Raw genomic sequence first — 57671 nt, 5'->3', positions numbered from 1 at the left:
TTATAAAAATAAAGTAAATATTGCAGTTGAAATTGCAGTAGGTTCTACATTACAAATTGCGATGTTTGTTGCTCCTGTATTAGTATTGCTTTCTATGTTTTTTGTACAAAGGATGCCTTTAGTGTTTACAATACCAGAACTTGTGTCCATGATTACAGCTGTTTTCTTAACGATTGCAATCTCCAATGATGGGGATACAAACTGGTTTGAAGGAGGCACTTTATTAGCTGCGTACGTCATTATGGGAATTGGTTTTTATTTATTATGAAAAATAGGCATAACAATTGTGCTCAGAGAAAACAATAAACAAAGTAGTATATATACCTTTATGTAGGAAGGAGCCAGACAGGTGAAACGAGTATACAGCATATGTCTTTCAGCCATGGTCTCGTTTATTTTATTATTTCCTAACAGTAGTTTTGCAAAGACAACGGTAGAAACAAAAATGCCTTCATCTGTTTTAAATATTTCAAAAGACAATACGTTTCCAAACGATGCGCAAGATTTGCCGCGCTTGCAGCCTAGTAAATTTGCTCAAGAACTATTGAAAACAGCAAATATTAAAATTGAAAATCCGGACTTAATTCGGATGTTTAATGAAACGACAATTTCAAATGCACCGCTTGCAGTAGGGTACCGCGCGAAAATTTATTTAGGTCAATGGGCTTTAAATTATGAATCGGTAGATACATCGATTAATTGGGAATATAAACAAGTGAATCGTAATGTGTACGATAATCGAGGAGGAGATCGCTTATATCCACTTCGTTATAAGCAAGAAACTCAAAAGACGATTGAAGGCGATTTAACAGCAGATATGAAAGATGCTACAGATGTGAAAAAAATGATGCTGCTAAAAGCGCTTGAAAAAGTACAGTTGCCACTTTCATTTAAAACGACCATTGGTTATGGTACAGGACATGAGCGTGTGTATAATATTAGTCCGAGTCAACTTGGATATTTATATGCTTATACGCCAGCAGTAAATGAAAAAGGAAAAGTAACGTTTGGAGAAGTGTACCTTGTTTTAAAAGGAAATCAAAAAAGACTTGTTGTAAAAAATGTTACCTCTCAAGGAATTGGAGCAGCTATTCCAATTCATGATCATTTGTTTTTTAAATTTATTTCCTCGTCGCATGCGCAATGAAATAAGAAAACGTCAGCCCATATAAGCTGACGTTTTTATTTATAACATAAGGTTTGATTTTTTTGATAAGAAATCTTCTGTTGGATAGTAGCTGTTCTTTACAAGAACATTCGGTCCAAGACATTTCACCGCAGGGCAATGACAGCTTAATGATTTTGCTGTTTTTGAAGCGCTCCATTTCTCATATGCTTCTTGTAATGTGTTTGTTTGTATGTTTCCTAGAAGCGGAACATCACCAAAGTCCGTCACAATAATATTTCCATCGAAAATATTTACATTTAAACGAGAACGGCCATCTGGATCATTACGTACAGTTACATTTTTACTTTCATGTAATTTCTTAAATGTAGCTAAATCGCGTTCATCATCACTACATGCATAGAAAGGTAATGTTCCAAATAACATCCATACATTTTCGTCACGAATTTCTAATAAATGTTCAATAGCTTTTCGAATTTCGTCTTTTGTTAAAATTTCAAGTGTGCTAGCGAAGTCACTTGGATACATCGGATGCACTTCATGACGTTTACAACCCATTTCCTCAACGATTTGACGATGAATATGTTCAATGTGTGGTAGAGTTCTTTTGTTTAACATCGTTTCAGCTGATACGAGTACACCTGCATCGGATAGAGCTTTACTATTGGTAATCATTCGTTCGAATAATTTTGCACGTTGTTCATAAGTAGGTTTACGCTCCATCATTGCAAATCCGCCTTCAACGAAGTCATCAATTGTTCCCCAGTTATGAGAAATATGCAGCACATCTAAATAAGGAATAATTTGTTCGTAACGTGCTAAATCTATAGTTAAGTTTGAGTTGATTTGAGTGCGAACGCCTCGTTCATGAGCGTATTTTAAGAGTGGTGTTACATAGTTGTCGACGGATTTCTTTGAAAGCATAGGTTCTCCGCCAGTAATACTTAAAGAACGTAAATGAGGAATCTCATCTAATCGTTTTAATAAAAGCTCCATCGGAAGCGGATTTGGATCTTTCGGCTGTAATGTGTAACCAACAGCACAATGCTCGCAACGCATATTGCATAACGTTGTCGTTGTAAACTCAACGTTTGTTAATAGTAGTTTGCCGTACTCTTCAAGGTCCATATACGCTTCCCATGGATCGTAAGAAGGAGTAATCGGCTTCATTTTTTGTAATATCGTCATATGAAATACTCCTTTGACTATTGAAATAACAATTTGTCCATTCTCTATAATAGAAGAATATGTACTTTTTATAAAGTGAAACTTTTTAGCGGAAAAAGAGAGAGGGCTTACATTATAGCGGATAATCGTGACAAAATTGATGAAATTTCATGCCCATAGCAATCATTTTTGCGGTATAATAAAAGCAACTCGAATTAAAAGGAGAGTGCCTTCATGGGAAAAGCAATTCAAGATAAAGATACACAATTAGTATATTTAAAAGAGCGTTTAAATATGTTCATTGAAGTAATTGATACAATTGAACCTGAAGAAGTAGAGTTAGAAGATGTAGATCGTCTTCTTGCGATGTTAGATGAATTAGAATTAAAATGTGAGCAATTTAAAAAAGACGAATAATATATTAAAAAGGCTGCCAATACAAAATTGGTAGCCTTTTTCTGTACGGATAATAGAAGGAATATAGAAAAAAAGGTATAATCAAGTTGTGAAAAATCTCATTTATACTTTAATAGCATGAAATAAAGTGAAACTTTAATCAGTGGGGAAGTTTATTCCCCACTGATTATTAGCCTTCACCAATCGGGCGTTTACGGGCAGCAGGGCTCCAACCTAACTTCTTTGCTCTAGTCAAATTTCGAGGTGGGAGTCTTACTGCCCGTTCATGCGGGATAAATAAAGGGCTGAAGAGTATAACGATGGAATTTTCATCTCGTAACGTTTTGGTAGCGTTCACAATTGAGGGGGAAGTAACAATGGAAAAGCTTCAAGAAAGCATGTATCAACTAGTTGTTGAAACGTCAACGAACTTACCGAAAGATGTTCGTCGTGCGATTCAACAAGCGAAAGAGCGAGAAAACGCAGGGACTCGTTCAGCGATGGCACTTGGCACAATTACGAATAACATTAAAATGGCAGATGATAACATCTCGCCGATTTGCCAAGATACAGGGATGCCAACTTTTAAAATTTATACACCAGTTGGTGTGAATCAATTAAAACTGAAGGAAGCTATCTATAGTGCGCTTGAGCGGGCGACAAAAGATGGTAAACTTCGTCCCAACTCTGTTGATTCTCTTTTTGGAGACAATAGTGGAAACAATTTAGGACCAGGTACACCAGTTATTAAGTTTGAGCAATGGGAAAAAGATTATATTGATGCACGTTTAATTTTAAAGGGCGGCGGTTGTGAGAATAAAAATATTCAATATAGCTTACCGTGTGAATTAGAAGGACTTGGACGCGCAGGCCGTGATTTAGAAGGAATTCGTAAATGCCTTCTTCATGCTGTATATCAAGCACAAGGTCAAGGATGTAGTGCAGGTGTAATTGGTGTTGGTATCGGGGGAGACCGAACATCAGGTTACGAATTAGCGAAAAATCAATTATTCCGTACATTAGATGACATCAATCCTGTACCAGAGTTACAAAAACTTGAAGAATACGTATTAGAAAATGCGAATAAGCTTGGCATTGGTACGATGGGATTCGGCGGAGAAACAACTTTACTTGGTTGTAAAATTGGCGTATATAATCGCCTACCAGCTAGCTTCTACGTATCTGTTGCGTATAATTGTTGGGCATATCGCCGCCTTGGTGTAAAAATCCATCCTGAAACAGGAGAAATTATGGATTGGCTATATCAAGAAGGCGACGATACACTGGAGCAAGAAGTGCAAGAAAAAACAGAGCAACGTGAAATTGTATTGCAAGCACCAATTACAGAAGAGCAAATTCGTGAACTTCGCGTTGGTGATGTTGTAACAATTAATGGCATGATGTATACAGGTCGTGATGCAATCCATAAACATTTAATGGATAACGATTGTCCAGTAGACTTAAATGGACAAGTTATTTATCACTGTGGTCCAGTTGTAGTGAAAGACGAGAATGACAATTGGCAAATTAAAGCAGCAGGACCAACGACAAGTATTCGTGAAGAGCCATACCAAGGGGATATTATGAAGAAATTTGGTATTCGTGCTGTAATTGGTAAAGGCGGCATGGGTGCAAAAACATTAGCAGCATTAGAAGAACACGGCGGCGTGTACTTAAACGCAATTGGCGGTGCTGCGCAATATTATGCGGAATGTATTAAAGAAGTGAAAGATGTTGATTTCTTACAATTTGGTATTCCAGAAGCAATGTGGCATTTACGAATTGAAGGTTTTAAAGCAGTTGTAACGATGGACTCTCATGGCAATAGTTTGCATGCCGATGTTGATAAAACATCGCTTGAAAAATTAGCGAGCTTTAAAGAGCCAGTATTTAAGTAAACAAAAATGCACCTCGAATGATTCGAGGTGCATTTTTTTGGTATATATAGAAAAACATGTTCAGCATGAAAGAAAGCAGGGAAACAGAAACTACAGGTACGATTATATATGGAAAGGAGACTATTTATGAAATATAAATGGTTATATATAGGTCTCATTTTTTCAATTATGATGGTACTTGTTCCAGTTTCAACATTGGCTTATACAAACACTCCACATAACTGGGGAATTCCGCGTCCTAAAAATGAAACAGTACCAGATGCAGGGAAACTTTATACAGAATTACTACAAAAAAATGGTGGATTTTATTTAGGGGATACGAAGAAAAAAGATATTTATTTAACATTTGATAATGGATATGAAAATGGTTATACAGGACAAATTTTAGATGTATTAAAAGAGAAGAAGGTACCAGCCACGTTCTTTGTAACAGGGCATTATATTAAAACCCAAAAAGATTTGTTGTTACGAATGAAAAATGAAGGGCATATTATTGGGAATCATTCTTGGAGTCACCCAGATTTTACAGCAGTAAACGATGCAAAACTTCGTGAAGAATTAACGAGTGTAACAGAGGAAATAAAAAAAGTAACAGGGCAAAAAGAAGTGAAATATGTACGTCCTCCGCGCGGCGTATTTAGTGAAAGAACATTAGCTCTTACGAAAGAAATGGGCTACTATAATGTATTTTGGTCACTTGCATTTCTTGATTGGAAAGTGGATCAGCAAAGAGGGTGGCAATATGCGCATAACAATGTAATGACGATGATTCATCCAGGATCTGTTTTATTACTTCATGCAATATCAAAAGATAATGCAGAAGCACTTGCGAAAATCATTGATGATTTGCGCGAGAAAGGGTATCATTTTAAAAGTCTAGATGACTTAGTGAAAAGCAATCAACCGTAAGCATGTATGCTTGCGGTTTTCTCATGCTATAATGATGTGTAAAAAGGATGGGGAAACGTATGTGGAGCGAACATGTTACGTTAGAGTATCCGTATCATTTTGAAGAAGTATTAAAACGTTTATCTTTTGATCCTCTCAACGTCATTCAATTAGATGAGAAAGTCATTTATGTCCCGCTTTGTATAGACGAGGAACAGGTTGTTGTTCGCTTGCAAGGGATTGGTACTGTTCAAAATCCACAGTTTTGGATTTCTAGTCAGACAGGAGATCCGGAGAAAGTCATGAAACGAATGAGGGCCATTTTTCATTGGAATGAACCGTTTCAAGATATACAAAATCATTTTTTAAACACATCATTACGTCCACTATTTGAAACATATGCTTATACTCCAATTATTTTAGAATTTGATTATTTTGCTTGTCTTCTTCGCTGTATCATTCACCAACAAATAAATTTGAAATTTGCTACTGTGCTAACAGAACAATTTGTGAAACGGTATGGAACAGAGAAGAATGGTGTATTCTTTTTCCCCACTCCGGAAATAGTAGCAAATATTTCAATAGAAGAATTGAGAGAGCAGAAGTTTAGTCAGCGAAAGGCTGAATATATAGTAGGATTAGCAGAACGTATTGCCCGTGGTACATTAGATTTAGCGAGTATAGAAACTGGGACGGAAGAAGAAGTTTCAGCACAATTGTTGCCAATTAGGGGAATTGGTGCATGGACAGTGCAAAACTTTTTAATGTTTGGGCTTGGGCGGAAAAATATGTTTCCGAAAGCGGACATTGGGATTCAGCGTGCAGTGCAAGGTGTATTTCAATTAGATGATAAACCTGATGATGCATTTTTAGAAAACGTGAAACAAGAGTGTGAACCATACTGCAGTTATGCAGCGTTATATTTATGGAAAAGTATAGAGTAGAGGTGTAATCATGATACAAAAGCAACATGAGAGTAAGTTGGAAGTTGGTCAAACGTTTCCTGTGACAATTAAACGTCTTGGGATTAACGGAGAAGGCGTTGGTTATTTTAAGAGACAAGTTGTTTTCATTCCAGGGGCATTACCAGGAGAAGAAGTCGTTGCTGAGACAACGAAAATTCAGCGTGGCTTCGCTGAAGCGAAAGTGAAAAAGGTTCGTAAAGCTTCACCACATCGTGTGAAAGCGCCATGTCCAGTATATGAGGAGTGCGGTGGCTGTCAGCTACAACATTTAGATTATAAAGAACAATTGAATCAAAAGCGTGATATCGTTGTACAAGCATTTGAGAAGTACATGAAAAACAGTATGGAAGAGAAAATTCGTCCGACGCTTGGCATGGAAAATCCATGGCATTATCGTAATAAGAGTCAATTACAAGTGGGGCGTAAAGACGAGAAAGTTATTACAGGGTTATATAAACAAAACTCACATCAGTTAATTGATATTGCCCATTGTATGATTCAACATAAAGCAACGAATGAAGCGACAAAAGTTGTAAGACGTATATTAGAAAAACTAAATGTTTCTATTTACAATGAGAAAAAACAAAAAGGTTTAGTACGCACAATTGTAACACGTACTGCAGTTCAAACAGGGGAAGTACAAGTTACACTTATTACAACAAAAGAAGAACTGCCAAATAAAGAACAATTTATTGCAGAAGTACAAAAACAGATGCCAGCTGTTAAATCAATTATGCAAAACGTAAACTGGCGTAAAACATCTGTTATTTTTGGCGACAAAACATTTAAATTAGCTGGAAAAGAAGTAATTCAAGAAACACTTGGTGATTTATCATTTGAATTATCAGCACGTGCATTCTTCCAACTGAATCCAGAGCAAACGGTTGTTTTATATGATGAAGCGAAAAAAGCAGCTGCTTTAACAGGGAATGAGAAAATTGTAGATGCGTACTGTGGTGTTGGTACAATTGGTCTTTGGCTTGCGAATGATGCAGCGGAAGTACGTGGTATGGATGTAATTCCAGAAGCGATTGCAGACGCAAGAAAAAATGCGAAACGTCACGGATTTACAAACACGAAGTATGAAGCAGGTAAAGCTGAACAATGGTTACCAAAGTGGGTAAAAGAAGGATGGCGTCCAGATGTAATTGTTGTCGATCCACCACGTACAGGTTGCGATGATAAATTATTGGAAACAATTTTAAAAGTACAGCCGAAACGAGTTGTGTACGTATCTTGTAATCCTTCATCGTTAGCACGTGATGTGAATGCATTAATGAAGAGTTATGAAGTGGAATATGTGCAGCCAGTTGATATGTTCCCACATACAGCTCATGTAGAAAATGTAGTAAGACTTGTTAAAAAGTAAAGTTTATTCATATTCCCTCACGATATGAGGGAATATTTTCTATGAAGGAGAATACTATGCACAATTATAAATTAACGATTCAGTATGACGGTGCGCGTTATAAAGGGTGGCAACGTCTCGGTAATAATGATAATACGATTCAAGGGAAAATTGAGAGTGTCATATCTGAAATGGTCGGGAAAGAAATTGAAATTATCGGCTGTAGTAGAACGGATGCTGGTGTACACGCTTTGAATCAAGTGGCTAACTTTAAGAGTGATGAGAAGTTAGTGGAACATAAAGTGAAAAAGTATTTAAATCAATATTTACCAAATGATATTAGTATTACAAGTGTGGAAGAAGTGCCAGATCGTTTCCATGCTCGTTACAACTCTAAGGCGAAAACATATCTTTATAAGATTTGGAATGAAGAGCATACGAACCCATTCATGCGTAAACACAGCATGCACGTGAATAAAAAATTAAATGTGGAAAGCATGAAAAAAGCTGCGAAACATTTAGTTGGTTCACATGATTTTACTGCTTTTTCAAATGCAAAATCTAAGAAAAAGTCTATGGTTCGAGAAGTATATACGCTTGAGGTTTCTGAAGAGGCAGGATTTGTACAAATTAGAGTAAGTGGTAACGGCTTCCTTCATAATATGGTGCGAAAAATTGTTGGAGCATTAATTGAAGTTGGATTAGGACAATTAGATGCTGAAGCAATTCCGAATATTTTAGAGGAAAAACAGCGCAATCAAATTAATTGTCTTGCTGAGGCAAGTGGTTTGTATTTGGAGAGTGTTGAGTTTTAATAATCAGTAAAAAATCGAGCTGTGTAGGCTCGATTTTTTTATGTTTTGCTGTTAAGAAGATTTCTCTTTCTTCATACGTATTTTCAAATTCCAAAAAGCAGCAAGCATAATAGCTGCAAAGGAGCCGAAAATTGTTCCTAATAGCTTTGCATAAGGAGAGCTGCTTACATCGGCATTAATGAGTAACATCATACAGAGCATGGTAGGGAAAAAGTATAAGTATTGTATTAACTTTAATTTTTTATCATTACTCATATATATCGCCCCTTTCTAGCATGTTATATGTTTAGTGTAACATATTTTACCAATTTTTCTGCGATTGGAGAAAGGTTCATTTCATATTTGTAAATGAAGTTTTTTAATTCGATATTGTAAGTTTTGTCTACTCAATCCTAAAAATTTTGCTGCTTGTGAGATATTACCATTATTCTCTTTAAGAATTTGAGTGATGTAGTTTTTTTCTATTTCTTCTATCGTGTGCTTTAAAGTTTTAGGTGTATCAGCATTGTAATTAGTTAGTGAAGGTTGCATATTGAATTCTTTTTTTATTCGTTCGCGAAAGTGAGTGGGTATATGAAACGCTGTAATGATATTTTCATCTTCTATTAAGTTCATTGAACCTTCAATTATATGTTCCAATTCTCGTACGTTTCCGGGCCAATCGTATACATAAAAGAATTCTCTTACATGTACATCTACATCCGTTACGCTGAGCCCGAATTGAATATTGTACTTTTCGATAAAGTGCTGAACAAGAGCTGGAATATCTTCTTTTCGTTCCCGTAAAGGTGGAAGACATAAAGTAACGACGCTTAATCGGTAATATAAATCTTCTCTTAACCGATTGTGTGCAATAGCTTCAAGAGGGTCTTCATTAATAGTTGCTATAATACGAACATCAATTTCTTTTTCTTGTGCGCCTCCGATTCTTCGTATTGTTTTTTCTTGTATAGCCCGTAGTAACTTAGCTTGAAGCGTTGGGCTTAATGAGTTGATTTCATCTAACAACAAAGTCCCACCATTTGCTTCTTCAAATAAACCAGATTTATCTATTGCTCCTGTAAAGGCACCTCGATTCGTACCAAATAATAAGCTTTCCATTAGGGTATCAGGTATAGCTGCACAATTTTGTGAAATAAACGGTTTTGTTGAACGCTGACTTTCATTATGTATACTTTGTGCAAATAGTTCTTTGCCAGTCCCTGTTTCTCCTACAAGAAGTATAGATGAGGATGTACGAATTACCCTCTTTCCTTCTGCAATGATTGATTGAATAGCTCCAGAATCACCAATTATGTGGTCAAAGGTGAATTTAGTATTTTGTTTTCGAGAAGGGCTCATTCTTATCGGTTGCTTTAAGTGACTAATCTCTTTTGAAATTTCAATAGCGCCTTTAATTTTTCCATTTTCTATTATAGGGAAAGTATCGTTAATCGTCGTAATTTCTTGCCCTTTATTGTTAAAATACGTTTGCTTTATATTTTTTTTTGTTTTTCCAAATTTTAATGCCTCTATAAGAGTACTATTTTTATTTTCTTCAAATGCAAATACCTCTAAGGGACTTTTATATAGCACATCTAAGCGGTCCATTGATTCAATTTCCATCATTTTGCGGTTATAGATAATCGTTTTACTTTCCTCATTAATAATATGAATCCCGATATCGAGTTCATTGAGTAAAGCTTCATATAGCGCATTCATTTCAATAATTTGTTTGAAATTAATTTCTTCTGTATGCATGTATCATCTTCTCCTCGTTTCACCCTATGAAGACTGACTTTTTATAATTTTATTAAAATTCTCATAAAATCGCAAAATTTTTTTGCTATTTTCTTTTAAAACTTTTTAAATGATAGAAAAATTTTGCGGTTATGTAGATTTTTTTGTACAAAATCTTAATTTTTATATAGATATTGAGGTTGGTACGTATCTTGCATAAATAATAATTGAAATCTTTAAATGGAAGGAGTGGGTGAATTAGAACTTTTCATAGGGTATGCGACATTTCAGTGCAAATTAATTAAGAGGAGGAATTTATTAAGTGAAGACGGTTATAGAAGGCGTATATAGTCCTTGTTACGGGAAAGTAGAGAAATTATTTGTTACTGAAAGTTCTTACGTATATGAGTGGGAGAAATTAGCGTTAATTGAAACGATAGATAAACAGAAAGTAGAAATTAAGGTAGGCATCAGTGGTTATATCGAATCTTTAGAAGTGGTAGAAGGACAAGCTATCGCTGATCAAAAACTATTAATAACAGTAAGGGATGACCTTTTAATAACAGGTAGTGATTAATATAAGTGATATGTATTTTGCACTTTTTAATAATTAATTTTACGATGAAGAATTTTAAAAGCGCTTACAATTAATGGGTTTTAAAAAATGAAAAGGGGGGATTTATGTGATGGATCAAAGCCAAGGGTTAAAAAGGGAATTGAAAAGTCGGCACATATTTATGATTGCACTCGGAGGGGTTATTGGTACGGGTCTTTTTTTAGGATCTGGTTATACAATTCATGAAGCTGGACCTGGAGGAGCGATTGTAGCGTATCTTGTTGGCGGATTTGTTATGTATTTAACGATGCTCTGTCTAGGAGAGTTAGCGGTCGCAATGCCTGATGCAGGATCTTATCAAACGTATGCTACAAAGCATATTTCCCCTGCAGCGGGTTATGTAGTCGGCTGGATGTCGTGGCTAAACTGGTCTGCTACGATAGGCATTGAATTAATTGCAGTTAGTATTTTGATGAAACGCTGGTTTCCTGATGTATCGTCATGGATTTGGTGTGTAGTATTCGCAGTACTGCTCTTTGCTATTAATGCGTTATCTTCAAGAAGTTTTGCGGAAGTTGAATTTTGGTTTGCAAGTATTAAAGTAATTACAATCATTGCATTTATTATTTTGGGCGGGGCAGCAATGTTCGGTTTTCTAGATATGAAAGGAAACGAACCAGCACCGATGTTTTCTAGTTTTACTGATTATGGAGGGTTGTTTCCAAATGGATTATCAGCAATTTTAATTACGATGATTGCAGTTAATTTTTCTTTCCAAGGAACAGAACTAGTTGGAATTGCAGCTGGTGAGAGTGAAAATCCAGAGAAAACGATCCCGAAGGCAATTAATAATACAGTTTGGCGCATACTCGTTTTCTTTGTACTATCTATTTTTATTCTTGCGGGACTATTTCCTTGGCAGCAAGCAGGCGTGATAGAAAGCCCATTCGTAGTCGTATTTGATAAAATTGGTATTCCTTATGCGGCTGATATTATAAATTTTGTTATTATTACAGCGGTACTATCGGTTGCGAATTCAGGATTATATGCAACTTCCCGTATGCTATGGTCTATGTCTAATCAAGGAATGATTAGCCCGATTTTTGGTAAGTTATCTAAAAACGGTGTTCCTATTTATGCGTTGATTGTAAGCACGATTGTAGGATGCCTCTCATTATTATCAGGTATTTATGCGGAAGATACAGTTTATTTATGGCTTCTTTCAATTGCAGGGTTCGGAGCAATATTAGTTTGGGCATCGATTGCTTTATCTAACTTATTAGCTAGAAGGACATACGTAAAGCAGGGCGGGGATATTAAGGATTTGAAATTTAAAACACCATTGTATCCATTTGTTCCACTTCTTGCGTTAGTATTAAATTTAACAGTAATTGTTGGCATGGCTTTTATTCCTGAACAAAGAATGGCTTTATATTGTGGTATTCCATTTATGATTGTTTGTTTACTGTTTTATCGCGCTACCAGAAATAAGAGAAGTAGCGTAGAACATATTGAAAAGACAAACACAACTGAATTAGAAAGTTTACCCCGCATTAACGGGCAGTAAAACTCCACTTCAAAATTCGGCCGGAGATAAACTGCCCGTAAATGCCCGATTGGTGAAGGCTAATAATCAGTGGGGGATGAACCTCCCCACTGATTATAGTTTCACTTTATAATAGTGAGTCATTTAGAGACTGTAAAATTGTAAACAGTCTCTTTTTTTGTGAAAATAAAGCTGGAAACATACTACGTATGCAAAGGGGAATTAGCGATGAATCCAGAAATTTCGCAGTTGTTAAAACAAATAGATTCAAGGAAAGAGGAATTGCTCGAACTTACAAAAACATTAATTCGTTTTGAAACACCAGCGCCACCAGCGAGAAATACAAATGAAGCACAAGAATTTGTTGCAGATTTTCTAAGAAAACGAAATTTTAGTATTGATAAATGGGATGTATATCCGAATGACCCGAACGTTGTTGGTGTAAAAAAAGGGACGGAAAGCGGGACATATAAAAGTCTTATTATTAATGGACATATGGATGTAGCTGAAGTGTCGATAGATGAGGCATGGGAAACAAATCCGTTTGAGCCGTTTATAAAAGACGACTGGTTAGTTGGAAGAGGCGCGGCAGATATGAAAGGTGGATTAGCTGGATCCTTATTTGCTATTCAGCTTTTAGAAGAAGCGGGAATTGAATTGCCGGGTGATCTAATATTTCAATCAGTAATTGGAGAAGAAGTAGGAGAAGCAGGAACACTTCAATGTTGTAAACGTGGTTATGATGCTGATTTTGCAGTCGTAGTGGATACGAGCAATTTACATATGCAAGGACAGGGGGGCGTAATTACTGGATGGATTACTGTGAAAAGCCCGCGAACGTTTCATGATGCAACACGTAGACAAATGATTCATGCCGGAGGACGTCTATTTGGAGCGAGTGCAATTGAAAAAATGATGAAAATTGTGCAAAGCTTACAAGAACTGGAGCGCCACTGGGCAGTCATGAAAACGTATGAAGGCTATCCATCGGGAACAACAACAATTAATCCAGCTGTTATTGAAGGTGGCCGGCATGCAGCGTTTATTGCTGACGAGTGCCGATTGTGGATAACAGTACACTTCTATCCAAACGAAACGCATGAACAAATAATAGAAGAAATAGAAGCGTATATAAGAAAAGTAGCAGCTGCTGATCCATGGTTAAGTGAAAATCCACCGCAATTTAAGTGGGGCGGAGAGTCGATGATTGTGGATCGTGGTGAAATTTTTCCTTCTTTAGAAGTAGATAGTGAACATGCAGCTGTAAAAACTCTTAGTGCGGTACATGAATCTATTTTATCTAAAAATGCAATTTTAGATATGTCTGCAACAGTAACGGATGGTGGGTGGTTTAGTGAATTTCATATCCCAGCCATTATTTATGGGCCAGGTACACTAGAAGAGGCCCATTCTGTAAATGAGAAAGTTGAAGTTGAACAGTTAATTGAATTTACAAAAGTAATAACGGCGTTCATATATGAATGGTGTCATACGAAAAAATAGATTTGTATATTGAAATCGTACGGGTCTGCAACTTGTACGATTTTTTAGTGAACTATTTCAGAGTTGAACTTAAACAACAGCTGAAATAGTTTTTTATCCCGTTATTCGCTGGGCAGTAAGCCCCCCATCTCAAAATTCAGGGAAAGCCAAGAAGTTGGGTGGGAGATCAACGGCCCATAAAACCCCGATTGGTGAAGGCTAATAATCAGTGGGGGATGAACAAAACCCCTACTGATTAAAGTTTTACTTTATTTTTCTATGTCTTTCGTTTTAGTTCAATTAATTTCTCTTTTGCTAATTCAACAGCAATTGCATCATCTAAATAGCCAATTGGAAAGAGATAGTCGGGTATAATGTCGGTCGATAAAATGAAATACAGTAATGCACCCCCAAGAATTGCACGTTCTTCTTTTGAAATGGTTTCATTACAAAATTGTTGATACATATCTGTTAATTGTTCAATGAAAGGGCCTGCACTATCAATCTGTTCTAACTTGCTCGAAAAACTTTCATGAATACGTTTTTCACCTTCTGTTGTTTGAGCATAGCGTTCATAAGTTTCAAGTTCTTGTTTTACGCGAGTTGTTGTGTAATCGAAGTCGAATAAGTTAGAGGATTGTAAAGTTTGCTGAATTGTATCAAGAGATGTATACATATCCGTCTTTTCTTTATTTATGTGAGGAGAATTAGGATACATTTCATCAAATAACAATTGAGGCGGAACTTGCAGACATTCTGCAAATTTTTGTAGATGTTTTTGTTTTGGTTGTTGTTTACCATTCATAATTCTTGAGATTGTTGCTGGATCAATATCTGTAAGTATTCCTAGTTGGCGCATGGATAAGGCACGTTCTTTTAAAAGCTTTTTGATTAATTTACCAAGCCGATCGTTTGGGTTTTCTTTAGGCATAGTGAAGGCACCCCTTTTTATTGTTGAAAAAATGTTGAGCATTTATTACAAGTATATGAAACAGACAGGCACAGTTGCTCAACATTTTCATAATATGCATTGAGAAGTGAGAAAAAGGGGTGACTGTTTATGAGTACGGCAGGTATATTTTCAATTCTTTTAATCGGAATTGCTTCTAATTTAGATAATGCAGGTGTTGGGATTGCATATGGCATTCGTAAAATTCGTATTTCGTGGTTTAACAATTTTATCATCGCATTTTTTGGTTTTTTATTTACTTTATTAGCTGGTTTTTTGGGGAATTGGATCACATTATTTATTTCAGAGTTTACAGCAAACCTGATTGGAGCAATTGTTTTAGGGATAATCGGAGTGTTTATTTTATGTCAGCCTTTCTTGAGTAAAAAGGACACCATAGAATCTAAAGATGGTAGTGTACTTTTGGGGATTTTACGTGATCCAGAAAAAGCAGATTTTGATGGATCGAAAACAATTAGTTTTTCTGAGGCTCTTGTTTTAGGGGTGGCATTATCTATTAATAATATTGCAGGTGGGTTTGATGCTGGAGTAACAAATTTGAATCTGTGGCTTACGGCATGTATTTCTGGGGTGTTTAGTTTCATTTGTATTAGTGGCTTTTCATATATAGGAAAACGATTTTTAGCAGAATACTTAGGGAAATGGGCGACGGTAATTGCTGGAGTGTTATTGATTCTTATTGGGATAGATCAGTTGTTGTAAAAATAGAAAGGCAATGTTCGAGCATTTCCTCGGAAATACTTGAATAAATTGCATATATCGACATCGGATATTTACTTCTTAATAAACATAAAAAGCACCTACAAAGGTGCTTTTTAGCGTATATCTTCAATTAATTGTTCCGATTCCTCGTGCATACTATATTCACTTAAAACTTGAATACAAAGCCATTTTAGTTCCTCAATACTATGCTCAAGTTCTTCAGGGAGTACATGATGAATATCTTCGAGTCCCATTCCGAAATGAATAAGCTCTAGTACTTGATCATCGATGTTTCGATCCATTAATAGTTCAAGTACTTCTAAATTGAATATGTATCGGTGAGCTTCGTCGAGTGAAACAACTTTTAGCTTTAAGCTTTCTACAATACTCAATATAAAAAGAACAATTGTTTTTTCAAGAACAGGTTGTTTCGCCATTTGAAATATTAGTTTCATCTTTTACACCTCCACATATAGCGCTAGGTTGTACTATACTATTCAGGAGGGGGGAGCAAATATGCATAATAAAGAGAAACTTTCAGTACTGTTTTTGTAAGGATATTGATGACCAGTAACAATGAATTTTTCGTAAAAAAATCCTGCTATATTAGCAGGATACCGCCCAATTAAAAAATGCTCCAACCTTCTTGAGCAGAAAGAAGTTCAAGAATTTTAAAACCAGCGATACTATTTCCGTTTGCATCTAAAGCTGGCCCGAAAATCCCGATACCCATCTCGCCTTTTACGCAACCGAAAATCCCACCAGCTACACCGCTTTTTGCAGGGATACCAACGCGAATTGCAAATTCACCAGATTCGTTATACATACCGCATGTAACCATAAATGTTTTACAGATTTTCGTAATATGTTTAGGGATAATTTGTTTTTTCTTATATGGATCATATCCGTCCATTGCAAAAATTAAGCCAATACGTGCTAAATCAATACAGTTTACTTCAACTGCACATTGACGAGTGTATAAATCCATAAGTTCCTCAATGTCACAATCGATAATTCCATTTTGTTTCATATAGTAACAAAGTGAACGATTTAAGTAAGCCGTCTCTAATTCTGAATTGGCAACTTTAGAAGAATAATTAATAGTAGGATTATCTGTTATTTCCCGTACAAAATGAAGGATACGCTCCATTTTTTCTTCGTTATCTTGTCCTGCTAACATGCTTGTGATAGCTAATGCTCCCGCATTAATCATTGGATTAAGAGGTTTAGATGGGCTTGTCGTTTCTAACTTAATAATAGAATTGAATGGGTCACCAGTTGGTTCCATTCCAACTTTAGAAAATACATATTCTTCACCGCGATCTAAAAGTGCAAGTGCAAGTGTAATTACTTTGGAAATACTTTGAAGAGTAAATAATGTCTGTGAGTTACCAGCATGGATATATTCTGTTTCTTTATGGAAAATGGCAATCCCTAAATCGTCTGGATTTGCATTTCCTAGTTCGGGGATATAAGTAGCAAGTTTTCCTTTTTTCGTATATGGTTTTACTTGTTCTAACAACTGTTGTAAGTTGTTTGTTTCAATGCACTGCATAGTACCACCGCTCCTATTTCGAATTAACTAAGTTTACTTTTCCCGATATGCTCGGAAATAAATAATAACATGAAAAAGTGGAATGATAAAACGAAAGTTACATGTTCTATAGTGGGTCTTTAGTTTAGATTATTCTGTAATAAAAAAGGAGAATTTCCCTTTTATATAACAGTTTGGAAATAGAAAACTTATCCATAAAAAGTTCGGAAATAAAAACTACACATCTATACAACTATATGTTATTATGGTTATGTAAATAGAAAGCGTTTTCTAAAGCGTACTTATAATGATAACGATTTCATAAATTTGATAGGGGGAATTAAAATGTTGCAGTTTTTACAACGTATTGGTAAAGCGCTAATGCTTCCAATTGCCGTACTACCAGCAGCAGGATTATTGCTTCGTTTAGGGCAACCAGATGTATTTGATATTCCTGTTATGGCACAGGCCGGCGCAGCGGTTTTTGATAATTTAGCACTTATTTTTGCAATTGGTATTGCAATCGGTCTTTCAGTTGATGGTAGTGGTGCAGCAGGTCTTGCAGGTGCAATTGGTTATCTGGTTATGAAAAACAGTATTGATGCACTTAGTAAGGGATATTCTACTGTAGAATTACAAGATAAATTAGGTAAAGTTCAAGATTTAATAGGTAATAGCGCAAATATAGATCCATCTAAGCTGGCAGATACAATGACACAAGTATCTAAGGCCGCCGAATTATCGACTAAAGTGGATATGAAAGTTTTAGGTGGTATTATTGTCGGCGTTATAGCAGGATTCCTTTATAATAAATTCCATAAGATTAAACTTCCAGAATGGTTAGGTTTCTTTGCTGGAAAACGTTTCGTTCCGATTGTTACATCGGTTGTGATGCTAATATTAGGAATTCTATTCGCACAAATTTGGCCAGCAATTCAAAATGGCATCGATGCATTGGCTCATGGAATTGTTAATTTAGGTGCAGTTGGTTCAGGTCTATTTGGTTTATTAAACCGTCTATTAATTCCAATTGGCTTACACCATGTAATGAACACATACTTCTGGTTCGTATTTGGTGACTTTACAAATGCAGCAGGTAACGTTGTAAATGGTGATATTGCTCGCTTCCTTGCAGGGGATAAAACAGCAGGTATGTTTATGACTGGTTTCTTCCCAGTTATGATGTTCGGTTTACCAGCAGCATGTTTCGCAATGATTGCAGCTGCTAAACCAGAAAAACGTAAAATGGTTACAGGTATGTTAGGTGGCCTAGCATTGACTTCATTCTTAACTGGTATTACAGAACCGATTGAATTCTCATTCATGTTCCTATCACCAGTATTATATGGTATTCATGCCGTGTTAACAGGTATTTCTTTATTCGTAACAACATCACTTGGCATTCACGATGGTTTCACATTTAGTGCCGGTGCAATTGATTACTTCTTAAACTTTGGTATTGCAACAAAACCAGTATTGCTAGCGGGAATCGGTTTAATTTACGCAGTAATTTACTTTGTAGTATTCTACTTCTTAATTAAGAAGTTTGACTTGAAAACTCCTGGTCGTGAAGATGACGATGAGTTAGTTGAAGAGGGTGATGCACCAGTTGCAGGTTCAATTGGTGAAACTTACGTAGCAGCTTTAGGTGGAAAAGACAACTTAACAGTTATTGATAACTGTGCAACACGTCTACGCTTACAAGTGAAAGATGCTAGTCAAGTAAACGAAGCTGCATTAAAACGTGCGGGTGCGAAAGGTGTTATGAAATTAAGTAACACAAGTGTACAAGTTATCGTAGGTACAAATGTTGAATCTGTTGCCGATGATATGAAAAAACACGTATAAATAATTAAATAAGAGGATATCCAAAAAAACTGATAATATCAGTTTTTAGAGGATATCCTCTTTTTTTATGTTAAAAATTTAACGGGAATCTTACTTTTGTAAATTTTCTTTTTCTTTTTTGTACATATAGGTTGGTTATATGTACAGTGCGTGATAAAGTAGTGATGTTATAGAATAGATTATCCAAAATATAGGTGAAAATTAAAAGTAAATTATCGGTAAATAAGGGGAAAAAGGCAATCATGGATCAGGAAAAAAATAATGCGAATGGGAAAGCACGTCGGCCGATTGTATACATAAAAAGAACAATCATTCTCGTCTTACTATTATCACTTGTATATTTCATGTATACAAAAATTGTTGCGCATAATAAGAAAGAGGAAACTTTAAAAGCGGCAGCAGAAATGAAAAAACAAGAAGAGCTAAAAAAGAAAGAAGAAGAAAAAAAGAAGCAAGAAGCACAAAAACAAAAAGAGCAGGAAGAACAAGTGAAGCAAGCGCAAGCTGTGGAGAAGCCTGCTGAGGGACCACCTCAAGAAATTAATGAAAATGCTCAATTGGATCAATATTTACAGAGCATGGGATTTAGTGGAACAGCTGTTATTGTGAAGAATGGGAAAGTTCTTGTGAATAAAGGATACGGCATGGCTAATAAAGAGAATCAAGTGCCGAATAATTCAGAGACGACCTTTTATATTGGTTCTATTTCAAAAGCGTTTGTAGCGACTGCTATTATGCAATTAAAAGATCAAAATAAGTTACAAGTAGAGGATACAGTTACAAAGTATATTCCAGACTTTCCTCAAGGTAATAGCATACAGTTAAAACATCTATTAACACATACATCAGGAATTCCAGAGTATGAGCAGGGGACAGAGGATATTTCTCATGAAGAATTGATCAAACGAATAGGAAAGCAAAAGCGTATTGGGAGTCCGGGAGAGAAATGGAAGTATTCTGATTCAAACTATTCTATACTTGCTTACATTGCTGAGAAGGTAAGTGGACAGTCGCTCGAAGAATATATAAAACAGCATATTTTTGCGACCGCGGGTATGAAACATTCTGGTTTTGGTACAGCGTTGGAACAAACAAGATTCCCATCAACGGGTTATAAAATAGTAAATAACAATATGACAACACCTAATATTCCGAGCATGTCACAACTATATGGTTGTGGTGATATATATACGAGCGCACATGATTTATATTTATTTAATGAAGCACTCTTCTCTGGAAAATTAATTTCAAAAGAGAGTTATAATCAAATGTTTACTGCTGTGAAAAAAGATTACGGATTTGGCTGGTATGTAGATCCAGGAAGCTATTCAAATCATGGTGTAATGCCAGGTTGGAATTGTTTAAATGGTTTTAGTAAAAATGGTAGTGTATATGTTGTTTTATTATCTAACATTCAAAATAACATTAAATCATTTGGTAAAGTGAATAACGATATTTATACGATGTTACGAAATATTGAAGTGTAAAAGACTGTCTTTTTTGGATAGTCTTTTTTTATTGAGGAAGTGTATGTGCAATGGGATAATGAAATAAAGTGAAACTTTAATCAGTGGGGGTTTTCTTCATCCCCCACTGATTATTAGCCTTCACCAATCGGGCTTTTACGGGCAGTCGATCACCCACCTAACTTCTTTGCTTTCGCCGAATTTTGAAGTGTGGGTCTTACTGCCCGGCAAATAGCGGGATAAATGGAAAAGGGGACGGGATATGAGTATACATAAGCATCACGCACGTAATGCGAAACGTATTTTTTTTGTATCTGTCATTGTATGGATTATCGTTGCAATTGGATTAGTGATGGAATATAAAAAAGGAATGCTATTCACTTCAGAGAAAGACAATCTGCAATTAATAGGTATTGCACTACCAGTATTTGGAATATTAATATATAGCTTTATAGAAAAACGAAGATCAAAAATACTTAAACAGGAAAATTATAATATAGAGATTTCTGAATTACTTGAGCAACAAAAATTTGTTGTTCGGAAAGAGGTAGGGATATTTCAAGTAATAACGTACTTTGGATTAGAAGGAAATACAGTAGGGTTTTTAAAAGAAGAGTATGATTTTGTTATTCAAAGTGTATGGCAAGCTGTACTCTCTTTTCTTTTTAAGGGACTACATAAGCAACAATTTTATTTATATAATCACTCAAGAGAAAGATTGTTGCGTGTTCAAAAGAATATGGGAGTACGCAACTTCTATATTTTTTCGAATATGGATGGAAAGAAAATTGGGGAGTTGAAACAAGTACTAAGTTTAACAAAATGGGAATGGATCTTTTTAGGGGTGGATGGTAAAGAATTTGGTAAAGTGACTGGGGACCTTTCAGCAACAATGCAGAAAATAGACTGGCGAGATGGCACGCATATTGATGTGAAAGAAGATGGTATTCCGTTAGAAGCTGTTAAGTATTTTTCGGCAAGCGGTGGTTCTCTTGTTACAGCTTCTATCAGTGAACAGGCAGAATTACCACGAGCGGTTTATTACAGTACAGCTGCCATTGTTACAATTAAAAATTAAAATACTTATAAAGATAGATGAGATACCGTCTATCTTTTTTATTTAGTTAAAAATTCTTGTTTCTTTGAAAAATGTATGTCTTACCTATCACATAAAAAGCCTGCTTTGTATACATTAAGATGTATGAATGTATTTTTTATATTTTAAAAATAAATAGGAGGAGAAGTGTATGTGTCTGTTCAGAAAATATTGGCATAAATTATCCCGACTGTTTAATAGACAATTAGGTTATTTTTTAGATGACAAGTTACTGCCTGCTGTGGAACGACTTTTATTTTCGCAAAACTTTGCGAGATTTATTCAAAGAAATTCTAAGCAAGCTACAGAAGAATTTATTAAATCAAGTCAATTTCAATCGATTATTTGTAACATTTTAAAAGAATGTAATACATCACCGTTTAAAGAAATTGCAAAGCAATATTTAGGTAAAAACGTCGAAATTACTGTGACGGTTGGGCAGTTAACAGGTGTTATTGTAGCAGTTGGCGACGATTTCTTAACACTACAAGAAGGAATAGGAACTGAAGTTTTATTACCATTTACAAGTATTATATCAATTAAAGAAGTGTAAGAAAGGAGAGTTATATATGTTATTTACTGATGAACTGCGTAACCATGTTGGTGAGTTAGTGCAAGTTGTGACAGCTGTAGAAATTGTTGCAGGCATTCTTTTATCTGTGACAGACGGGGCAGTAAGTGTTCGTACTTCTCCTTCCTATGGACCACCGGAAGATGTAATTGTGCGTACTCCTATTATTGCCTATGTTCGCTTGGAAGGGTAAGCGTGATACAAGTATGAGAGTATCAGTTGTTATTCCGGCGCATAATGAAGCAAGTACGTTATCTCAAGTTTTAGTAGAAGTGGAGAAGCTGAAGCCGTATGAAATTATCGTAGTAGATAATGGATCGACAGATGGGACGAAAGAAATAGCAATACAACATCATTGTCATGTGATTTATTATAAACATTCTCTTGGCAATGATGTGGGACGGGCAATTGGAGCAAGAGAAGCAAAAGGTGAAATTGTCTTGTTTTTAGATGGTGACATCGTTATTGAGAGTAAAGAGTTACAAAGTTTCGTGAAAGGGATTCGGCAGGGGCACCAAATTGTTGTGAATAATTTAACATGGTCGGTTTATTTAAAGATGAGACCACATTATACGACAGTTGGAAAATTCATGTTGAATCGCTATTTGAATAAAAAGGAGCTTGTTGTTGGATCTTTAATCGCAATTCCACATGCGATGAGTAGGGAAGTTATTGAGAAACTTGGGTGGTGGAATTTAGCAGATCCAGCATTATTTCAAGCGATGGCGATGTCTAGAGGAGTAGATATTGTCGATATGGCTTCGGTCGATGTAATTCATACAAATAAGGTTCGTCCTGTGCATACGGGAACATCACCTGGTTCTCCTTATCCGAAAGCGACTAGTCGTATTATGGGTGATCATTTACGTGCTTTGCAATATGTAATTGAAATATATGGTAAACGCGGTGGTTTTTCGGAGGGAAACAGAGATAGAGAGTTTATAGGGAAATATAAACCAGCTGTATTAAAGAAGGAAAAAGCGAAATATAGTGCGATTATACCAGTGTCAGAAGAAAAGATGACTATAAAATCTGTTATACAAGAAGTGAAAAAAGCTGGAGTAGATGAAATTATTGTTGTTGCGAATGGAGCGGATATCGAGACTATTAAACAGGCACAGCTAGAGAATGTTATTGTTGTTGAATTCGGGGAGGCGCTTGGACATAATGTAGCGCGAGCGATAGGAGCCATGCATGCTACAGCTGATATTTGTTTATTTGTTGATGGTGATTTTGCTATTCCGGCAAAAAAACTAACTCCCTTTTTGCATGCTATTGAAGATGGGAGTGATATGGCATTAAATGATTTGCAATGTTTATTAGATATGTTTCATCCCGCGGATCCAATTAGTATGGGAAAATACTTTGTAAATTTAGTAGCGAAACGACCAGATTTATGGAATAACTCACTAACGGCAGTGCCACATGCTATGCATAAGAAGGTAATAGATAAAATTGGATATGACTCTCTCATTATCCCGCCATTAGCTCAAATGAAAGCTATTTTGGAGGGATTCTCTATTACAGCAGTACAATTTGTAGATGTTATAAAAACAAATCGAGTACGCCCAGAGCAACATGGATTTGTTAATGGACGTATTCCAGCATTTGACCGTATTTTCGGTGATCAACTTGAGGCGATTGCTTATCTATTACAATATACAGACGAACGCGGGAGTTTTACAGATGGAGAACGGGATAGAGATATTATTCAACAATTGAGAAAGGAAGAAAAGAATACAGATGAATGCTAGTAGTAAAGTAGCTATTATTGGATTAGGGTATGTTGGTCTTCCTTTAGCGGTCCATTTCGCAGAAAGAGGATATACAGTACTTGGACTAGATAAAGATACTAGGAAAATAGAATCGATTATAAAAGGAGAAAGTTATATTCCAGATGTTTCTTCTAAAGAGTTACAAAGTTTATTAACTAAAAAAAGCTTACTAGTAAATACACCAGATAAAGGTGTTACTGAGTTCCAAAAGAGTGATTATGTTATTGTTACTGTCCCGACTCCAATTAATGAGCAAAGAGAACCGGATTTAAGTGCTCTCATTTCAGCTTCGCATTATATACAACAAAACCTTCAAAAAGGACAAACCTTCATTTTTGAAAGCTCCACATATCCAGGTACACTTGAGGAAGTTATCATTCCTATTATTTCTCGAACTGGTAAAAAGGTAGGAGTGGATTATTATATTGGTTATTCACCGGAGAGAATTGATCCGGCAAATAGTCAATATTCAGTTCAATCGATTCCAAAGGTTATTAGTGGACAAACAGAACAATGTAAACAAAAGGTACAGGATTTGTATAGCACTATCTTCGATGTAGTTGTTCCTGTTAGTTCTCCAAAAGTAGCGGAGATGTGTAAGCTATTTGAAAATATTCAGCGCTTAGTTAACATTTCGTTAGTAAATGAGTTAAATATGTTATGTGAAAGTTTGAATATTAATTTTTATGAGGCGCTTGAAGCTGCATCTACAAAACCGTTTGGATTTACTCCGTATTGGCCAGGACCAGGAATAGGAGGACATTGTATTCCTGTAGATCCTTTATATTTTCAATGGAGAATAAAGAAAAATGGGGCTATTAGTCAATTAATTGAGGCGGCACATGTAATTAATGAAGAAATGCCAGAGAAAATAGTCGGAAAGGTAAAAGGCATGGTGCAATCACCCGCAACGGTTTTAATTGTAGGGATTGCGTATAAGAAAGATGTAAATGATTTGAGAGAATCACCAGCATTGCCAATTATTCAATTACTAATAAAAGAAGGATACGAGATAGAATACCATGATCCATATATTTCTTCTGCGGAAATTGGAGATAGGGTGTATCAATCTGTTTCCTTGGATGAACAAAAGGTTAAACAAGCAGATTGTATATTAATTTTAACTGATCACTCTAATATCGATTGGGAGCTTTTTAAAAGAATAAAGCGAGTAATCGATACACGTGGAATTATAAAGAAGGTGAGTGCATGAGTAAGAAATGTTTAATTACAGGTGGAGCAGGATTTATTGGATCACATCTAGCTGAAGAATTGGTGAAAAGAGGTTATGGAGTCACAATTGTGGATAACTTCTATAAAGGGAAAAATAAGTATCATAATGAGTTAATGAAAGAGATTCCAGTTATTCCAATCAGTGTTTTAGACAAAAAGGCAATCGATGAATTAGTAAATCAACACGATGTAGTATTCCATTTGGCAGCAATATTAGGTGTTAAAACGACAATGGAAAAAAGTATAGAACTCATTGAAACAAATTTTGATGGAACGAGAAACATTTTACAAGCAGCATTAAAAGGCAAGAAAAAAGTAGTCTTTGCGTCTACTTCAGAAGTATATGGTAAGGGCAAGCCACCTTTCTCTGAAGAAGGAGATCGATTATACGGGGCAACTTCTAAAATACGCTGGAGTTATGCAGTTTGTAAAACGTTAGAAGAGACATTATGTTTAGGATACGCATTAGAAGGTTTACCGGTAACGATTGTTCGTTATTTTAATATTTATGGTCCAAGAGCGAAAGATGGTCCGTATGCAGGGGTAATCCCACGATTTATCCGGGCGGCTTTGCAAGGTGAAGACATTCTCGTATATGGCGATGGAAAGCAGACACGTTGCTTTACGTACGTAAGTGATGCAGTAGAGGCAACGATTCGAGCAATGGATGAGAATGTAAATGGTGAGATTATTAATATAGGTTCTGAGAATGAAAAAAATATTAAAGAAGTAGCAGAAGTAATCAAAAAACTAACAAATTCTTCTTCAAAAATTGTACAAGTTCCTTTTGAAAAAGTATATCCACATGGTTTTGAGGAAATTCCAAATAGAAGACCAGACGTAACAAAATTAAGAGAACTTGTTCAATTTCAAGCGACAATAACGTGGGAACAAGGATTGAAAGAAACTATTAAATGGTTTCGTGAAGAAAACAATGGCTAAGTCATTATCGGTTATTATTCCCGTATGTAATGAAGTGGATACGATTTCAGACGTGATTCAATCGGTAAAGCCATTCAATCCAGTAGAGATTATTGTAGTAGCTAATGGTTGCAATGATGGTACAGAAGGGGTTGCTGAGAGTTTAGGATGTAGAGTAATTCAGAATAAAGAGTCACTTGGTAACGACGTTGGCCGCGCAGTTGGTGCAAAACATGCGATAGGTGATGTATTACTGTTTATAGATGGAGATTTCGCTATTCAAACTTCAAAATTGCAATTATTTCTTAATCCGATTTTACATGATCAGGCTGACATCGTTTTAAATAATTTGGATGCATTATTTTTAAAAAAACAAAAACCACATTCCGTTACAGTATGGCGCCAAATATTAAATGCAATGTTAGAGCGCGAAGAATTAAAAATTGATTCTTTATTATCTGTACCTCATGCGTTGACGAAAGAAGTCGTTCAAAGTATTGGATATGAATGTTTTGTTAATCCTATTGTAGCTCATTTACGCTTAGCACAAAGTAAATGGAAAATTAGTCGTCATTGTGCAATTGACGTTATTACGCCGAATAAATTTCGGCCACTCGAGCATGCAGCATATGGCACAGATCTTGCACAAGCTGAAAAACGAATGATAGGTGACCATATAGAAGCTGTAGCGGAGCGGATAATAGGCAGCGATGAGCGTGGAGGATATTATGATGGAAATCGGAAAAGAGAGAGTGTCTATCATACTTTAAATTTTGAAGATTTTTATCAAGGATGGGGCGTTACATCTAATTTGTATAAAGGAAAGCAATTATCGGTAATTATTCCTGTACAAGATGAAGAGAAAACAATTGGAAACGTTATAGAGGAGCTTCGTAAAATTGAACCTTTTGAAATCATCGTTGTTGTAAATGGTTCGTCAGATAAAACGGCAACAATTGCAAAAGAAAAAGGAGCAACAACAATTATATATAAAGAAGCACTCGGAAACGATGTGGGGCGTTCGCTTGGAACTTATTTTGCAAAAGGAGAAATTGTGTTATTTATAGACGGTGATTTTGTTATTCCAGCTAGTGAGCTATATCCTTTTGCAAAAGCTATTGCAGATGGGCAAGATGTCGCATTAAATGATCTAAATCATTATTTAGATTTAAGAGTACCACTTCATCTCGTAACTGCATTTAAATATGCGTTAAATTTAGCTTGTGATAGAAAAGATTTAGGAGTAGGCTCTCTTATTGCCGTACCTAATGCATTTAGTAAGACGTGTTTGAAAGCAATAGGATATAGATCTTTACTGTCACCTTGTGTAGCGCAAGTGAAAGCTGTTCTTTCAGGATTCGAAATTGCATGTGTCAGTCGTGTTGAGGTCGATAAAATGAACCGTATTCGTCCCAGTGAACATTTTGCAAAAATAGGACATCCTCCAGCTGTACTTCGAATTATTGGTGATCATATCGAAGGATTAGAGCAATTAATTGCATTAAAGGGCAGTCGGGGTGGATTCTATGATGGAAATAGAAAAAGAGATGTTTTATAGGTAACAAAAAAAGTGTACAACATATGTACACTTTTTTGTTCCGTTATAAAAACTATAACAGATTAGGAGATAAGAGTATTACAGCTCTACAATGGGTATTGTTCTTATATTACAAAATAGGACTCGTATATAAGGATACCAAAAAAATACAATTAAAGAAAGGGTTAATTATAAAGACTTTTGAGTGAAGTTAACACTATGCATACAGTAGTTTGCTCAACATTTCACAAACATGTCACAACTATTTCGTTCACTTTCGCAAAAAAGTAGTATTCTAAGTGTGTAAGCTGTTATATAAAAAATCTTATTCCTGTACTAATCAAAAATGGAGGAGATTAGGATGACTCAAATATTAGAAAATGTAAAAAACGCATGGGAAAACTTTAAAGGTGAAAAATGGAAAGCAGAGATTGATGTCCGCGATTTCATTTTAAATAATGTAAACGTTTTCGAAGGGGACGAATCTTTCTTAGCGGGAGCAACTGAAGCAACGAAAACACTTTGGGATCAAGTAATGGATTTAACAACAAAAGAACGTGAAAACGGTGGCGTTCTTGATATGGATACAAAAATTGTTTCTTCTATTACATCACATGAACCAGGATATTTAAATAAAGATATTGAAAAAGTAGTCGGTTTCCAAACTGATAAGCCATTTAAACGTTCATTACAACCATATGGTGGTATTCGTATGGCGGAACAAGCTTGTGAATCTTATGGATACGAAATGGATAAAGAACTTAGTAAGATTTTCAGAGACTGGCGTAAAACTCATAATCAAGGTGTATTTGATGCATATACACCAGAAATGAAAGCGGCTCGTAAATCAGGTGTTATTACTGGTCTTCCAGATGCATATGGACGTGGACGTATTATCGGTGATTACCGCCGAGTAGCGCTATATGGTATAGATCATTTAATTGAAGCGAAAAAAGCTGATTTTAATTTAACTGGTGGTGTAATGAGCGAAGAGACAATGCGTTTACGCGAAGAGTTATCTGAGCAAATGCGTGCACTTCAAGAATTAAAACAAATGGCTTCTTCTCATGGTTTTGATATTTCTAAACCAGCAACAAATACACAAGAAGCTTTCCAATGGTTATACTTCGCATATCTTGCAGCGATTAAAGAGCAAAACGGAGCTGCAATGAGTCTTGGACGTACTTCTACATTCTTAGATATTTACATTGAAAGAGATTTAGAAAATGGTACTTTAACAGAAGAAGAAGTACAAGAAATCGTGGATCACTTCATTATGAAATTACGTCTTGTGAAATTCGCAAGAACACCTGATTATAATGAATTATTCTCTGGTGACCCAACTTGGGTAACTGAATCTATCGGTGGTATGGCTTTAGATGGTCGTCCATTAGTAACAAAGAACTCATTCCGTTTCTTGCATACATTAGATAATTTAGGACCAGCTCCAGAACCAAACTTAACAGTTCTTTGGTCTAAACAATTACCAGAGAACTTTAAAAACTACTGTGCAAAAATGTCTATTAAAACATCAGCAATTCAATATGAAAATGATGACATTATGCGTGCTGACTACGGTGATGACTATGGTATTGCTTGTTGTGTATCTGCAATGAGAATTGGTAAACAAATGCAGTTCTTCGGCGCACGTGCAAACTTAGCGAAAGCATTACTATATGCGATTAACGGCGGTAAAGATGAAAAATCTAAAGCTCAAGTTGGTCCTGAGTACGCACCAATTACTTCTGAAGTATTAGATTATGAAGAAGTTATGCATAAGTTTGATATGACAATGGAATGGTTAGCAGGTCTATATTTAAATACATTAAACGTTATCCACTATATGCACGATAAATATAGCTACGAGCGTATTGAAATGGCGCTTCATGATACAAATGTTCTTCGTACAATGGCGACAGGTATCGCAGGATTGTCTGTAGTAGCAGACTCATTAAGTGCAATTAAATACGGAAAAGTAAAACCAATTCGTGATGAAAATGGTATTGCAGTTGACTTTGAAATTGAAGGTGATTTCCCTAAATACGGTAACAACGATGATCGTGTAGATGAAATCGCAGTAAATCTTGTGAAAACATTTATGAATAAACTTCGTAAGCATAAAACATACAGAAATTCTGTTCATACAATGTCAATCTTAACAATTACATCTAACGTCGTATATGGTAAGAAAACTGGTAATACTCCAGATGGCCGTCGTACTGGAGAACCATTTGCACCGGGCGCAAACCCAATGCATGGTCGTGATACAAAAGGTGCATTAGCATCACTATTATCTGTAGCTAAATTACCATATGAAGATGCACAAGATGGTATTTCCAATACATTCTCTATTATTCCAAAAGCACTTGGTAAAGAAGATGATGTACAAGTACGCAACTTAGTATCTATGCTTGATGGTTATGCAATAAAAGAAGGACATCACTTAAATATTAACGTATTTAATCGTGAAACATTAATGGATGCAATGGAGCACCCTGAAAAATATCCACAATTAACAATTCGTGTATCTGGTTACGCTGTTAACTTTATTAAATTAACTCGTGAACAACAAATTGATGTAATTAACCGTACAATGCATGAAAGCATGTAAGTGAAAAAAGTGTCCCTCCGCTTTTAATATGTAGTGGAGGGAGGCTGTTTCAATAAAGGAGGAAGTAACATGGTAAAAGGAAGAATACATTCTGTAGAGTCTTGTGGTACTGTTGATGGCCCAGGGATTCGTTATGTCATATTTACACAAGGGTGTTTATTACGTTGTCAATATTGCCATAATGCTGATACGTGGGAGATCGGTAAAGGAAAAGAAATAACAGTTGAAGAAGTAATGCAGGATGTGACATGTTACCTTCCATTTATTGAAGCTTCTGGAGGCGGTATAACAGTTAGTGGTGGAGAACCATTATTACAGTTAGATTTCTTAATTGAATTATTTAAGAAATGTAAGGAAGTTGGAATTCATACAACAATTGATTCTTCTGGAGGTTGTTATTCTGAAGAGCCAGAATTCCAGCAAAAGTTGGATAAATTAATGGATTATACAGATTTAGTTTTATTGGATTTGAAACATATTGATTCAAAGAAACATCGTAAATTAACAGGGAAATCAAATGAACATATTTTACAATTTGCTCGTTATTTATCGGATAAGAATAAACCGATTTGGGTACGGCATGTATTAGTTCCAGGTGTTACTGATAATGAAGAGGATCTGCAAAAATTATCTAGCTTTATTCAAAGTCTGTCTAATGTTCAGAAAGTTGAAGTGCTACCATATCATAAGCTTGGTGTATATAAATGGGAGGCGCTTGGGCATAAATATCCACTCGCAAATGTAGAACCACCTACGGAAAAAAATGTAGAACAAGCGAGACATATTTTAAAAGCAGTCTAATCCAAATATTGGATTAGACTTTTTGCTTTCTTTACAATAAAACCTAGAGTATATATATAGAAAAGAGTATACTGAAAAAAGAATATCCATATTTTTGTAAGGAATAAGTGGAGAAATTTACATAATTGTAAAGGGAAATCAAAATAGTAAAAAGAATTAAGAAGTAAAAGAGTGAGTATCATGGAATAGAGAACATTTGTAAGTTATTGCGAAAGCTCTTATAGGAAAGTATAATGTAAAGATATGAGCACGGATAGGATTAAGGGGTCAATCTTATATGCTTTGCATATCCACGACAGGTACATAGCTAACAGGGGAATATTGGAATCCAAGTATGTAATGTTTAAGGAAAATGTTTTTCCTATTGTCGTATATGCAATATGGAGAAACAAAAAGCTAGGAGTGGATTTGTTTGATAAAAAACCCCAAGGTTTTAATTTTAACTGCACATTACGGTAATGGTCATGTGCAAGTAGCGAAAACATTAGAACAAACATTTCGCCAAAAAGGAATTGAAAATGTAATTGTATGCGACTTGTTTGGAGAATCACATCCATTTATAACTGACATTACAAAATATTTATATTTAAAAAGTTATACAATAGGAAAAGAATTATATCGTTTGTTTTATTACGGGGTAGAAAAAATTTATGATAAAAAAATAGCATCTTGGTACGCAAATTTTGGAAGGAAACGTTTGAAATCACTTTTACAAGTGGAGAAACCGGATATCGTTATTAATACCTTTCCAATCATAGCTGTACCTGAGTTGAAAAAGCAAACAGGTATTTCAATTCCTGTTTATAATGTGTTGACGGATTTTTGTGTGCATAAAATATGGATTCATCGTGAAGTAGATCGTTATTTTGTAGCAACTGATCACGTGAAAAAGGTGATGGTTGATATTGGTGTACCTGCGGAACAAATTGTTGAAACTGGAATTCCAATTCGCAATAGTTTTGAGCTAAAGATAAATCAAGACATTATATATAATAAGTATCAGTTATGTAAGAATAAAAAGATTTTACTAATTGTAGCAGGTGCTCATGGGGTACTAGGAAGTGTAAAAGAACTATGCCAGTCATTTATGGCCGTACCTAATTTACAAGTAGTTGTCGTTTGCGGAAAAAATGAAGCTTTAAAACAGGATTTATTAGGATTACAGGAACAAAATTCGGATGCTTTAAAAGTATTTGGTTATGTTGAAAACATTGATGAGTTATTCCGTGTTACTTCTTGTATGATTACGAAGCCAGGTGGTATTACATTAAGCGAAGCAGCAGCATTACAAGTACCTGTCATTTTATATAAGCCTGTCCCAGGACAAGAAAATGAAAATGCGTTGTATTTTGAAAAAAAAGGAGCTGCAGTTGTAATCCGTGATGACAGTGAGGTTTTTGCAAAAACAGAGGCGTTATTACAAGATGATATGAAGCTTCTCCAAATGAAAGAAGCAATGAAAAATATTTATCGTCCTGAACCGGCATGTCATATCGTGGATACAATTTTGGAAGAAAATCATGCAGAGCCGAATCATATACCTATGAAATCACCTGCTCTTGCAGAATCATTTACTTAATATGTAACCCTCTTTTATATGTTTAAAGAGGGTTCCTTTTATTGTAAAGATTTCTTTATCCGGCTATTTGAGGGAAGTAAGACTCCCATCTTGAAATTGGGCGAATGCGAGGACGTTAGGTGGGAGATAGCTTCCCGTAAAAGCCTTCACTTTATCCACAAAGGGATGCGCTTTCATTAGACGGTAAAGTCGGAATATTAACAACTATATCCACATTGTCCACAATTTTTAGAAAAATATCCACAATTCCAGTAGTTGATATGTGCGAAAATATATAAAAATATCAAAGTTTTTAGAAAAATATTCACAATCATATCGGTGTTGTGGATAAAGTTGTCCACAACAAAAGAGTTCCCTTATGTATAAGGGAACTCTTTTAGGTTATTTCTGTCAGTCGGGAAAATTATGTAATGAAAATGAATAATTAGGGGGGAAAACTTCTAATTATTCATTTTCACTTTAAATACTTTTTGAGCGATATCCCGCTGCACGATCTGCTTTTCGAAATTCTCGTTGGTATAGAACTTCTTGTGTACTAGATAATGTATTTTTCGCTTTGTCACGTTTCTTTTTATCCATTACAAATCACCTCGTGTCCTAAAGTCACTATCTATCGTTTCCAAAGACATGGGGTGATATACATATATGCCAAACGGGTAATGATTAATTATTATTTCTAAAAATTTAGATTACGCTTCTTTTAAGTGGTGGGCGTCTTGGAATGTTGTATCACGCATTGTTGCAAGTGTATATTGATCTTTTGGAATTTCATATAGATTATATACTTCTTCATTTACGTTAATTTCATCATAAACGGCTTTTCTCGTTTCATTTGCTAGATTCACATATTGTAGTTTTTCGGCAGCTTTAATAGAACGAATATTTATTTTGCGAATACGCATAAAGATGGTTTCAATATCTAACTCATAGAAAAGTTCGCTAAAAAATGAATCTTTCGCCAATTTATTATAGCCTTTGCCATGGTATGGTTTTCCAAGCCATGTTCCAAGGAATCCAGCTTTTTCTTGCACATCAAATAAAGTAATTGTTCCGATAGGGTTACCCCATTCATCTAAAATTGTGCGTGAAATTAACTCTCCACGCTCTTCGGCTTCAATGGTTTGTTTCGTTAAAAATAAATATTCCTCATAAGAATAAGCCTTTTGACGCACAAAAGGGAAGACAGCTGGATCCACCATTAACTCGTATAGAACGTGGCTGTCGTGTAAGTCGCGTTTTTTCAACACACTAACTCCTCCTCACACGAGGGTAGCATGACGAAAAAGCACCCCACCCTCGAAATTTTTATATCAATCTTTAAAAAATTTCGGGGTGGGAATCGAACCCACTAGAACCAGTTTATAACGCTGGTGGCGCACCATTTGCCTTCCCCATTCATCAATTTGAAAATGATAATCACGACACAAATTGATTATGGTTTCATTCAGTTTATAATCGTATAATACTTTATCTAGTCAAAAAAATAAACTAGTTTTTTTTATTTTTTTTGTAAATTATTTTTCCGTCAATCATAGTTAGTACAGGCTTGGCTAAATAATGGAAAGGATGATGTGTCCATAACACGAGATCAGCGTCTTTTCCAACCTCAATGCTTCCAATTCTATCCTCTAAACGCAAATTTCTCGCTGGAAATATAGTGATTCCTTCCAATGCAGTTTTCTCGTCTAATCCTTCCCTTACTGCGACAGCAGCACAAACATTTAAATATTGAATTGGTGTATAAGGGTGATCAGTTGTTATAGAAACTTCTACTCCATTTTTAGATAATATATGGTAAGTATCCCATGTTTTGTTTTTTAGTTCGATTTTAGACCGGCGTGTAAGAGTGGGACCAACTGAAACTTTTAAATTGTGTTTTGAAAGCTCTTCAACAATAAAGTGTCCTTCTGTACAATGCTCAATACGTAAATCAAGATTGAATTCTGTTGCAAAGCGTAAAGCAGAACTAATATCGTCAGCACGGTGAGCGTGGATACGTACCGGTATTTCGCGGCGTAATGCTTTTAAAATAGGGAGCATTCGAAAATCAGCTTCATGCCCGTAGTGCTGTGCTTCATAGAATGATTCCCGAAGTAACCCCATAATGCCCATGCGTGTTATGGACTCTTTCGTTCCATTACTATGAACCTTTTTAGGGTTTTCTCCAAAGGCAATCTTTAAACCAGCAGGTTCTTGAATAATCATGTGATCAATACAAGTTCCAGCAGTTTTTATTACACAAGTAGTACCGCCGATAATATTTTGACTCCCAGGCATAACGTGAACAGTTGTGATCCCGTTTTGTACAGCGTCTTGAAATGCGATATCAAAAGGATGGATTCCGTCTAAAGAACGGATATGTGGTGTTGAAACTTCAGAGGTTTCATTAGCATCATTTCCAGCCCAACCAGTGCCTTCATCATAGAGACCAAGGTGAGTATGGACATCAATAAATCCAGGTAAGAGATGAAGAGCTCGCGCATCTATAACGGTCATATCTTGAGTAGGCTGAATAGAAGGTTTGACCTCAGCAATTCGTTCTCCTATAACGAGTACATCACCTTGAAACTTGGGAGATGTAATAGGATACACAATGGCTTGTTTGAGCAATATTTTCATAGGTACCTCATTTCTGTTACTTTACAATATTAATGTGATTGAAGAAAAAGTAACTGAAAGGTTATTTGTGTAGTAATGCTCTGAATCCTAGAAAATGAAAGTTTTGAAAGGGAACCCCTTGTAAAACTGTGTTTTAGAAGTACTACATTGTATGCGAAAGTATATTTTGTAATGCATGGTCTATTGTCGGAAATGTGTATTGGTACCCATGTTCAATTGCTTTACTAGGTAATACATGTTGCCCTTCTAGTACAAGTATACTCATCTCACCCAATAAAGCGTGAAGCATAAATGAAGGGACAGGTAACCAATGAGGTTTTCTCATTATAGTTGCCATAGTTTCTCCAAATTCCTTCATTCTTATAGGTAACGGGGCTGTAATATTAAGAGGACCATTAATTTCTTCTTTGTGTATGATGAAATCAATCATGCGAACGACATCATCTATATGAATCCATGATAACCATTGGTTTCCAGATCCAATTGTGCCTCCGATATAAAATTGATAGGGAAGTAGCATCTTTGGAAGAGCACCTCCGTCTGCACCTAATATGACTCCGAATCTTGCGTATATTGTTCTGATTTCAAGAGAACGTGCTTTACATGCTTCTTGCTCCCATAAAAATACTGTTTCTGCTAAAAAGTCATTTCCGGGAGTTTCTTGCTGCTCGGTAAAAGACTCTGTTTCAGAAGTTCCGTAGTATCCAATAGCACTTGCGTTAATAAATGTATGTGGTTTTGTGCTGAGTGTTTGTAGTTGTTTAATAAGTCCTCTTGTCGCTTGAATTCTACTGTTTAAAATTGCTTCTTTTTGTTTTTTTGTCCATCTACTATTGATTGACTCTCCAGCTAGATTAATAACTATATCAATAGAAGAGAGGGGGAAAGTAGGTAAATCTGGTGTCCATTGCACGTATTGAAGGTTAGGGTTTGAAGTTTCAATTTTATTTTTTCGGGTAAGGATATAGACTGTGTATCCTTTTTGAATGAAAAAAGTAGATAGATATTTGCCGATAAAGCCAGTACCACCAGAAATTGCAATTTTCATAATTATTTCCTCCTCATTATATATATTCTTGAAAAGCAAAAATGTTCCTTGACTATGTTAAAATAATAGAGAGGTGAGAGTATGGCTGTCATTACAAAAATAGAAGTGCAAAAACGATCGAAAGAGCGATTTAATATTTATATTGATAAAGGTCAAGGTGAAGAGTACGGATTTAGTGTGGATCAAGTAATCTTAATGAAACATGGATTACAAAAAGGTTTAGAAATTGATGAAATAGAGTTAGGCAATATTTTGTTCAATGAAGAGGTACAAAAAGCATATTTACAAGCAATCTCCTATTTATCCTATCAAATGAGAACGAAACAAGAAATAGAAGATTTTTTACGAAAAAAAGAAGTGGGACAGGCCATCATCTCTGAAGTCGTTTCGAAATTATTACATGACCGATATATTAATGATAAAGAGTATGCCATTTTATATACGCGAACGCAAAGTAATGTGAATCGAAAAGGTCCAACTGTTATAAAAAGAGAGCTGTTAAATAAAGGCGTTCAGGATCTAATCATTACACATAGTTTACAAGAGTATCCAAAGGAGAAGCAAATTGAAAATGCTTTGATTCTTGTAGAAAAAAAGAAAAAATCTTATCAAAAGCATTCATTTTTACAAATGAAGCTAAAGTTAGATGAAATGCTTGTTCGTAAAGGATATTCTAGAGATGTGATTCAAATTTGTTTGGAAGAATTGAAAGACGAAAAAGATGACGAAAAGCAACAAGAAGCTTTACACTATCATGGGAATAAATATTATGAGAAATATAGGAAGTATGATGGATGGACATTCGAAAATAAGATGAAACAAGCGTTATATCGAAAAGGATTTTCTATTGATGAAATAGAGATATTTTTACAAATGAAACGTGAAGAGGGATGAGGGGAATAATAAGATGAATATGCCAAAACGCTACAGTGAAATGACACCGCATGAGCTTAGAGAAGAAATTGGCGCTTTGAAGGAGCAAGCAGTAAAGGCTGAGCAACTTGGAATTGTAAATGAATTCGATGTATTAATGAGAAAGATGGCCATGGCCCGTGCTTACATGACTGATATAAACAAATTCCATATTGGTGAGACATATGAATTAGTAGAAGAACCTGGTGTATTATTTAAAATTACGTACTTCAATGGGGTATTTGCTTGGGGTTATAAGCAAAATGATAATGAAGAGATTGGGATACCAATTTCCTTGTTGCAAGAAAAATAAAAACCAGAGAGCGAATATCTCTCTGGTTTTCATCTTTGGTAGGCGTTAAAGGAGATAGGAGATTCTAAAATTGGCGTTTTTTACATTCGTTGGCCAATATAATGAGAGACTGGGTTTGTTGCGTCTGTCCGTTAACTTGCGCTTTCGCATGTTTCGGACGAGTCCACGTATGGTTAAATAATTCAGAACGACTATCTAAACGATCACGGTAGCTCATCTTTATCACCTCGTGTAGGAAGTTAATTTTTTAGGCTGTACCTGTACTATTCTTCCTGCTGATTTGCAGCACGCATACGTTCTTGTGGGTGCGTGTTAATTGTGCCGTTAGGTCGTTTCGAAGCGAAGCGTGATTTCGCTTTCGGCTGACCGTCGATTTTGCTGTTGTTTTTTGACTCAGACCAAAATTCGGCTTGTTTACCCATTGCGAACGCCCTCCTCATCATCAGTTGATACCTCTTTAAGAAGTATCACTTATAGAATGTGCAAAATAGAAGAAACTATCCTTTAGAAATGAAGGGATAAATAGGTAAAAGGAGATTAGAACATGAATGATATTTATGAAGCATTAACGAAAGAATTATTAGACAAGAATGACAAGCTTTCTTACGGACAAGCTCGTGCGTGGGTTGAATTACTTTGGGAAGATTTTCAAACAACTTATGCGAAATCAGGTCGTTATCAAGGGGAGGAAATGACTGAGCAAGTAGTAAGAACATGGATTAATAATCATGGAGCGCGTCTTCATGAAATGCGTACAAATAATCCGAAATACAGCCATTTAATTAATCAAGAAGACCATTTAAAACATTAAAAAAGCGACTAAAGTCGCTTTTTTTAATGTGGAAGCAATTCCAGTTTCTTTCGAAGTTTTTCTTCGCTGAAAATCCATCCGGTATAAGAATTAATAATATTTAAATTTTGATCGAGCTGAACGATTGCAACGAATGGATAATAATCTTTACTTCGATAGCGCAAATCAATGAATCGAATTTCGTAATAGTTATCATAATCAAAAATATCCCAACGATATACAGGAGAGAAAGATAAGAAGGCCGAGATGTTTTCATCTTGTTTAGCAGCTCTCATAATAGCGTTATCTGGGAACGGTACCCGATCGAACTTATCGTATATCATAATGTTACCACGATGCCATCTCGCAACGTAGTAATAATCAGTCGTAACGACTGCTAAATGATAATGATAAAATCGATAAGAAGGAGAAATGATGATCTTCTCAACATGTTTGAAACGTTTGTGTACAACGCTTCTTATATTTCTATGCATCATAATCCGTCCGATATAGTAAACAATCATTAATATATATGCAGCTAAGGCTGTATATCCTTTATGGGAACCTACGAGCATGCAAGCAATCGCAAGTATATGGATAAAGAAAATGACAGTATCAAACGTATTAATTATGCCGAGTGCGACCCATTTTTTTGTGAAAGGCCGTAACGCTTGTGTACCGTAGGCATTGAAAATATCTACAAAGACGTGAAGAAAGACAGCTATAAATGACCAAAGTAGTAGATGAAGATATGGAGCGTCTGAAAAGAAGGCGAAAGAGATGCCGCTTATAAGGAATGACCAAAGAATTACTGCAGGAATGGAATGAGTAACCCCGCGATGATTTCTTATATATTTAGCGTTATTACGCAATTTTAAAACTGTATCGATGTCAGGAATATTGGAACCAGCAATTGTAGCGAGCATAACTGCTTGTGGTCCAATATCACTTTGCGCTATAGCTGGGTCTAATGTTGCCAAACTACCTAAAGTGACACCCATAACAAGGTGAGTGGCTGTGTCCATAGAAATCCACCTCCGTTTTTTATTAATGTAACTCTTTTTATTCGATACCTCAAGTCCTTTGCCTTCTATTTCCTATGTCATCTTACTTAAATTTTTTCCTAAAAATCTTTATAATAGTACGTATATGCAAAAAAATGAGGGGGATCAAGTTTGACACTTGAAATATTAGAAAAATTTAACATAAAGCAGTTTCAAAATGATTTAATTGGTTGGTTTGAAAAAGAGCAACGCGACTTACCGTGGCGAAAAAATAAAGATCCATACCGTGTTTGGGTTTCGGAAATTATGTTACAGCAAACAAGGGTAGAAGCTGTAAAACCATATTACGCAAATTTTATGGGGAAGTTCCCTACGCTGGAAGCTTTAGCAAATGCTGATGATGAAGAAGTATTAAAAGCATGGGAAGGTTTAGGGTATTATTCTAGAGCACGAAATTTACACACGGCTGTAAAAGAGGTAAAAGAAGTATATGGCGGGATAGTACCGAGTGATGTAAAGAAAATTGAAAAATTAAAAGGAGTGGGACCATATACAAAAGGTGCAATTTTAAGTATCGCATATGGTATACCAGAGCCAGCAGTTGACGGAAATGTTATGCGCGTGTTATCCCGTATTTTATCAGTATGGGATGATATTGCAAAACCAAAGACTCGAAAAGTTTTTGAAGAGATTGTGCGCGAAATTATTTCAGCTGAAAATCCATCTTATTTTAATCAAGGTTTGATGGAATTAGGTGCACTAATTTGTATTCCTAAAAATCCAGCATGCTTACTTTGTCCTGTACGTGAGCATTGTAGGGGATATGCTGAAGGTGTTCAAAAAGAACTACCAGTAAAAAGTAAAGCGAAAGCTCCTACAATGGTACCGCTTGTTGCAGGAGTACTTCAAACTGAAGATGGTCGTTACGTTATTAATAAACGTCCAAGTAGCGGATTATTAGCTAATATGTGGGAGTTTCCGAATATTGAACTTGGTGAAGGGATTCGAAGTCAGAAAGAACAGCTTATAGATTATATGAAGGAAAAGTTTGAGCTTTCGATTTCTATTGATGAGTACGCAATGAATGTGCAACATACGTTTACGCATCGCACCTGGGATATATTCGTATTTTACGGAAAAGTAACTGGTGATATTGTTGAAACAGATACATTAAAGTTTGTATCGAAAGAAGCATTTGAGCAGTTACCTTTCTCTAAATCGCATCGTACGATTTATGAGAGTTGTGTTGAGCAAATTACAATGCAATAAACAAAAAAAGTGTTCCCTAGATTGGGAACACTTTTTTAATCGTAAGAAATTTTTGTCCCATGAGTCCAACTGGCATCACCTTCTTGTAAGCCACCTCTTGATTCAATTTCTATTACAATTTCTTTATAAATACTTTGACCTTCTGCGTTTAAATAGGGCAAAATCTGTTGTAATGAATGATGAAAATAAGCTAATTCATCTTCTTTCCATTCATTTTTTGAAATCATCGTTAGTTCAGTCATATCGCGTCCTATATACATATTTCCACCTCCGTACCCTATAGTTTGAATGAGTATTAAGAGATATATGCGGAAATTTTTCAACAGAAAATTACGGATAGTTTCTGGTTGAATTGGTTACATTATTGATTGTGGAGGTGAGAAAGATGAGTAAAAAACAACAAGGTTATAACAAGGCAACTTCTGGTGCTAGCATTCAAAGTACAAATGCTAGTTATGGTACAGAGTTTGCGACTGAAACAAATGTACAAGCAGTAAAACAAGCAAACGCACAATCAGAAGCAAAGAAAGCACAAGCTTCTGGTGCACAAAGTGCAAACGCTAGTTATGGTACAGAATTTGCAACTGAAACAGATGTGCATGCTGTGAAAAAACAAAATGCAAAATCAGCTGCAAAACAATCACAATCTTCTAGTTCAAACGAGTAATGAAAGAAAAACACTTCTCCAATTCGAGAGAAGTGTTTTCTTTGTGTGCGGGTCATTGTAATGAAAAGAAAGTGAACGACATAACTTCTAATAAGTCAACAAATGTAGTCAAAGGAGAAGGAAGTTAAAGATTAGAAATATGTAATTAGGAATAATAACTAATGAATAAATCTAAAAGGGGGTAAGTAATGAAGGATTTTGATAAGTTGGTAGGAGAGCAATTGGAAACGATGGATGAGCTGTTAAAATTGCAATCACACTTAGAGAAGTATCAGCAAATTGAAGTGAGTGAAAAGGATACGTGCGATAAAAAAGACTTACATTTTATTCGCCAAGAAATATATAGAACAGAAATAGCATTGAAACTATTACATGAAAAATTCGAAAAGCAAACGAATAGTGTGATTAAATCTTTTAAAACTGAAAAAATGATTTCAAATTTAGGATAAGATATGTTCTTACCTTCAGATGAAAAGTCCTTCTTAACATGAAAATAAGGAAGGGCTTTTTCTGTTATTATTTCCTTATTTATAAATGAGTCAGGAAAAGCCTCAGTAGGGATATGGTATTCAACAATAAACATGCAGTGTAAAAAATAGAGTCTTGTCGCTTTAGTTTTAAAATTTCGACAAAAAAGTTATAATAGAAAAAAAGTGAATGCAGTTCAAAGGATAGTTGAGTTAATTTAAGAAGGGCATTTGCAGTTGAAAGAAGGGAGCATATATGGCATTTCCCAAAGAAGGAGAAAAAGTACAAATACATAGTTATAAACATAATGGCTCCATTCATAGAATGTGGGAAGAGACAACGATTTTAAAAGGGACACAGAGTCTTGTAATTGGAGCGAATGATCGAACAATAGTTACAGAATCAGATGGCCGAACATGGGTTACTCGGGAACCTGCAATTTGTTATTTTCATGCAAACTATTGGTTTAATGTGATTGGGATGCTAAGAGAAGAGGGCGTATATTATTATTGTAATTTAAGTTCTCCTTTTGCATATGATTCAGAAGCATTAAAGTATATTGATTATGATTTAGATATTAAAGTGTATCCAGATATGACATATACACTGTTAGATGAAGATGAGTATGAAAAGCATAGTCAAATCATGCAATATCCACCTGTTATTGATACAATTTTAAAGCGAAATGTAGCACATTTAACGCAGTGGATTCATCAAAGAAAAGGTCCATTTGCACCAGATTTTGTAGATATGTGGTATGAGAGATATTTAATGTACAGAAATTAAAACAAACCTGCAGGGGATTTCCCGGCAGGTTTGTCCTATTAGAGGGGGGATTATGTGCAAGGTATAAAAAGATATTTACAATTTGTTAAACCATATAGATGGCTTATTACTATTACAATTGTTATCGGTCTAGTTAAGTTCGGTATCCCGCTTATTATGCCATGGTTATTAAAGTATATTATCGACGATGTAATCCAAGGTGGGGGTTCACTTCAAGATAAAACGTCCCAATTAATAACGGCGATTGGGATAGCCTTTTTTATTTTTGCAGTATTAAGGCCACCGATTGAATATTATCGTCAATATTTCGCGCAACGTATCGCGAATACAATACTATATGATTTGCGGAAACATATTTTTGGTCACTTGCAAAAATTGAGCTTGCGTTATTATTCGAATACAAAAACAGGAGAGCTTATTTCACGTGTAATCCATGATGTAGAGCAAACGAAGGATTTTGTAATTACCGGTTTAATGAATGTTTGGTTAGATACTGCGACAATTGCGATTGCTATTATTGTTATGTTTTCTATGAACATAAAGTTAACGTTTGTTGCTTTATTGATTTTACCTATTTATGTTGTTGCGGTGAAATATTTTTTCGGACGTCTTCGAAAATTGACGAAAGAACGTTCACAAGCGTTAGCAACTATGCAAGGTTATTTACATGAACGTATTCAAGGAATGCAAGTGACGCGTAGCTTTGCATTAGAAGAGTATGAGGGTAAGCAGTTTGAAAAAAGAAATAATGAATTTTTAACGAAAGCATTAACGCATACAAGTTGGACGGCGAGAACGTTTTCGGCAGTAAATACTTTAACTGATTTAGGCCCGTTACTTGTCATTGGTTTTGCAGCATATGAAGTAATTCAAGGTCAGTTGACGCTAGGGACTATGGTTGCTTTTGTTGGTTATATGGATAGTTTATATAGTCCGCTTCGCCGCCTTGTTAATTCATCTACAACATTAACGCAATCTTTCGCCTCGATGGATCGAGTGTTTGAACTGTTAGATGAAAAGTACGATATTGTTAATGTGCCAAATGCGGTACAAGTGAAAAAATTAAATGGAGAAATTGTATTTGATAATGTGTCTTTTCGTTATAATGCAGATGAAAAAAAGATATTACATAACTTGTCATTAACTATGCGGCCAGGAGAGAAGGTAGCACTTGTAGGAGCGAGTGGGGGAGGAAAGTCATCTCTTGCTAGTTTAATTCCGCGTTTCTATGATGTTTCGGAAGGGTCAGTTTATGTAGATGGGATAGATGTAAGAAAGTATGATATGAGAAATTTACGTAGTCATATTGGGATTGTACTGCAAGATAATTTATTATTTAGCGATACAATCGGAGCTAATATTTTATATGGAAATCCGAAAGCTAAAGAGACAGAAGTGATTGCAGCAGCCAAAGCCGCGCAAATTCATGATTTTATTATAGAGTTACCAGATGGTTACAATACTGTTGTTGGAGAACGTGGTGTGAAGTTATCTGGTGGACAAAGGCAACGTGTAGCAATTGCGCGAGTATTTCTAAAGAATCCATCGTTACTTATATTAGATGAAGCAACTTCTGCTTTAGATTTAGAAAACGAACGGTATATTCAAGAGGCGCTTCAAACGTTAGCTGCTGATCGGACGACGATTATAATTGCACATCGATTAGCAACGATTACGCATGTTGATACGATTATTTACATTGAAGATGGTGAAATTAAAGAAACAGGTTCTCATGAAGAGTTAATGAAAAAAAGGGGATTCTATTACAATTTATATCAACTTCAAAATATAACAGAAACAGCTCCTTTAGCGTAAAAGGAGCTGTTTTTTATTCGTCTTCTTTTTTATCGTCGATTTGGAGTTCTGTTTCTGGTTTATGGTATGTGTAGAAGCTATCCACAAGTAAATCTAAATGCTCTACTTCTTCACTATAATTAATAATTGAAGAAATAAGAGGGAATAGATGTAACCATGTTTTATATGCTTCCTCATCATCTTTGTTTTGATACTCCATAAAGATATCAATTAATTCTTGTTTACCTGTTTCAACTTCATCAAGCATCTCAACGGATTGTTGTTTCTTTGCTTTACCAATAAATTTTAATAAAACTTGTTCATGATAATGCGTTAATGAGTCAAGCTCGTTTTGAATAGATTCCTGAAATTCTTCTGGCATATAGCGCAGTTCATTTTCAGTGCGATGTAATGATTTTAACGTACTTAAAGCACGGCTTGTCGTCGCTAACATTTGTCTGAATAAAACGAGCTTACGAATTTTTGCGAACTGTACTTTTTTCGTGTAGCTTCTTTCTTCTTTATACAGCAAATAGTAATGGTTTAGTTTGATCATTTTTTCTTTCATACGATCAATATCAGTTTTTAACGTTGTAAAGTCAGAAGCTTGCCTGCTATTCATTCGAATCCATTTCACAATTTCCTCTGTATTATCAACGATACGATGATAAAGCTTTGTTTCGTATTTTGGCGGCATAAACACTAAATTTACAACTGAAGCCGCAATAATTCCGATCATAATCGTCGCAAAGCGAAGTAAGGCAAAACTAAAGAAATCTTCGCCTTGATACTCCATAATGGCGATAACTGTTACTAAAGCAATTGATATTGTGTTTTCTAATCGTAATTGTAATGTAAGAGCAATTACTAATATACATGTTAATCCAATAATAAAAGGATTATGTCCAAAAGCAGTAGCAAATACGATAGCGAATACCGCACCAATTACGTTTGCTTGAATTTGTTCAAGTGCAGTTAAATACGAACGATATACAGACGGTTGAACAGCGAATATAGCTGAGATTCCCGCAAATACCGGACTCGGTAAGTGAAGTAAAATACAAGCAAATAAAGCTAATGTGATGGCAATACCCGTTTTTAAAATGCGAGCACCAAGTTTCATACCCTTAATAAGATCCTTTCTCTTGTCATAATGAATGTACAACATGATACTATACATTCATTACAATATGTTAGCAAGTGATATTTTAGTGATATAAAAAAAGAAATTAAGATTCATTTATCCCGCTATTTGCGGGCAGTAGAACTCCTACCTCAAAGTTCGGCTAGAGCAAAGGAGTTAGGTGGGAGTCGGGCTGCCCGTAAATGCCCGATTGGTGTGGGCTAATAATCAGTGGGGGATGAACAAAACCCCCACTGATTAAAGTTTCACTTTATAATTTTTTCCTAATTCTTTTTAAACATTAATTTTTAGTAAAAAAACCTGCTGAATTTCAGCAGGTTTCAAATTGTTACTATAGATTACTATGAGAAGTATACTTCGTCAATTTTTTATTGAAAATAAAAAGGGTATATATCACTCAGTTGAGATAGATGGATCAGCCTGCTCTTTTTTCGGGATAATTTCAAAAAATTGCTGCTGCATATCATCTAGTAACGGGGTTAACAAAGCAACTTCCTCATATTGCTCATGCTCATTTAATACACGAATATAATCTAGCAATAGTTCAGTTACATCTTGCACACCATTTTTACTAATTGATTGTAATGTAACATTTGCACCTTTTGCGATTCTTCTTTTTAAGGCTTTTTCTGTTAAACCTAAGTTTGAATCATGACGTAAATAAACAACACCACCAGTCATACCAGCACAGATCCATGGACCAGGATCTCCTAAAACAAGAGCCCGCCCATTTGTCATATATTCAAAAGCGAAACCTTTAATATTCGAGTATGATCCTATATTTCCTTGCTCTTTTTCACGGAGTGGTTTTGTCATTCTCCCTCCAATTATCATGTCTGCTCCAGAAAGGCGAATACCAGCACGAGCGTCGGCGTTACCTTGCACGTATAATGCACCTTTTTGTGCACCATATCCAAATCCTTTTCCGACAGACCCATTATAATATGTTCCATTTTTACCTTTTGCTTTCGTTATATAAATGCCACCGCCAAATGAAGTTTTGCCAATGCCATCTTGTGCGCCGCCATTTACGTGTATAAATAAGTTTTCACTATTGTAAGCGCCTAATCCATTTCCAGGAACAGAGCCATTTGTATACTTTAATGTAAGTGGTTCAAGCTTTGTATCTTCATATAATTTACTACGAACGCGATAACAAGATTCTAAACCGCCCATAACTCGTTGTTCTACGCCAACTCCTACTAATTCTTTTGAGTGAGGAGAATGCACTGTTTCAAATTGTTTTTCTTCCACAGATACTCTTGTTGTAACAGTTGAATTTTCTATCGTTTGTAGTAAATTACATAACTCTAACAAATCTTGACCTCGAACTTGTTCTAATAAATCGGAACGCCCGACAATTTCTTGTAAATTTGCATAACCGAGTTGCCCTGTTAACCGTTTTAATTCTAAACCGAAAGTGGTGAATAAATTTAATAGGCCAGTAACTGCGCTTTCTAATTCGCGCGGGACGAAGCGGCGTAATCCATGTTCTTTCGCTTGTGCTTCAGATTCAATTTGTGTTGCAATTCCAACGTGGCAAGTATCTAGATGACAACCACGGCAAGTTGTACAGCCGATGGCAATCATTGATAATGTACCAAACCCAATACGGTTTGCTCCAAGAAGAATGATTTTTAAGGCGTCATTTACACTTCGAATACCACCATCTGCCCAAATTTCTACTTTATGTCTCATACTTGCTTCTAGTAGAGCGTTGTGAGCAGCTTTAACACCGATTTCTACTGGAAGACCTACATGTTGTAATGCATGAATACGTGCAGCCCCTGTTCCGCCGTCAAATCCGCTAATGTTAATAAAATCAGCGCCAGCTTTAGCGATACCGACAGCAATTGTTCCAATGTTAGGAACGACAGGGACTTTTACGGCTACTTTTGCAAGTTGATTAGCCGTTTTAATTTCTGTAATCATTTGAGCTAAATCTTCAATCGAATAAATATCATGGTTGTTAGAAGGCGAAATTAAATCTGATCCAATTGTAGCGTTACGTGCCTCAGCAATTTTTGCGGTTACTTTAGAACCTGGTAAATGTCCGCCTTCGCCAGGTTTTGCGCCTTGACCGATTTTTATTTCAATTAAATTTGATGAATTTAGTAGTTCAGCGTTTACTCCAAATCGGCCAGATGCAACTTGTTGTCCACGTGTATTTGGGTATTTGCCAATCATATCTTTAATTTCGCCGCCTTCACCGTTCAAACTAATCATATTTAGCTGATCGGCAGCTTCTGCATATGCACGAAAGGCAATTTCATTTTGAGAACCGAATGACATGGAACTAATAATAAACGGTAAATCATGATTTTGAATGCTAATAGACACTTCTTCAGCCGGAACGACATGCTTTGTTTGTTTCGTTTGAACAAGGTGTCTGATTGCAATCGGATTATTGTCTTCTAATTCACTTAACTTTTCGCGGTAATCATCATAAGAATTTCCTTTTGCAACATCACCAATTGCTTTCCAAATCCGCGGGAATATATGAAATGATTTTCGCATTCTAATTTTAGGATTGTTATAATCATCTGCCCGCGATTTCGCATCTTTAGCAAGCGATTCAAGTGAAAAAGCTAAATCATTTGAACCGAAGAAATTCGTAATTTGTAATATATTTGCGATTTCCTCATGTAATCCGATAGAGGAATAGAGGCGGCCGTAACCACGTAACTCATGAATTCCAATTGTTGAAATGACTTTCTCTAGTCCTTTATTAAGTGCATTATACAGATTCATAATTGGTGTTTTTGATCCATCATTTACGGTCGCGAACAATAAATATGGATTAATACTGTCTGCTCCTAATCCATATAGTGTGACGATATCGTGTAAGGAGCGAAGAGCACCAGAACGTATAACGAGAGAACAATTTCGGCGTAATTTATTTTCACTTAATACTTGATGTACTTTAGCGGTAACTAAATGTGGATCCATCCATAACTGTTCATTTTGATGAGCTTTTGCGTCATCTAATAATAGTAGGGAAGCACCATTGTTAACGGCAGCTATCGCTTCGGAACTAATTCGATTTAATGCGCATTGTAAAGTTTCTAACGGGCTGAAGGTGGCAGAAATTGTAGCGATAGAGCTATGTGTAACGAACAATTGTATAAGTTGTTCGTACGTAATTGTGTGCAATTCCGCTGCGATAGATTGTGCAACACTTCCTTCTAAAATAATTGGTGAAAGCATCTCAACTACAAATGGCTGTTTCATCTTACTTAATAAACTTGGACGCTCTCCAATTACAGTACGTGTAGAGAAGTGTTCAATTTCACGATCACGGTCAATTGCTGGGTTTGTAACAACAGCTACACTTTCTTTAATAAAGTCAGCAATATTTCGTCTATCCGTATCGAGTGCAGCAAGTGGCGAGTCATGACCAAGTGAGCGAATTGGCTCAACTCCTTTTGTTGCCATCTGTTCAAGGAGCTGAATATGCTCTCGATCCCACCCGAAAGAAACGTACTGTTTCGTTTCAACTTGAACAGAATCACATAATCCTTGGATTTCTTTCGCTTCAGGGATAGATAAGTTTAAATGATAATTGTTAACATCGATTCGTTTTTGGAAACGATTATATACTTCAATTTGGTATTTGTCGTATTCATAAAGAACAAGTTCATCTTGTTCATTCCATTTTAATCCGACCTTTTCTCCAGGAGCGAGTGGTTTCGGTTCTTCTACATATTCGGTTGGTGATACAACTCCAGGTTCAGAAGAGAAAATATAAGAGCTTTCTGTTTCTACTTTCCATACTGGTCGTAGGCCAAGGGAATCGACGCTGAATACAGCTTCATCTTTATAGCGTGAAATAATGCCAGCTGGTCCTTGTGCGAAATGTCCCCAAGCTTCTCTTATATAAGTGTATAAGTTTTGTAAGTTTGTTTCGTATAGTTTTATTTCATTAATAATTGGTGGGAATAGTATATCCATCGCTTCAAATAAGCTGTAGTTATATTGAACAAGAAGAGTCTCTAAGGTGCGGTTTAAATCTTGGGAGTCACTTCCCCCTGCAGTTAGTGGTACATGAATCATTTCGGCTTGATCACGTAATTTGGCAATTGTATTAATTTCACCATTATGTCCGAGAATGCTAAATGGTTGTACACGAAAAAAATTAGATAATGTATTAGTAGAATAGCGATTATGTCCTAGTGTCATAGTTGAAGCGATAAGTGGGTGTTGTAAATCGTTGTAATAGGCAACAAGTGTATCTCCAGCACCTAGAACTTTATATACAACATGATCACGACTTAATGAAGCAACGTGAATCGCTTCGGTTTCCTCTATTTTTATCGTTACAGCAAATAATGTTTGCTCAATACTTTTAACTTCATTTTCAGCGATAAGGGCAACTTGCCAAAATAAAGGTTCTTCCTGTTTACCAAGTGGACCGAGTGCATCGGAATTTATTACATCATCACTTTCGAAAATAATAGTAAAGTTTTCATTGTTTAATTGCGTACGAATGTAATTTTTTAAGTCAACAATATTTTCTTTTTTGTTTAGAAAAAAATGTCCAACGATAAAGTGGGGATGATCCACAATCGTTGGATTATATCCGCTACTTTTCAATTTTTCGTTCCAAAGTGCTTTTGGTACATCAATATGGATTCCAATACCATCGCCTTCGCCATTGATGAAACCAGCTCTATGGTTCATTTTGATTAGTGATTGTATACAAAGGTCGATATTTTCTTTTGTAGGAATTTTTCTTTTTTCCATAACGGAAACGATTCCACACGCATCATGTTCTGCATTTTTATAATCTCGAAATAAAGACGGTGTCCATGTATTTTTTTTATTGAGCATCCGTCAATCCCCCCTCTTGTAAAAGATTGAATAATCTTACTATTTAAGGTGTAAATCACCTTGTACACAGAGATAATAACGATCTAAAAGAATATAAAACAGATAATTATGAATAATTATACTATTAATGCGGGATTTATGAAATAGAAAAAAGGAAAAAAGAAAGGTAACCTTTCTTTTTTCCTTGTAATGATAGTATTATTTACTGTCTGCTAAAGCAGCAAATGCTCTTCCAACAGCTTCGATTGTATATTCGATATCTTCTTGTGTATGTTCTGTCGTTAAGAACCATGCTTCATATTTAGACGGTGCTAAATTAATACCTTCTTGAAGCATAAGTTTGAAGAATCTACCGAACATTTCACCATCTGTATTTTTGGCTGCATCGTAATCTTCAATTGTATTTGTCGTGAAGTATACAGTTAATGCACCCTTTAGGCGGTTTACTGTAATATCGATATTATGTTTTGTAGCTTGCTCTAAAATTCCTTTTTCAAGCATTGCGCCAAGTTCATCTAATTTCTCGTATACGCCTTCTTGTTGAAGAACTTCTAGACAAGCGATACCAGATGCCATAGAAGCAGGATTTCCTGCCATTGTACCAGCTTGATATGCAGGTCCAAGCGGGGCAACTTGTTCCATAATTTCTTTCTTACCACCGTAAGCGCCAATTGGAAGTCCGCCGCCGATAACTTTACCAAGTGCAGTTAAGTCTGGTGTTACGCCAAGTAAGTCTTGAGCACCACCGTACATAAAGCGGAAAGCAGTAATAACTTCATCATAAATTACTAATGCGCCAGCTTCATGAACAAGCTCATTTACTTTCTCAAGGAATCCAGGTTTAGGCTCTACAATACCGAAGTTTCCAACGATTGGCTCTACAAGGATAGCTGCTACTTCATGTCCCCATTTATCTAACGCTTCTTTTAAAGTTTCTACATTATTAAAGGGAACGGTAATAACCTCTTGTGCAATACTTTGTGGCACACCAGCTGAATCAGGAGTTCCAAGAGTAGAAGGGCCAGAACCAGCTGCTACAAGTACTAAATCGGAATGACCGTGGTAACAACCAGCAAATTTCATGATTTTTGTGCGACCAGTGTAAGCACGGGCAACACGAATGGTTGTCATAACGGATTCTGTACCAGAGTTTACGAAGCGGACTTTATCTAATGCAGGCATTGCTTCTTTTAACATTTTTGCAAATTTTACTTCTAGTGCTGTTGGCGTTCCGTATAGTACACCATTTTCAGCAGCTGTTGTAATTGCTTTTGTTATATGGGGGTGAGCATGTCCAGTAATAATAGGACCATATGCTGCTAAATAATCGATATATTTATTTCCATCTACATCCCAGAAATAAGCACCTTTTCCACGTTCCATTGCAACGGGAGAACCGCCTCCAACTGCTTTGAAAGAACGAGAAGGACTATTAACACCACCAACAATATGTTCTAAAGCTTCTTTATGTAATGCTTCTGATTTCGTGAAATTCACTACAATTCATCTCCTTACAAAAATCTATGTATTATTCTAACATGTTTTTAGAAAAGACGTATTGTTTGTGATAGAAGGAGCAGTTGGGTAAACTATTCGTTGTGACATTTAGGAAGGGGGTCCGATTATGAAATCGGTAATTGAGGTACAAGGGTTACGTAAAGAGTTTACAGCCTATTCAAGTCGTCCGGGATTAAAGGGTGCATTTCGCGATTTATTAAATCGTAATTATAAAATAGTACCAGCAGTAAATGATGTGTCTTTTACTGTGAAGCAAGGTGAAATGGTTGGTTATATTGGTGAGAATGGTGCTGGTAAATCAACGACGATTAAAATGCTTACAGGGATTTTGACTCCGACTTCAGGGCAAATCACGGTGAACGGAATGAATCCGCATAAACAAAGAGAAGAATTTGTGAGAACAATTGGTGTTGTTTTTGGTCAGCGCTCTCAGCTTTGGTGGGATATTGCGGTACAAGAATCGTTTCGTTTATTGAAGAAAGTGTACGGTGTTTCAGACACTCAGTATAAGGAACATATGGAGCACGTAATCGAAACGTTAGATATTGGTCCTTTATTAGATAAGCCTGTCCGAAAGTTATCTCTTGGCCAAAGGATGCGCTGTGAATTAGCAGCAGCATTAATTCATAATCCACCGTTACTATTTTTAGATGAGCCAACAATAGGGCTAGATGTTCTTGTGAAATTGAAAATACGTGAATTCTTAAAAGAGATGAATGAACGTTATAAAACAACAATTTTATTAACAACACATGATATTACTGACATTGAAGCTTTATGTGAGCGCGTTATCATGCTGGATGAAGGAAATATTATGTATGACGGTTCTTTAAATAACCTTCGCACACAGTGGGGAGCAGAGAAGGAAATCCATTTTCAATTTGTCGCTCCAGTTTCTTATCAGATGTTATCGATGGTTATGCCAGATAGTCAAGTCGTTTGGTCAAAAGCGAAAGAGGAAAATGCGTGGGTTGCAAAAATACCGAATGAAGAAATTATTATTTCAATGCTTATTTCTAAAGTAGTACAAGCTTTTCAAATTAAAGATTTAAAAATTAACGAAGTGTCTACAGAGGAAATAATTCGTAACATTTATGAAGAAGGTATTAAGCATGGGTAAGTATATTGAAATGATTCGCATTCGCTTTTTAATGATGCTTGCTTATCGTACAAATTATTACAGCGGGATTTTAATTTATACGATTAATATCGGTGCGTATTATTTTTTATGGCAAGCGATTTATAGCGGGAAAGAGACTATTGAAAGTTTATCTATTTCGCAAATGACTACGTATATTGCAATCGCATGGATGGCACGTGCTTTTTATTTCAATAATATAGATAGAGAAATTGCGATGGAGATTCAAGAAGGGCGTGTGGCGGTAGAACTAATTCGTCCATATAACTATTTAGGAATGAAAGTTATGCAAGGTCTTGGCGAAGGGATATTTCGTTTTGCGTTCTTTTCAATCCCAGGTATGGTCATCGTTACTTTGTTATTTTCATTACAAATTACAACGAATTTTCAAACGTGGTTATATTTCTTCTTATCGTTAATATTTAGCTTTATCATTAATACACAAATAAACTTAATGACGGGAATGCTTACATTCTTCTTATTTAATAATAGTGGAATTATGTATGCAAAACGTGTCGTGATTGATTTATTTTCTGGTTTATTATTACCGATTAGTTTTTATCCATTATGGGCCCAAAAAGCAATGGTGTTTTTACCGTTTCAAGCAATTAGTTATATTCCGAGTATGATTTTCTCTGAAGGTATACAGGGAAGTGAGTTATATGAAGCTTTGTTATTTCAAGTAATTTGGGCAATTATACTTATTATTCCAATTGTACTCATGTGGAAAACGGCGAGAAAACGTCTAATTGTACAAGGGGGATGATAGGATGCTATATATAAAATTATTTTTGCAATACGCAAGCCAATATATAAAAACTAAATTAGAGTATCGAGGCGATTTTATCGTCGGATTACTTTCGGATTTATCACTACAAGCGGTTAATTTAATCTTTATTCTCGTAGTATTTGGGCATACACAAGCATTAAAAGGATGGAGCCGAGAAGAAGTCATCTTTATTTATGGTTTCTTTTTAGTACCGTTTGCCATTTTTTCAGCATTCTTTAACATATGGGACTTTAATGATCGTTACATTATTAAAGGTGAAATGGATCGTGTATTGACGAGACCAATTCATAGCTTATTTCAAATTATATTAGAAAGAATGGAACTTGAATCTTTAATTGGAGCGTTTACAGGAATTATTGTAATGGGATACGCAGCAGTGGAACTAAATTTATCCTTTTACTGGTATGATTTCTTCCTATTCTTACTGATGGTAGGAGGAGGAGCGCTTGTGTACGGCGGGATATTTGTTACGCTTGCGAGCCTTGGTTTTTGGTCGGATGCGAAAAGTTCCATTATGCCGCTTATGTATAACATAGGTAATTACGGCCGCTATCCTGTTAATATTTATAACCGTGTAATTCGTTTCATTTTAACGTTTGTTTTACCATTTGCATTTGTTGGAGTATACCCAGCGGCGTACTTCTTAAGAAAAACAGAGTGGAATAGCTATGCATTTGCAACGCCAATTGTTGGTGTCATTTGCTTTACTATTGCAATTACTCTCTGGAATCAAGGGGTAAAACGATATCGTGGTGCGGGGAATTAATTATAGAAGCTTGTTCGTTTCAAAGGGATAAATCAGCCGCCCATCTCATACATATAAAATGAGGTGGAGGACATGTTATGGGGATTTATTCTATTAATTGCAGCAGTAGCTATTTTAAGAAGTGTCCAATTATTATGGAGTTCGTATTCAGATTCAAAACGTTTCTTTTCGTTATATAATTTAGCCTCGTTATTTTTAATTTATACAACAGTACTGATTGCATTTGGATTAAGTTATGTTGTATTAGAGGAAATGGGTTTTACAGTTTTGAAAGAAGATGGTGAAAGGTTGACCGCTCATTCTTTTCAGCTTGTTGAAATTTGTTTATATTTTAGTGCAGTCACTTTATTGTCCGTTGGATATGGTGATATAGCTCCGATTGGAATAGGGAGATGGATTGCAATCGGAGAAGCACTGATTGGATATACATTACCGTTTGCTTTTGTGATGAGGTCTGTAATAGACAATGAAAAATAAGATCGCATTTGATATAGTAAAAGAAACAATAAGGAGTGATAATAATGATTACAGTAGGAGAAATGGCACCGGAATTCACGTTAGAAGGAAGTAACGGAGAACAAGTTCGCTTAGCTGACTTTCGCGGGAAAAATGTAGTTCTATATTTTTATCCGAAAGATATGACTCCAGGGTGTACAACAGAAGCATGTGATTTTCGTGATGCATATGGATTATTTCAAGAGAAGGATACGGTTATCCTTGGTGTAAGCCCTGACTCAGCGAATAGACATTTGAAATTCATTGAGAAGCATGAACTTCCATTTACACTTTTAGTAGATGAAGATCATAAAGTGGCAGAATTGTACGATGTTTGGAAATTGAAAAAGAACTTCGGGAAAGAGTATATGGGAATCGAACGCTCGACATTTCTTATTAATAAAGACGGTGAACTTGTAAAAGAGTGGCGTAAGGTAAAAGTAAAAGGGCATACCGAGGACGTTCTTTCTTATATAAAGTAAACCTATAGTGGAGATAAAATATATAGAAGTAAGGCAAGTGTCTATACATATTTTATCGTCTTACATAAAGTGGAAGTGTAGGGCATACCTCCTCAGATGATAGTATTCCAAGTGCGATTATGTCGCACTTTTTTCTATGTAAATGTATAGAAACTGGGGAAAGATACATAAGAATAAGGCTATATACAAAAATAAACCACATACTTATAGTAGAAATATTGACGATTTATAAGAAAAGGAGTACACTCTTTATAAGAATTATAAAATAATAATCCGTATAGAATCGGGGTGCATGACGGTGGTCAAAGAAGAATTAAAAGAAGCGCTAGAAATGCTGAAAAATACGGGTGTACGCATTACTCCACAGCGTCATGCTATTTTAGAGTACCTTGTGGAATCTATGACGCACCCAACAGCGGATGACATTTATAAAGCATTAGAAGGTAAGTTTCCAAATATGAGTGTTGCAACTGTTTATAATAACTTACGTGTATTTAAAGAAGTTGGACTTGTAAAGGAATTAACTTATGGAGACGCTTCAAGTAGATTTGATTATGTTACAAGTCAACATTATCATGTGATTTGTGAAAAATGTGGTAAGATTGTTGATTTTCCTTATGGAGGATTGGAACAGCTTGAAGAGGAAGCTGCGAAAACGACAGGCTTCGTTATTAATAGTCATCGCTTAGAAATTTATGGCGTTTGTCCAGAGTGTCATAAGGCGTAATATATAATAAAAAAAGAGGCTGACAGTTACGTCAGCCTCTTTTTTTATTATATAAAGGTATCTTATGTTTATTTGGAATTACAGCGTTAAGTGGAAAGGCCCATGGGGGCAAGTTACGTTAGTAAGAGGGTTAGATAAAACTGCGTCGAATAGATTTTATGTAGTGAAAATAACATCTTGGGGGATGCGCTTTGAAAACATATGAGATTAAAAATAACATTCCAACATTGGAAGAATACAAGTATTTATGTGACTCTGTCGGGTGGACTAATTATATGAATTTTGAAGTGGTGGAAACATCACTTCAAAATTCTATTTACTGCGTAACAGTCAATGATAATAATCGAATTGTGGGTATGGGGAGAATTGTTGGTGATGGGGCTATCTATTTCTATATTCAAGATATAGTGGTTCATCCAGATTATCAAAAGAATGGTATTGGAAAGAAAATAATGAGTGCTTTAGTTGAATACTTAAATCAGACTGCACCGGATAAAGCGTTTGTTGGTTTGTTTGCATCAGAAGGTAAAACGTCATTCTATGAAAAATATAATTTTAAAGATTACTCACCCAACATGACGGGGATGTTTACTGTAATATCGAAAAAATAGACATAATAAATTTTAGAAGAAGACAGTAAGCGATATGAAAGGCATCGTTTTTCTAATAGCCTTTCTCCTTATTAAACTAACGGGAACTTCAGTTTAATAAGGAAAAATTAAAAAGTCGATTTCTTGGTTAAGAAATCGACTTTTTAATGAGTTGAAACTTCTTTAGCTTTGTAAATAGAACTGTACCCTATATCCCTATAATTTATAGCTCTTCTTATTATATTTCTCATCAAATTCTTTTCCTTCTAGATTTCGATCAAGTGTTAAAGGTTGATTGCAATGCATACATGCGTCGACACGACCGAGCATTTTTGTTGGTTTATCGCAGCTTGGACAAATGATTTGTATAGTCTTTGTAGATAACATACCAATCCAAAAGTAAACGACAGTACTAGCGATAACAGCTAAAAAACCAACCATCATAAATGTTGTCATAATAATAATGTTGTCGCGGAAAAAGACACCTAAGTATGCAATGAAGAGGCCGATAAATACTAAACTTAATGCAAAGGTCCGAATTTTATTGATTTTGTTTGAATATTTAATGCTCATTCTCACCACACTCCTATAATAATAATATAACATAAAATTTAGAATTTTCATTCACTGGAGATTATGTTAAAGCGATAAGATATGAAATAAGGAGGAATGAAGAACGAACGGAAATAATAATGGTTATCAAAGGTTTTTTAACTCCTTAACGGGATGTGAAATTTTTTTATAAAAAGTATTGACCCTATATATACTGCATGATATATTAATAAACGTCGCTGATGCGGAAACGCAGAAAATGACAAAAAAGAAATTGAAAAACTTAGTTGACATCGAAAAACGAAGATGTTAACATAAGGAAGTCGCAAATGAGCGACCAAGTAGTTCTTTGAAAACTGAACGAAACAAACAACGTGAAACGTCAATTTTTATTTTTAGATGCTAGACAAACTAACTTT

General features: G+C 35.5%; 57 protein-coding genes and 2 pseudogenes (1 of these 59 running past the window's edge). 41 read left to right on the top strand and 18 right to left on the bottom strand.

Features of this window, described 5'->3' with window-relative positions; genetic code table 11:
- Positions 1-268: the 3' portion of a calcium/proton exchanger gene (gene cax, locus JDS81_RS24615; protein WP_002093843.1), read on the top strand. 788 nt of this gene lie to the left of the window's left edge; the window shows 268 of its 1056 coding nt (coding positions 789-1056); the start codon falls outside the window, past its left edge; the stop codon is at positions 266-268.
- 81 nt (positions 269-349) lie between these two features.
- Positions 350-1147, top strand: coding sequence for a YfkD famly protein (locus JDS81_RS24610; RefSeq protein ID WP_002093842.1), 798 nt, complete (start codon positions 350-352; stop codon positions 1145-1147).
- Positions 1148-1186: 39 nt separating this feature from the next.
- Here the strand turns inward: JDS81_RS24610 and yfkAB are convergent, their stop codons facing one another.
- Positions 1187-2314 carry a radical SAM/CxCxxxxC motif protein YfkAB gene (gene yfkAB / locus JDS81_RS24605; protein ID WP_097954432.1) on the bottom strand — a complete coding sequence of 376 codons (1128 nt, stop codon included), beginning with the start codon at positions 2312-2314 and terminating at the stop codon, positions 1187-1189.
- A 213-nt stretch (positions 2315-2527) separates the two neighbouring features.
- Here yfkAB and JDS81_RS24600 point away from each other — a divergent pair, with 213 nt between their 5' ends.
- The 6 genes from JDS81_RS24600 to truA all read left to right on the top strand — a co-directional run bounded on the left by JDS81_RS24600 (position 2528) and on the right by truA (position 8603).
- Positions 2528-2710: an SE1561 family protein gene (locus JDS81_RS24600; protein ID WP_000513558.1), complete on the top strand. Its 183-nt coding sequence runs from the start codon at positions 2528-2530 to the stop codon at positions 2708-2710.
- Between the two features lie 356 nt (positions 2711-3066).
- The gene (fumA, locus tag JDS81_RS24595) at positions 3067-4587 is read left to right on the top strand and encodes a class I fumarate hydratase (protein ID WP_000413539.1); all 1521 of its coding nucleotides are present in this window, start codon (positions 3067-3069) and stop codon (positions 4585-4587) included.
- A gap of 126 nt (positions 4588-4713) precedes the next feature.
- Positions 4714-5496 carry a delta-lactam-biosynthetic de-N-acetylase gene (pdaA, locus tag JDS81_RS24590; RefSeq protein ID WP_097954433.1) on the top strand — a complete coding sequence of 261 codons (783 nt, stop codon included), beginning with the start codon at positions 4714-4716 and terminating at the stop codon, positions 5494-5496.
- 59 nt (positions 5497-5555) lie between these two features.
- The gene (locus JDS81_RS24585) at positions 5556-6419 is read left to right on the top strand and encodes a DNA-3-methyladenine glycosylase family protein (protein ID WP_000269448.1); all 864 of its coding nucleotides are present in this window, start codon (positions 5556-5558) and stop codon (positions 6417-6419) included.
- Between the two features lie 10 nt (positions 6420-6429).
- Complete coding sequence (rlmD, locus tag JDS81_RS24580) at positions 6430-7809, top strand: 23S rRNA (uracil(1939)-C(5))-methyltransferase RlmD (RefSeq protein WP_000615198.1); 1380 nt, start codon at positions 6430-6432, stop codon at positions 7807-7809.
- A gap of 56 nt (positions 7810-7865) precedes the next feature.
- A complete protein-coding gene (gene truA / locus JDS81_RS24575; RefSeq protein WP_000553129.1) occupies positions 7866-8603 on the top strand; it encodes a tRNA pseudouridine(38-40) synthase TruA in 738 nt (245 codons plus the stop codon).
- 51 nt (positions 8604-8654) lie between these two features.
- Here truA and JDS81_RS24570 read toward each other — a convergent pair whose 3' ends face one another.
- Both JDS81_RS24570 and JDS81_RS24565 read right to left on the bottom strand, forming a co-directional pair.
- Positions 8655-8858 carry a hypothetical protein gene (locus tag JDS81_RS24570; RefSeq protein ID WP_097954434.1) on the bottom strand — a complete coding sequence of 68 codons (204 nt, stop codon included), beginning with the start codon at positions 8856-8858 and terminating at the stop codon, positions 8655-8657.
- A gap of 81 nt (positions 8859-8939) precedes the next feature.
- On the bottom strand, positions 8940-10343 hold the full coding sequence (locus JDS81_RS24565; protein WP_097954435.1) for a sigma-54 interaction domain-containing protein: 1404 nt from the start codon (positions 10341-10343) through the stop codon (positions 8940-8942).
- Between the two features lie 301 nt (positions 10344-10644).
- Between JDS81_RS24565 and JDS81_RS24560 the strand changes: the two genes are divergently transcribed.
- From JDS81_RS24560 to JDS81_RS24550, 3 genes are all read left to right on the top strand, one after another.
- A complete protein-coding gene (locus JDS81_RS24560; protein WP_000859494.1) occupies positions 10645-10899 on the top strand; it encodes a biotin/lipoyl attachment domain-containing protein in 255 nt (84 codons plus the stop codon).
- A gap of 106 nt (positions 10900-11005) precedes the next feature.
- Complete coding sequence (locus JDS81_RS24555; RefSeq protein WP_097954436.1) at positions 11006-12445, top strand: amino acid permease; 1440 nt, start codon at positions 11006-11008, stop codon at positions 12443-12445.
- Between the two features lie 159 nt (positions 12446-12604).
- A complete protein-coding gene (locus JDS81_RS24550) occupies positions 12605-13927 on the top strand; it encodes an acetylornithine deacetylase (RefSeq protein ID WP_142311413.1) in 1323 nt (440 codons plus the stop codon).
- A 256-nt stretch (positions 13928-14183) separates the two neighbouring features.
- Here the strand turns inward: JDS81_RS24550 and JDS81_RS24545 are convergent, their stop codons facing one another.
- A complete protein-coding gene (locus JDS81_RS24545; protein ID WP_001123710.1) occupies positions 14184-14837 on the bottom strand; it encodes a DUF1232 domain-containing protein in 654 nt (217 codons plus the stop codon).
- Positions 14838-14966: 129 nt separating this feature from the next.
- Between JDS81_RS24545 and ytaF the strand changes: the two genes are divergently transcribed.
- Entirely contained in the window at positions 14967-15578 is a 612-nt protein-coding gene (gene ytaF / locus JDS81_RS24540; RefSeq protein WP_097954438.1) for a sporulation membrane protein YtaF, read from the top strand.
- Positions 15579-15691: 113 nt separating this feature from the next.
- Here the strand turns inward: ytaF and JDS81_RS24535 are convergent, their stop codons facing one another.
- Both JDS81_RS24535 and glsA read right to left on the bottom strand, forming a co-directional pair.
- Positions 15692-16033, bottom strand: coding sequence for a DUF3969 family protein (locus JDS81_RS24535; protein ID WP_000766598.1), 342 nt, complete (start codon positions 16031-16033; stop codon positions 15692-15694).
- A 170-nt stretch (positions 16034-16203) separates the two neighbouring features.
- Complete coding sequence (gene glsA / locus JDS81_RS24530; protein WP_001149858.1) at positions 16204-17133, bottom strand: glutaminase A; 930 nt, start codon at positions 17131-17133, stop codon at positions 16204-16206.
- 69 nt (positions 17134-17202) lie between these two features.
- On the opposite strand from glsA, the pseudogene JDS81_RS30965 reads away from it, so the two are divergent.
- From JDS81_RS30965 to JDS81_RS24470, 14 genes and pseudogenes are all read left to right on the top strand, one after another.
- Positions 17203-17316 (top strand): annotated as a pseudogene (locus JDS81_RS30965) (transcriptional regulator).
- Between the two features lie 141 nt (positions 17317-17457).
- On the top strand, positions 17458-18960 hold the full coding sequence (gene nagE / locus JDS81_RS24525; RefSeq protein WP_000938904.1) for an N-acetylglucosamine-specific PTS transporter subunit IIBC: 1503 nt from the start codon (positions 17458-17460) through the stop codon (positions 18958-18960).
- 242 nt (positions 18961-19202) lie between these two features.
- Positions 19203-20447 carry a serine hydrolase domain-containing protein gene (locus tag JDS81_RS24520; protein WP_097954439.1) on the top strand — a complete coding sequence of 415 codons (1245 nt, stop codon included), beginning with the start codon at positions 19203-19205 and terminating at the stop codon, positions 20445-20447.
- A gap of 241 nt (positions 20448-20688) precedes the next feature.
- Positions 20689-21504 carry a sugar ABC transporter ATP-binding protein gene (locus JDS81_RS24515; protein ID WP_097954440.1) on the top strand — a complete coding sequence of 272 codons (816 nt, stop codon included), beginning with the start codon at positions 20689-20691 and terminating at the stop codon, positions 21502-21504.
- A 169-nt stretch (positions 21505-21673) separates the two neighbouring features.
- Complete coding sequence (locus JDS81_RS24510) at positions 21674-22075, top strand: LSm family protein (protein ID WP_000335538.1); 402 nt, start codon at positions 21674-21676, stop codon at positions 22073-22075.
- 16 nt (positions 22076-22091) lie between these two features.
- Complete coding sequence (locus JDS81_RS24505; RefSeq protein ID WP_000899471.1) at positions 22092-22286, top strand: hypothetical protein; 195 nt, start codon at positions 22092-22094, stop codon at positions 22284-22286.
- A gap of 13 nt (positions 22287-22299) precedes the next feature.
- Positions 22300-23847: a glycosyltransferase family 2 protein gene (locus tag JDS81_RS24500; protein WP_097954449.1), complete on the top strand. Its 1548-nt coding sequence runs from the start codon at positions 22300-22302 to the stop codon at positions 23845-23847.
- Positions 23837-25081 carry a nucleotide sugar dehydrogenase gene (locus tag JDS81_RS24495; protein ID WP_097954441.1) on the top strand — a complete coding sequence of 415 codons (1245 nt, stop codon included), beginning with the start codon at positions 23837-23839 and terminating at the stop codon, positions 25079-25081. Before JDS81_RS24500 ends, JDS81_RS24495 begins: the two co-directional genes overlap by 11 nt.
- The gene (locus JDS81_RS24490; RefSeq protein WP_000037046.1) at positions 25078-26043 is read left to right on the top strand and encodes an NAD-dependent epimerase/dehydratase family protein; all 966 of its coding nucleotides are present in this window, start codon (positions 25078-25080) and stop codon (positions 26041-26043) included. The genes JDS81_RS24495 and JDS81_RS24490 overlap by 4 nt, the downstream gene beginning before the upstream one ends.
- Positions 26036-27580 carry a glycosyltransferase family 2 protein gene (locus JDS81_RS24485; protein ID WP_016107475.1) on the top strand — a complete coding sequence of 515 codons (1545 nt, stop codon included), beginning with the start codon at positions 26036-26038 and terminating at the stop codon, positions 27578-27580. Before JDS81_RS24490 ends, JDS81_RS24485 begins: the two co-directional genes overlap by 8 nt.
- A pseudogene (locus JDS81_RS30570) lies at positions 27549-27768 on the top strand (hypothetical protein). Before JDS81_RS24485 ends, JDS81_RS30570 begins: the two are co-directional and overlap by 32 nt.
- 152 nt (positions 27769-27920) lie before the next feature.
- The gene (gene pflB / locus JDS81_RS24480) at positions 27921-30170 is read left to right on the top strand and encodes a formate C-acetyltransferase (RefSeq protein ID WP_000192129.1); all 2250 of its coding nucleotides are present in this window, start codon (positions 27921-27923) and stop codon (positions 30168-30170) included.
- A 69-nt stretch (positions 30171-30239) separates the two neighbouring features.
- Positions 30240-30971 (top strand): pyruvate formate-lyase-activating protein, encoded by a 732-nt coding sequence (pflA, locus tag JDS81_RS24475; protein WP_000238486.1) that lies wholly within the window; start codon positions 30240-30242, stop codon positions 30969-30971.
- A 412-nt stretch (positions 30972-31383) separates the two neighbouring features.
- On the top strand, positions 31384-32550 hold the full coding sequence (locus JDS81_RS24470) for a diglucosyl diacylglycerol synthase (protein WP_000594698.1): 1167 nt from the start codon (positions 31384-31386) through the stop codon (positions 32548-32550).
- Positions 32551-33009: 459 nt separating this feature from the next.
- Here the strand turns inward: JDS81_RS24470 and JDS81_RS24465 are convergent, their stop codons facing one another.
- The 4 genes from JDS81_RS24465 to JDS81_RS24450 form a co-directional block, all read right to left on the bottom strand.
- Positions 33010-33129 (bottom strand): YfhE family protein, encoded by a 120-nt coding sequence (locus JDS81_RS24465; RefSeq protein WP_000358484.1) that lies wholly within the window; start codon positions 33127-33129, stop codon positions 33010-33012.
- A 110-nt stretch (positions 33130-33239) separates the two neighbouring features.
- Entirely contained in the window at positions 33240-33797 is a 558-nt protein-coding gene (locus JDS81_RS24460) for a GNAT family N-acetyltransferase (protein WP_000914740.1), read from the bottom strand.
- A 241-nt stretch (positions 33798-34038) separates the two neighbouring features.
- Positions 34039-35169, bottom strand: coding sequence for an amidohydrolase (locus JDS81_RS24455; protein WP_000698290.1), 1131 nt, complete (start codon positions 35167-35169; stop codon positions 34039-34041).
- A gap of 142 nt (positions 35170-35311) precedes the next feature.
- Positions 35312-36217 (bottom strand): TIGR01777 family oxidoreductase, encoded by a 906-nt coding sequence (locus JDS81_RS24450; protein ID WP_000684404.1) that lies wholly within the window; start codon positions 36215-36217, stop codon positions 35312-35314.
- An 81-nt stretch (positions 36218-36298) separates the two neighbouring features.
- Here JDS81_RS24450 and recX point away from each other — a divergent pair, with 81 nt between their 5' ends.
- Both recX and JDS81_RS24440 read left to right on the top strand, forming a co-directional pair.
- Positions 36299-37111 (top strand): recombination regulator RecX, encoded by an 813-nt coding sequence (recX, locus tag JDS81_RS24445; protein ID WP_000268510.1) that lies wholly within the window; start codon positions 36299-36301, stop codon positions 37109-37111.
- A gap of 13 nt (positions 37112-37124) precedes the next feature.
- A complete protein-coding gene (locus JDS81_RS24440; RefSeq protein WP_001057020.1) occupies positions 37125-37442 on the top strand; it encodes a YfhH family protein in 318 nt (105 codons plus the stop codon).
- Positions 37443-37506: 64 nt separating this feature from the next.
- On the opposite strand, the gene JDS81_RS24435 is transcribed toward JDS81_RS24440, so the two are convergent.
- Together JDS81_RS24435 and JDS81_RS24430 are read right to left on the bottom strand one after the other, a co-directional pair.
- Positions 37507-37659 (bottom strand): YpzG family protein, encoded by a 153-nt coding sequence (locus tag JDS81_RS24435; protein ID WP_000122093.1) that lies wholly within the window; start codon positions 37657-37659, stop codon positions 37507-37509.
- Between the two features lie 46 nt (positions 37660-37705).
- Complete coding sequence (locus tag JDS81_RS24430; RefSeq protein WP_000517891.1) at positions 37706-37864, bottom strand: small, acid-soluble spore protein K; 159 nt, start codon at positions 37862-37864, stop codon at positions 37706-37708.
- A gap of 122 nt (positions 37865-37986) precedes the next feature.
- On the opposite strand from JDS81_RS24430, the gene JDS81_RS24425 reads away from it, so the two are divergent.
- Positions 37987-38253: a YfhJ family protein gene (locus tag JDS81_RS24425; protein WP_000998161.1), complete on the top strand. Its 267-nt coding sequence runs from the start codon at positions 37987-37989 to the stop codon at positions 38251-38253.
- Positions 38254-38276: 23 nt separating this feature from the next.
- Here the strand turns inward: JDS81_RS24425 and JDS81_RS24420 are convergent, their stop codons facing one another.
- Positions 38277-39257 (bottom strand): metal-dependent hydrolase, encoded by a 981-nt coding sequence (locus JDS81_RS24420; RefSeq protein ID WP_000379139.1) that lies wholly within the window; start codon positions 39255-39257, stop codon positions 38277-38279.
- A gap of 150 nt (positions 39258-39407) precedes the next feature.
- Between JDS81_RS24420 and mutY the strand changes: the two genes are divergently transcribed.
- Complete coding sequence (mutY, locus tag JDS81_RS24415; RefSeq protein ID WP_097954442.1) at positions 39408-40505, top strand: A/G-specific adenine glycosylase; 1098 nt, start codon at positions 39408-39410, stop codon at positions 40503-40505.
- Positions 40506-40540: 35 nt separating this feature from the next.
- Here the strand turns inward: mutY and JDS81_RS24410 are convergent, their stop codons facing one another.
- A complete protein-coding gene (locus tag JDS81_RS24410; RefSeq protein ID WP_000275431.1) occupies positions 40541-40765 on the bottom strand; it encodes a hypothetical protein in 225 nt (74 codons plus the stop codon).
- 125 nt (positions 40766-40890) lie between these two features.
- Between JDS81_RS24410 and JDS81_RS24405 the strand changes: the two genes are divergently transcribed.
- The 4 genes from JDS81_RS24405 to JDS81_RS24390 all read left to right on the top strand — a co-directional run bounded on the left by JDS81_RS24405 (position 40891) and on the right by JDS81_RS24390 (position 44241).
- On the top strand, positions 40891-41172 hold the full coding sequence (locus JDS81_RS24405; protein ID WP_000039034.1) for a gamma-type small acid-soluble spore protein: 282 nt from the start codon (positions 40891-40893) through the stop codon (positions 41170-41172).
- A gap of 188 nt (positions 41173-41360) precedes the next feature.
- Positions 41361-41621, top strand: a complete 261-nt coding sequence (locus tag JDS81_RS24400; RefSeq protein ID WP_000651155.1) for a YgaB family protein — start codon at positions 41361-41363, stop codon at positions 41619-41621.
- Positions 41622-41895: 274 nt separating this feature from the next.
- Complete coding sequence (ntdP, locus tag JDS81_RS24395) at positions 41896-42426, top strand: nucleoside tri-diphosphate phosphatase (protein ID WP_000885402.1); 531 nt, start codon at positions 41896-41898, stop codon at positions 42424-42426.
- A 54-nt stretch (positions 42427-42480) separates the two neighbouring features.
- Positions 42481-44241: an ABC transporter ATP-binding protein gene (locus JDS81_RS24390; protein ID WP_097954443.1), complete on the top strand. Its 1761-nt coding sequence runs from the start codon at positions 42481-42483 to the stop codon at positions 44239-44241.
- 13 nt (positions 44242-44254) lie between these two features.
- Here the strand turns inward: JDS81_RS24390 and JDS81_RS24385 are convergent, their stop codons facing one another.
- The 3 genes from JDS81_RS24385 to hemL form a co-directional block, all read right to left on the bottom strand.
- Positions 44255-45343, bottom strand: coding sequence for an aromatic acid exporter family protein (locus tag JDS81_RS24385; protein WP_000765783.1), 1089 nt, complete (start codon positions 45341-45343; stop codon positions 44255-44257).
- A gap of 414 nt (positions 45344-45757) precedes the next feature.
- Positions 45758-50194: a glutamate synthase-related protein gene (locus JDS81_RS24380; protein ID WP_097954444.1), complete on the bottom strand. Its 4437-nt coding sequence runs from the start codon at positions 50192-50194 to the stop codon at positions 45758-45760.
- A gap of 198 nt (positions 50195-50392) precedes the next feature.
- Positions 50393-51691, bottom strand: coding sequence for a glutamate-1-semialdehyde-2,1-aminomutase (gene hemL / locus JDS81_RS24375; protein ID WP_142311411.1), 1299 nt, complete (start codon positions 51689-51691; stop codon positions 50393-50395).
- Between the two features lie 127 nt (positions 51692-51818).
- Between hemL and JDS81_RS24370 the strand changes: the two genes are divergently transcribed.
- The 7 genes from JDS81_RS24370 to JDS81_RS24340 all read left to right on the top strand — a co-directional run bounded on the left by JDS81_RS24370 (position 51819) and on the right by JDS81_RS24340 (position 56721).
- Positions 51819-52832 carry an ABC transporter ATP-binding protein gene (locus JDS81_RS24370; RefSeq protein WP_000843664.1) on the top strand — a complete coding sequence of 338 codons (1014 nt, stop codon included), beginning with the start codon at positions 51819-51821 and terminating at the stop codon, positions 52830-52832.
- Complete coding sequence (locus JDS81_RS24365; RefSeq protein ID WP_097954446.1) at positions 52825-53616, top strand: ABC transporter permease; 792 nt, start codon at positions 52825-52827, stop codon at positions 53614-53616. The genes JDS81_RS24370 and JDS81_RS24365 overlap by 8 nt, the downstream gene beginning before the upstream one ends.
- Before the next feature lie 4 nt (positions 53617-53620).
- The gene (locus tag JDS81_RS24360) at positions 53621-54406 is read left to right on the top strand and encodes an ABC transporter permease (protein WP_097954447.1); all 786 of its coding nucleotides are present in this window, start codon (positions 53621-53623) and stop codon (positions 54404-54406) included.
- Between the two features lie 72 nt (positions 54407-54478).
- Positions 54479-54883: a potassium channel family protein gene (locus JDS81_RS24355; RefSeq protein ID WP_000964354.1), complete on the top strand. Its 405-nt coding sequence runs from the start codon at positions 54479-54481 to the stop codon at positions 54881-54883.
- 44 nt (positions 54884-54927) lie between these two features.
- Positions 54928-55383: a thioredoxin-dependent thiol peroxidase gene (gene bcp / locus JDS81_RS24350; protein WP_000633719.1), complete on the top strand. Its 456-nt coding sequence runs from the start codon at positions 54928-54930 to the stop codon at positions 55381-55383.
- A gap of 298 nt (positions 55384-55681) precedes the next feature.
- Positions 55682-56110 (top strand): peroxide-responsive transcriptional repressor PerR, encoded by a 429-nt coding sequence (perR, locus tag JDS81_RS24345; protein WP_000237831.1) that lies wholly within the window; start codon positions 55682-55684, stop codon positions 56108-56110.
- A gap of 191 nt (positions 56111-56301) precedes the next feature.
- A complete protein-coding gene (locus JDS81_RS24340) occupies positions 56302-56721 on the top strand; it encodes a GNAT family N-acetyltransferase (RefSeq protein ID WP_000860626.1) in 420 nt (139 codons plus the stop codon).
- Between the two features lie 195 nt (positions 56722-56916).
- Here the strand turns inward: JDS81_RS24340 and JDS81_RS24335 are convergent, their stop codons facing one another.
- Complete coding sequence (locus JDS81_RS24335; RefSeq protein WP_000025051.1) at positions 56917-57273, bottom strand: YgzB family protein; 357 nt, start codon at positions 57271-57273, stop codon at positions 56917-56919.
- Positions 57274-57671: the final 398 nt, after the last annotated feature.

The organism is Bacillus cereus group sp. N31 (assembly GCF_016483245.1).
Lineage (GTDB): Bacteria > Bacillota > Bacilli > Bacillales > Bacillaceae_G > Bacillus_A > Bacillus_A toyonensis.
This window is presented reverse-complemented; position numbering and strand designations above follow the sequence as displayed.

Bases quoted from the DNA above. Each gene is read 5' to 3' on its own strand.
- yfkAB (WP_097954432.1), bottom strand. From the start codon at position 2,314: ATGACGATATTACAAAAAATGAAGCCGATTACTCCTTCTTACGATCCA.
- JDS81_RS24600 (WP_000513558.1), top strand. From the start codon at position 2,528: ATGGGAAAAGCAATTCAAGATAAAGATACACAATTAGTATATTTAAAA.
- fumA (WP_000413539.1), top strand. From the start codon at position 3,067: ATGGAAAAGCTTCAAGAAAGCATGTATCAACTAGTTGTTGAAACGTCA.
- pdaA (WP_097954433.1), top strand. From the start codon at position 4,714: ATGAAATATAAATGGTTATATATAGGTCTCATTTTTTCAATTATGATG.
- JDS81_RS24585 (WP_000269448.1), top strand. From the start codon at position 5,556: ATGTGGAGCGAACATGTTACGTTAGAGTATCCGTATCATTTTGAAGAA.
- rlmD (WP_000615198.1), top strand. From the start codon at position 6,430: ATGATACAAAAGCAACATGAGAGTAAGTTGGAAGTTGGTCAAACGTTT.
- truA (WP_000553129.1), top strand. From the start codon at position 7,866: ATGCACAATTATAAATTAACGATTCAGTATGACGGTGCGCGTTATAAA.
- JDS81_RS24570 (WP_097954434.1), bottom strand. From the start codon at position 8,858: ATGAGTAATGATAAAAAATTAAAGTTAATACAATACTTATACTTTTTC.
- JDS81_RS24565 (WP_097954435.1), bottom strand. From the start codon at position 10,343: ATGCATACAGAAGAAATTAATTTCAAACAAATTATTGAAATGAATGCG.
- JDS81_RS24545 (WP_001123710.1), bottom strand. From the start codon at position 14,837: ATGCCTAAAGAAAACCCAAACGATCGGCTTGGTAAATTAATCAAAAAG.
- ytaF (WP_097954438.1), top strand. From the start codon at position 14,967: ATGAGTACGGCAGGTATATTTTCAATTCTTTTAATCGGAATTGCTTCT.
- JDS81_RS24535 (WP_000766598.1), bottom strand. From the start codon at position 16,033: ATGAAACTAATATTTCAAATGGCGAAACAACCTGTTCTTGAAAAAACA.
- glsA (WP_001149858.1), bottom strand. From the start codon at position 17,133: ATGCAGTGCATTGAAACAAACAACTTACAACAGTTGTTAGAACAAGTA.
- nagE (WP_000938904.1), top strand. From the start codon at position 17,458: ATGTTGCAGTTTTTACAACGTATTGGTAAAGCGCTAATGCTTCCAATT.
- JDS81_RS24520 (WP_097954439.1), top strand. From the start codon at position 19,203: ATGGATCAGGAAAAAAATAATGCGAATGGGAAAGCACGTCGGCCGATT.
- JDS81_RS24515 (WP_097954440.1), top strand. From the start codon at position 20,689: ATGAGTATACATAAGCATCACGCACGTAATGCGAAACGTATTTTTTTT.
- JDS81_RS24510 (WP_000335538.1), top strand. From the start codon at position 21,674: ATGTGTCTGTTCAGAAAATATTGGCATAAATTATCCCGACTGTTTAAT.
- JDS81_RS24505 (WP_000899471.1), top strand. From the start codon at position 22,092: ATGTTATTTACTGATGAACTGCGTAACCATGTTGGTGAGTTAGTGCAA.
- JDS81_RS24500 (WP_097954449.1), top strand. From the start codon at position 22,300: ATGAGAGTATCAGTTGTTATTCCGGCGCATAATGAAGCAAGTACGTTA.
- JDS81_RS24495 (WP_097954441.1), top strand. From the start codon at position 23,837: ATGAATGCTAGTAGTAAAGTAGCTATTATTGGATTAGGGTATGTTGGT.
- JDS81_RS24490 (WP_000037046.1), top strand. From the start codon at position 25,078: ATGAGTAAGAAATGTTTAATTACAGGTGGAGCAGGATTTATTGGATCA.
- JDS81_RS24485 (WP_016107475.1), top strand. From the start codon at position 26,036: ATGGCTAAGTCATTATCGGTTATTATTCCCGTATGTAATGAAGTGGAT.
- pflB (WP_000192129.1), top strand. From the start codon at position 27,921: ATGACTCAAATATTAGAAAATGTAAAAAACGCATGGGAAAACTTTAAA.
- pflA (WP_000238486.1), top strand. From the start codon at position 30,240: ATGGTAAAAGGAAGAATACATTCTGTAGAGTCTTGTGGTACTGTTGAT.
- JDS81_RS24465 (WP_000358484.1), bottom strand. From the start codon at position 33,129: ATGGATAAAAAGAAACGTGACAAAGCGAAAAATACATTATCTAGTACA.
- JDS81_RS24455 (WP_000698290.1), bottom strand. From the start codon at position 35,169: ATGAAAATATTGCTCAAACAAGCCATTGTGTATCCTATTACATCTCCC.
- JDS81_RS24450 (WP_000684404.1), bottom strand. From the start codon at position 36,217: ATGAAAATTGCAATTTCTGGTGGTACTGGCTTTATCGGCAAATATCTA.
- recX (WP_000268510.1), top strand. From the start codon at position 36,299: ATGGCTGTCATTACAAAAATAGAAGTGCAAAAACGATCGAAAGAGCGA.
- JDS81_RS24440 (WP_001057020.1), top strand. From the start codon at position 37,125: ATGAATATGCCAAAACGCTACAGTGAAATGACACCGCATGAGCTTAGA.
- JDS81_RS24435 (WP_000122093.1), bottom strand. From the start codon at position 37,659: ATGAGCTACCGTGATCGTTTAGATAGTCGTTCTGAATTATTTAACCAT.
- JDS81_RS24430 (WP_000517891.1), bottom strand. From the start codon at position 37,864: ATGGGTAAACAAGCCGAATTTTGGTCTGAGTCAAAAAACAACAGCAAA.
- JDS81_RS24425 (WP_000998161.1), top strand. From the start codon at position 37,987: ATGAATGATATTTATGAAGCATTAACGAAAGAATTATTAGACAAGAAT.
- JDS81_RS24420 (WP_000379139.1), bottom strand. From the start codon at position 39,257: ATGGACACAGCCACTCACCTTGTTATGGGTGTCACTTTAGGTAGTTTG.
- JDS81_RS24410 (WP_000275431.1), bottom strand. From the start codon at position 40,765: ATGTATATAGGACGCGATATGACTGAACTAACGATGATTTCAAAAAAT.
- JDS81_RS24405 (WP_000039034.1), top strand. From the start codon at position 40,891: ATGAGTAAAAAACAACAAGGTTATAACAAGGCAACTTCTGGTGCTAGC.
- JDS81_RS24400 (WP_000651155.1), top strand. From the start codon at position 41,361: ATGAAGGATTTTGATAAGTTGGTAGGAGAGCAATTGGAAACGATGGAT.
- ntdP (WP_000885402.1), top strand. From the start codon at position 41,896: ATGGCATTTCCCAAAGAAGGAGAAAAAGTACAAATACATAGTTATAAA.
- JDS81_RS24385 (WP_000765783.1), bottom strand. From the start codon at position 45,343: ATGAAACTTGGTGCTCGCATTTTAAAAACGGGTATTGCCATCACATTA.
- JDS81_RS24380 (WP_097954444.1), bottom strand. From the start codon at position 50,194: ATGCTCAATAAAAAAAATACATGGACACCGTCTTTATTTCGAGATTAT.
- JDS81_RS24370 (WP_000843664.1), top strand. From the start codon at position 51,819: ATGAAATCGGTAATTGAGGTACAAGGGTTACGTAAAGAGTTTACAGCC.
- JDS81_RS24365 (WP_097954446.1), top strand. From the start codon at position 52,825: ATGGGTAAGTATATTGAAATGATTCGCATTCGCTTTTTAATGATGCTT.
- JDS81_RS24360 (WP_097954447.1), top strand. From the start codon at position 53,621: ATGCTATATATAAAATTATTTTTGCAATACGCAAGCCAATATATAAAA.
- JDS81_RS24355 (WP_000964354.1), top strand. From the start codon at position 54,479: ATGTTATGGGGATTTATTCTATTAATTGCAGCAGTAGCTATTTTAAGA.
- bcp (WP_000633719.1), top strand. From the start codon at position 54,928: ATGATTACAGTAGGAGAAATGGCACCGGAATTCACGTTAGAAGGAAGT.
- JDS81_RS24335 (WP_000025051.1), bottom strand. From the start codon at position 57,273: ATGAGCATTAAATATTCAAACAAAATCAATAAAATTCGGACCTTTGCA.